Origin of the sequence: Pseudomonas sp. TUM22785, assembly GCF_028198105.1 — a bacterium.
In the GTDB taxonomy this organism is placed as follows: domain Bacteria; phylum Pseudomonadota; class Gammaproteobacteria; order Pseudomonadales; family Pseudomonadaceae; genus Metapseudomonas; species Metapseudomonas solani.
In genome coordinates, this window is sequence record NZ_CP116239.1 from 5356012 (window position 1) to 5410891 (window position 54880).

General features: G+C 66.0%; 54 protein-coding genes and 1 tRNA gene (2 of these 55 running past the window's edge). 25 read left to right on the plus strand and 30 right to left on the minus strand.

The genetic code is table 11. From position 1 onward, the window contains the following. Positions 1-103, minus strand: the beginning of a protein-coding gene (locus PI990_RS24245) for a DUF2066 domain-containing protein (RefSeq protein WP_271658704.1). It extends 941 nt beyond the left edge of the window; only the first 103 of its 1044 coding nucleotides appear in the window; its start codon is at positions 101-103; the stop codon falls past the left edge of the window. A gap of 242 nt (positions 104-345) precedes the next feature. Between PI990_RS24245 and purM the strand changes: the two genes are divergently transcribed. The 4 genes from purM (at position 346) to PI990_RS24265 (ending at position 3188) form a co-directional block, all read left to right on the plus strand. Continuing rightward, complete coding sequence (gene purM / locus PI990_RS24250) at positions 346-1404, plus strand: phosphoribosylformylglycinamidine cyclo-ligase (RefSeq protein WP_271658705.1); 1059 nt, start codon at positions 346-348, stop codon at positions 1402-1404. Further along, on the plus strand, positions 1404-2054 hold the full coding sequence (gene purN / locus PI990_RS24255; RefSeq protein ID WP_271658706.1) for a phosphoribosylglycinamide formyltransferase: 651 nt from the start codon (positions 1404-1406) through the stop codon (positions 2052-2054). The genes purM and purN overlap by 1 nt, the downstream gene beginning before the upstream one ends. A gap of 12 nt (positions 2055-2066) precedes the next feature. Beyond that, complete coding sequence (locus PI990_RS24260; RefSeq protein WP_021221455.1) at positions 2067-2780, plus strand: DUF3108 domain-containing protein; 714 nt, start codon at positions 2067-2069, stop codon at positions 2778-2780. A 135-nt stretch (positions 2781-2915) separates the two neighbouring features. Beyond that, positions 2916-3188: a Rho-binding antiterminator gene (locus PI990_RS24265; RefSeq protein WP_021221456.1), complete on the plus strand. Its 273-nt coding sequence runs from the start codon at positions 2916-2918 to the stop codon at positions 3186-3188. 179 nt (positions 3189-3367) lie between these two features. Here the strand turns inward: PI990_RS24265 and PI990_RS24270 are convergent, their stop codons facing one another. The 7 genes from PI990_RS24270 to PI990_RS24300 form a co-directional block, all read right to left on the minus strand. Continuing rightward, on the minus strand, positions 3368-3907 hold the full coding sequence (locus tag PI990_RS24270; RefSeq protein ID WP_021221457.1) for a DUF2058 domain-containing protein: 540 nt from the start codon (positions 3905-3907) through the stop codon (positions 3368-3370). A 20-nt stretch (positions 3908-3927) separates the two neighbouring features. Next, positions 3928-4758: a nucleoside triphosphate pyrophosphohydrolase gene (mazG, locus tag PI990_RS24275; RefSeq protein ID WP_271658707.1), complete on the minus strand. Its 831-nt coding sequence runs from the start codon at positions 4756-4758 to the stop codon at positions 3928-3930. Positions 4759-4904: 146 nt separating this feature from the next. Beyond that, positions 4905-7154, minus strand: a complete 2250-nt coding sequence (gene relA, locus PI990_RS24280) for a GTP diphosphokinase (RefSeq protein WP_021221459.1) — start codon at positions 7152-7154, stop codon at positions 4905-4907. Between the two features lie 83 nt (positions 7155-7237). Then, the gene (gene rlmD / locus PI990_RS24285) at positions 7238-8593 is read right to left on the minus strand and encodes a 23S rRNA (uracil(1939)-C(5))-methyltransferase RlmD (RefSeq protein WP_271658708.1); all 1356 of its coding nucleotides are present in this window, start codon (positions 8591-8593) and stop codon (positions 7238-7240) included. After that, positions 8580-8780 (minus strand): hypothetical protein, encoded by a 201-nt coding sequence (locus PI990_RS24290; RefSeq protein ID WP_271658709.1) that lies wholly within the window; start codon positions 8778-8780, stop codon positions 8580-8582. Before PI990_RS24290 ends, rlmD begins: the two co-directional genes overlap by 14 nt. Continuing rightward, positions 8777-9679, minus strand: a complete 903-nt coding sequence (cysM, locus tag PI990_RS24295; RefSeq protein ID WP_021221461.1) for a cysteine synthase CysM — start codon at positions 9677-9679, stop codon at positions 8777-8779. The genes PI990_RS24290 and cysM overlap by 4 nt, the downstream gene beginning before the upstream one ends. A gap of 231 nt (positions 9680-9910) precedes the next feature. Beyond that, positions 9911-12235, minus strand: coding sequence for a TonB-dependent receptor (locus PI990_RS24300; protein WP_271658710.1), 2325 nt, complete (start codon positions 12233-12235; stop codon positions 9911-9913). A 207-nt stretch (positions 12236-12442) separates the two neighbouring features. Here PI990_RS24300 and PI990_RS24305 point away from each other — a divergent pair, with 207 nt between their 5' ends. Beyond that, a complete protein-coding gene (locus tag PI990_RS24305) occupies positions 12443-13123 on the plus strand; it encodes a Fe2+-dependent dioxygenase (protein WP_184488101.1) in 681 nt (226 codons plus the stop codon). A gap of 2 nt (positions 13124-13125) precedes the next feature. Next, positions 13126-13947: a tetratricopeptide repeat protein gene (locus PI990_RS24310; protein ID WP_271658711.1), complete on the plus strand. Its 822-nt coding sequence runs from the start codon at positions 13126-13128 to the stop codon at positions 13945-13947. A 24-nt stretch (positions 13948-13971) separates the two neighbouring features. On the opposite strand, the gene PI990_RS24315 is transcribed toward PI990_RS24310, so the two are convergent. The 7 genes from PI990_RS24315 to PI990_RS24345 all read right to left on the minus strand — a co-directional run bounded on the left by PI990_RS24315 (position 13972) and on the right by PI990_RS24345 (position 22236). Then, positions 13972-14307 (minus strand): DUF3325 domain-containing protein, encoded by a 336-nt coding sequence (locus tag PI990_RS24315; protein ID WP_271658712.1) that lies wholly within the window; start codon positions 14305-14307, stop codon positions 13972-13974. A 1-nt stretch (position 14308) separates the two neighbouring features. Next, positions 14309-15874: a PepSY-associated TM helix domain-containing protein gene (locus PI990_RS24320; RefSeq protein WP_271658713.1), complete on the minus strand. Its 1566-nt coding sequence runs from the start codon at positions 15872-15874 to the stop codon at positions 14309-14311. After that, the gene (locus PI990_RS24325) at positions 15871-16155 is read right to left on the minus strand and encodes an iron transporter (protein ID WP_271658714.1); all 285 of its coding nucleotides are present in this window, start codon (positions 16153-16155) and stop codon (positions 15871-15873) included. The genes PI990_RS24320 and PI990_RS24325 overlap by 4 nt, the downstream gene beginning before the upstream one ends. Before the next feature lie 10 nt (positions 16156-16165). Continuing rightward, positions 16166-17689 (minus strand): class I SAM-dependent methyltransferase, encoded by a 1524-nt coding sequence (locus PI990_RS24330; RefSeq protein ID WP_271658715.1) that lies wholly within the window; start codon positions 17687-17689, stop codon positions 16166-16168. 83 nt (positions 17690-17772) lie between these two features. After that, positions 17773-20028, minus strand: a complete 2256-nt coding sequence (locus PI990_RS24335; RefSeq protein ID WP_271658716.1) for a TonB-dependent siderophore receptor — start codon at positions 20026-20028, stop codon at positions 17773-17775. Positions 20029-20191: 163 nt separating this feature from the next. Beyond that, positions 20192-21526 (minus strand): HAMP domain-containing sensor histidine kinase, encoded by a 1335-nt coding sequence (locus PI990_RS24340; protein ID WP_271658717.1) that lies wholly within the window; start codon positions 21524-21526, stop codon positions 20192-20194. Beyond that, entirely contained in the window at positions 21526-22236 is a 711-nt protein-coding gene (locus PI990_RS24345) for a response regulator transcription factor (protein ID WP_021221471.1), read from the minus strand. The genes PI990_RS24340 and PI990_RS24345 overlap by 1 nt, the downstream gene beginning before the upstream one ends. Positions 22237-22377: 141 nt before the next feature. Between PI990_RS24345 and PI990_RS24350 the strand changes: the two genes are divergently transcribed. The 4 genes from PI990_RS24350 to PI990_RS24365 all read left to right on the plus strand — a co-directional run bounded on the left by PI990_RS24350 (position 22378) and on the right by PI990_RS24365 (position 27060). Further along, positions 22378-25137 (plus strand): ATP-binding protein, encoded by a 2760-nt coding sequence (locus tag PI990_RS24350; RefSeq protein WP_021221472.1) that lies wholly within the window; start codon positions 22378-22380, stop codon positions 25135-25137. 65 nt (positions 25138-25202) lie between these two features. Then, a complete protein-coding gene (locus PI990_RS24355; RefSeq protein ID WP_271658718.1) occupies positions 25203-26186 on the plus strand; it encodes a 2-hydroxyacid dehydrogenase in 984 nt (327 codons plus the stop codon). 35 nt (positions 26187-26221) lie between these two features. Continuing rightward, positions 26222-26659: a hypothetical protein gene (locus tag PI990_RS24360; RefSeq protein WP_021221474.1), complete on the plus strand. Its 438-nt coding sequence runs from the start codon at positions 26222-26224 to the stop codon at positions 26657-26659. Continuing rightward, complete coding sequence (locus PI990_RS24365; RefSeq protein WP_184487707.1) at positions 26656-27060, plus strand: META domain-containing protein; 405 nt, start codon at positions 26656-26658, stop codon at positions 27058-27060. Before PI990_RS24360 ends, PI990_RS24365 begins: the two co-directional genes overlap by 4 nt. Before the next feature lie 3 nt (positions 27061-27063). Here the strand turns inward: PI990_RS24365 and dinB are convergent, their stop codons facing one another. Beyond that, positions 27064-28119 (minus strand): DNA polymerase IV, encoded by a 1056-nt coding sequence (gene dinB / locus PI990_RS24370; RefSeq protein ID WP_271658719.1) that lies wholly within the window; start codon positions 28117-28119, stop codon positions 27064-27066. Between the two features lie 109 nt (positions 28120-28228). Further along, a complete protein-coding gene (locus tag PI990_RS24375) occupies positions 28229-28714 on the minus strand; it encodes a hypothetical protein (protein WP_271658720.1) in 486 nt (161 codons plus the stop codon). A gap of 433 nt (positions 28715-29147) precedes the next feature. Here PI990_RS24375 and PI990_RS24380 point away from each other — a divergent pair. From PI990_RS24380 to PI990_RS24395, 4 genes are all read left to right on the plus strand, one after another. Continuing rightward, positions 29148-29224: transfer RNA gene (locus PI990_RS24380), tRNA-Met, on the plus strand. 171 nt (positions 29225-29395) lie between these two features. Continuing rightward, the gene (gene mprF / locus PI990_RS24385; protein WP_271658721.1) at positions 29396-32044 is read left to right on the plus strand and encodes a bifunctional lysylphosphatidylglycerol flippase/synthetase MprF; all 2649 of its coding nucleotides are present in this window, start codon (positions 29396-29398) and stop codon (positions 32042-32044) included. 7 nt (positions 32045-32051) lie between these two features. Further along, a complete protein-coding gene (locus PI990_RS24390) occupies positions 32052-33314 on the plus strand; it encodes a virulence factor family protein (protein WP_271658722.1) in 1263 nt (420 codons plus the stop codon). A 128-nt stretch (positions 33315-33442) separates the two neighbouring features. Next, a complete protein-coding gene (locus PI990_RS24395) occupies positions 33443-33985 on the plus strand; it encodes a cytochrome b (protein WP_271658723.1) in 543 nt (180 codons plus the stop codon). A 66-nt stretch (positions 33986-34051) separates the two neighbouring features. Here PI990_RS24395 and PI990_RS24400 read toward each other — a convergent pair whose 3' ends face one another. Then, complete coding sequence (locus PI990_RS24400; protein WP_021222583.1) at positions 34052-35956, minus strand: potassium transporter Kup; 1905 nt, start codon at positions 35954-35956, stop codon at positions 34052-34054. A 246-nt stretch (positions 35957-36202) separates the two neighbouring features. Here PI990_RS24400 and rimO point away from each other — a divergent pair, with 246 nt between their 5' ends. The 6 genes from rimO (at position 36203) to tsaA (ending at position 40770) form a co-directional block, all read left to right on the plus strand. After that, positions 36203-37525: a 30S ribosomal protein S12 methylthiotransferase RimO gene (rimO, locus tag PI990_RS24405; protein WP_271658724.1), complete on the plus strand. Its 1323-nt coding sequence runs from the start codon at positions 36203-36205 to the stop codon at positions 37523-37525. Between the two features lie 188 nt (positions 37526-37713). Continuing rightward, complete coding sequence (locus PI990_RS24410) at positions 37714-38238, plus strand: hypothetical protein (protein ID WP_271658725.1); 525 nt, start codon at positions 37714-37716, stop codon at positions 38236-38238. A 20-nt stretch (positions 38239-38258) separates the two neighbouring features. Next, positions 38259-38888: a glutathione S-transferase family protein gene (locus PI990_RS24415; RefSeq protein WP_271658726.1), complete on the plus strand. Its 630-nt coding sequence runs from the start codon at positions 38259-38261 to the stop codon at positions 38886-38888. A gap of 105 nt (positions 38889-38993) precedes the next feature. Beyond that, a complete protein-coding gene (locus PI990_RS24420) occupies positions 38994-39764 on the plus strand; it encodes a RhlG family 3-oxoacyl-ACP reductase (protein ID WP_271658727.1) in 771 nt (256 codons plus the stop codon). 92 nt (positions 39765-39856) lie between these two features. Beyond that, the gene (locus PI990_RS24425) at positions 39857-40063 is read left to right on the plus strand and encodes a hypothetical protein (protein WP_021222529.1); all 207 of its coding nucleotides are present in this window, start codon (positions 39857-39859) and stop codon (positions 40061-40063) included. An 11-nt stretch (positions 40064-40074) separates the two neighbouring features. Beyond that, positions 40075-40770 carry a tRNA (N6-threonylcarbamoyladenosine(37)-N6)-methyltransferase TrmO gene (tsaA, locus tag PI990_RS24430; protein WP_271658728.1) on the plus strand — a complete coding sequence of 232 codons (696 nt, stop codon included), beginning with the start codon at positions 40075-40077 and terminating at the stop codon, positions 40768-40770. 23 nt (positions 40771-40793) lie between these two features. On the opposite strand, the gene PI990_RS24435 is transcribed toward tsaA, so the two are convergent. Beyond that, positions 40794-41096: a putative quinol monooxygenase gene (locus PI990_RS24435; protein WP_021222527.1), complete on the minus strand. Its 303-nt coding sequence runs from the start codon at positions 41094-41096 to the stop codon at positions 40794-40796. 59 nt (positions 41097-41155) lie between these two features. Here PI990_RS24435 and PI990_RS24440 point away from each other — a divergent pair, with 59 nt between their 5' ends. Beyond that, positions 41156-41569 carry a VOC family protein gene (locus PI990_RS24440; protein ID WP_021222526.1) on the plus strand — a complete coding sequence of 138 codons (414 nt, stop codon included), beginning with the start codon at positions 41156-41158 and terminating at the stop codon, positions 41567-41569. An 81-nt stretch (positions 41570-41650) separates the two neighbouring features. Here PI990_RS24440 and fpr read toward each other — a convergent pair whose 3' ends face one another. Continuing rightward, positions 41651-42430 (minus strand): ferredoxin-NADP reductase, encoded by a 780-nt coding sequence (fpr, locus tag PI990_RS24445; RefSeq protein ID WP_021222525.1) that lies wholly within the window; start codon positions 42428-42430, stop codon positions 41651-41653. A 125-nt stretch (positions 42431-42555) separates the two neighbouring features. Here fpr and PI990_RS24450 point away from each other — a divergent pair, with 125 nt between their 5' ends. Next, a complete protein-coding gene (locus tag PI990_RS24450) occupies positions 42556-43482 on the plus strand; it encodes a LysR family transcriptional regulator (protein WP_043243618.1) in 927 nt (308 codons plus the stop codon). Here the strand turns inward: PI990_RS24450 and PI990_RS24455 are convergent, their stop codons facing one another. Further along, positions 43483-43851: a diacylglycerol kinase gene (locus tag PI990_RS24455; protein WP_021222523.1), complete on the minus strand. Its 369-nt coding sequence runs from the start codon at positions 43849-43851 to the stop codon at positions 43483-43485. Between the two features lie 75 nt (positions 43852-43926). After that, the gene (gene erdR / locus PI990_RS24460) at positions 43927-44577 is read right to left on the minus strand and encodes a response regulator transcription factor ErdR (RefSeq protein WP_021222522.1); all 651 of its coding nucleotides are present in this window, start codon (positions 44575-44577) and stop codon (positions 43927-43929) included. Positions 44578-44704: 127 nt separating this feature from the next. Here erdR and PI990_RS24465 point away from each other — a divergent pair, with 127 nt between their 5' ends. After that, positions 44705-45688, plus strand: coding sequence for a DMT family transporter (locus PI990_RS24465; RefSeq protein ID WP_442969297.1), 984 nt, complete (start codon positions 44705-44707; stop codon positions 45686-45688). Here the strand turns inward: PI990_RS24465 and PI990_RS24470 are convergent. The 3 genes from PI990_RS24470 to PI990_RS24480 form a co-directional block, all read right to left on the minus strand. Further along, the gene (locus PI990_RS24470; protein WP_021222520.1) at positions 45679-46392 is read right to left on the minus strand and encodes a tRNA-uridine aminocarboxypropyltransferase; all 714 of its coding nucleotides are present in this window, start codon (positions 46390-46392) and stop codon (positions 45679-45681) included. The two genes, PI990_RS24465 and PI990_RS24470, sit on opposite strands and share 10 nt — an antisense overlap. After that, positions 46389-47300, minus strand: a complete 912-nt coding sequence (locus PI990_RS24475; RefSeq protein WP_271658730.1) for a carbon-nitrogen hydrolase family protein — start codon at positions 47298-47300, stop codon at positions 46389-46391. The genes PI990_RS24470 and PI990_RS24475 overlap by 4 nt, the downstream gene beginning before the upstream one ends. Before the next feature lie 94 nt (positions 47301-47394). Beyond that, a complete protein-coding gene (locus PI990_RS24480; RefSeq protein WP_043243624.1) occupies positions 47395-49095 on the minus strand; it encodes an OmpP1/FadL family transporter in 1701 nt (566 codons plus the stop codon). A 711-nt stretch (positions 49096-49806) separates the two neighbouring features. Between PI990_RS24480 and PI990_RS24485 the strand changes: the two genes are divergently transcribed. After that, positions 49807-50223 (plus strand): quorum-sensing-regulated virulence factor family protein, encoded by a 417-nt coding sequence (locus tag PI990_RS24485; RefSeq protein WP_021222517.1) that lies wholly within the window; start codon positions 49807-49809, stop codon positions 50221-50223. 11 nt (positions 50224-50234) lie between these two features. On the opposite strand, the gene PI990_RS24490 is transcribed toward PI990_RS24485, so the two are convergent. Beyond that, the gene (locus tag PI990_RS24490) at positions 50235-50429 is read right to left on the minus strand and encodes a hypothetical protein (protein ID WP_271658731.1); all 195 of its coding nucleotides are present in this window, start codon (positions 50427-50429) and stop codon (positions 50235-50237) included. Between the two features lie 362 nt (positions 50430-50791). Here PI990_RS24490 and PI990_RS24495 point away from each other — a divergent pair, with 362 nt between their 5' ends. Beyond that, the gene (locus tag PI990_RS24495) at positions 50792-51865 is read left to right on the plus strand and encodes a TIGR00730 family Rossman fold protein (RefSeq protein WP_271658732.1); all 1074 of its coding nucleotides are present in this window, start codon (positions 50792-50794) and stop codon (positions 51863-51865) included. A gap of 77 nt (positions 51866-51942) precedes the next feature. Here the strand turns inward: PI990_RS24495 and recX are convergent, their stop codons facing one another. The 4 genes from recX to PI990_RS24515 form a co-directional block, all read right to left on the minus strand. Further along, positions 51943-52410: a recombination regulator RecX gene (gene recX / locus PI990_RS24500; RefSeq protein ID WP_043243629.1), complete on the minus strand. Its 468-nt coding sequence runs from the start codon at positions 52408-52410 to the stop codon at positions 51943-51945. A 5-nt stretch (positions 52411-52415) separates the two neighbouring features. Then, positions 52416-53465 carry a recombinase RecA gene (recA, locus tag PI990_RS24505; RefSeq protein WP_021222513.1) on the minus strand — a complete coding sequence of 350 codons (1050 nt, stop codon included), beginning with the start codon at positions 53463-53465 and terminating at the stop codon, positions 52416-52418. 86 nt (positions 53466-53551) lie between these two features. Next, a complete protein-coding gene (locus PI990_RS24510) occupies positions 53552-54064 on the minus strand; it encodes a CinA family protein (RefSeq protein ID WP_271658733.1) in 513 nt (170 codons plus the stop codon). Positions 54065-54403: 339 nt separating this feature from the next. After that, positions 54404-54880: the 3' portion of a lysis system i-spanin subunit Rz gene (locus tag PI990_RS24515; protein WP_271658734.1), read on the minus strand. Its footprint extends 27 nt past the window's final position; the window shows 477 of its 504 coding nt (coding positions 28-504); its start codon lies beyond the right edge, outside the window; its stop codon occupies positions 54404-54406.

Consider the following 54880-nt stretch of genomic DNA (forward strand, 5'->3'; position numbering starts at 1 on the left):
CCACGGGCTCGCGCACCTGGTAGAGGCCGCTGACCGTTTCGGCGAAGGCCGGCAGGCTGGACAACGGCAGGCAGACCATGAGCAGGCGGGCGATCAGGCGCATTGAAGACTCTCGACATTCTGTTGGGCGGCGGCTGGCCGCGAGTGAAGGGCTATACCTTAAACAGGCCCAACCTCACGGGCAACGGGCCGGGGGCCGGGCGAGCACTTATTTGAATGCTTTTCGCCAACGCCGACCGCTGCCGATGGCTGCTATGGGCCAAGCCTGATAAAATCGCGCGCCTTCGCAAACCGGCAGCCAGACTTGCCGGTTGATCCTCGAATTTCCCCTATAGGCCTGGATTTATGAGCAAGCAACCCTCCCTGAGCTACAAGGACGCCGGTGTGGACATCGACGCAGGCGAAGCCCTGGTCGAACGCATCAAAGGCGTGGCCAAGCGCACCGCGCGCCCTGAAGTGATGGGCGGCCTGGGTGGCTTCGGCGCCCTCTGCGAAATCCCGGCCGGCTACAAGCAGCCCGTGCTGGTCTCCGGCACCGACGGCGTCGGCACCAAGCTGCGCCTGGCGCTGAACCTGAACAAGCACGACAGCATCGGCCAGGACCTGGTCGCCATGTGCGTGAACGATCTGGTGGTCTGCGGCGCCGAGCCGCTGTTCTTCCTCGACTACTACGCCACCGGCAAGCTCAATGTCGACGTGGCCGCCACCGTGGTCACCGGCATCGGTGCCGGTTGCGAACTGGCCGGCTGCTCCCTGGTGGGCGGCGAGACTGCCGAGATGCCCGGCATGTACGAAGGCGAAGACTACGACCTGGCCGGCTTCTGCGTCGGCGTCGTGGAAAAGTCCGAAATCATCGACGGCTCCAAGGTTGCCACCGGTGACACCCTGATCGCCCTGCCCTCCTCCGGCCCGCACTCCAACGGCTACTCGCTGATCCGCAAGATCATCGAAGTCAGCGGCGCCGACATCGAGAGCGTGCAGCTTGATGGCAAGCCCCTGGCCGACCTGCTGATGGCGCCGACCCGCATCTACGTCAAGCCGCTGCTCAAGCTGATCAAGGACACCGGCGCGGTGAAGGCCATGGCCCACATCACCGGCGGTGGCCTCACCGAGAACATCCCGCGCGTGCTGCCCGAAGGTGCCCAGGCGGTGATCGACGTCGCCAGCTGGCAGCGTCCGGCCGTGTTCGACTGGCTGCAGGAAAAAGGCAACGTCGATGAGCACGAGATGCACCGCGTACTCAACTGCGGCGTCGGCATGGTCATCTGCATCGCCCCCGAGCAGGTCGACGTGGCCCTGGAAACCCTGCGCGCCGCTGGCGAGCAACCCTGGGTCATCGGCCAGATCGCCGCTGGCGTCGAAGGCAGCGAACGCGTCGTCCTGAACAACCTGAAAAGCCACTGATGTCCGACCGCTGTGATGTGGTGGTGCTGATCTCCGGTTCCGGCAGCAACCTCCAGGCCCTGATCGACAGCAGCTCCACAGCCGACAGCCCGGCACGCATCCGCGCGGTGATTTCCAACCGCGCCGATGCCTACGGGCTGGAGCGCGCCCGCCAGGCGGGGATAGCCACCCAGGTGCTCGACCACACGCAGTACGAAGGCCGCGAGGCCTTCGATGCGGCGCTGGTTGCAGCCATCGACGCCCATGCCCCGCGCCTGGTGCTGCTGGCCGGCTTCATGCGCATCCTCACCTCTGGTTTCGTGCGTCACTACCAGGGCCGCCTGCTCAATATCCACCCCTCCCTGCTGCCCCTGCACAAGGGCCTGCACACCCACCAGCGCGCGCTGGAAGCCGGTGATGCCGAGCATGGCTGCAGCGTGCACTTCGTCACCGAGGAACTCGATGGGGGCCCTCTGGTCGTACAGGCGGTAATCCCGGTAGAGTCTGATGACACACCGGAAAGCCTGGCCAGACGGGTGCATGTGCAGGAACACCGTATCTACCCGCTGGCCATGCGCTGGTTCGCCGAAGGTCGCCTGAGCCTGGGCGAGCAAGGCGCGCTACTGGATGGCCAAGCGCTGCCCCCCTGCGGGCAGCAACTGCGTAACTAGGAGATTTTGCCGATGCGTCGTGCCCTGTTGTTGCTCCTCGCCCTGTTCACCCTGCCGGTCACCGCGGCCGAGCTAAAACCCTTCGAGGCCAGCTACACCGCCGACTGGAAGACGATGCCCATCAGCGGCACCGCCGGCCGCAGCCTGAAGAAGCTGGACGACGGCCGCTGGCAGCTGGATTTCGAGGCCTCCATGCTGGTGGCCAGCCTGACTGAAACCAGCGTATTCCGCCTGGAAAACAACGCCTTCCTGCCCCAGACCTACCGCTTCAACCGCAGCGGCCTGGGCAAGAGCAAGCAGATCGAACTGGACTTCGACTGGAGCCAGAAGCAGGTGATCGGCAGTGATCGCGGCAATCAGGTGCGCGTGCCCCTGAACCGTGGCCTGGTGGACAAGTCCACCTACCAGCTGGTGCTGCAGCATGACGTCGCCGCCGGCAAGAAGAGCATGAGCTACCAGGTGATCGACGGCGACGAAGTCGAGACCTATGACTTCCGCGTCCTCGGTGAGGAAAAGGTCGAGACCAAGGCCGGCACGGTCGATGCCATCAAGGTCGAGCGCGTGCGCGATCCCACCCAGAGCAACCGCAAGACCACCCTCTGGTTCGCCAAGGACTGGGGCTACCTGCTGGTGCGCCTGAACCAGGTGGAGAAGGACGGCAAGGAATACCAGATCATGCTCAAGGACGGCACGGTCGACGGCCGCAAGGTCGAAGGCGCCCAGTAAGGCGCCAGCGTTGCCGAGAAGCCGGGCCCATGCCCGGCTTTTTCATGCCCTTACAAAGGTGGGCTGGCGGCGCGCCTCCACGGGTATAGGATGATCGGCATCCTGAGTCGAGACTCCCGCCCCGAGGAGACCGAGATGAGCCACTACCTGCCCCTGTCCTGCGAACTCTATGACTTCATCGAGATCGCCTGCCTGCACCGCTACCAGTTGCTGATCGAGCTGGACGACGGCGCCAGCCTGGAAGCCCGCGCGGTGAACACCGAGACCACGCCGGCGAAGGAGGAATTCTTCCTCGTCCAGGGCGAGGCCGGCCCCGAGCGCCTGCGCCTGGACCACATCACCGCCATCACCCCGCTGACCGAAGGCGCCAGCTTCGGCCGGGTGCTGCTGGGCAACCAGATCTGCTGACTCCTCCACGCCCCGGGCTGAAGCCCGGGCTACAGGCTGCACCGCCCCAACTCCTTGTAGGTCGGGTGCAACCCGACAAGCAGCAGGCACCGGGTTCCGCGGGTTTCACCCGCCCTACCGTCACCGCCAAACGCCCATGAAAAAGCCGGGCATCGCCCGGCTCTCTTCATGCACCGCACTCACCACATCAGGTCGTCCGGCACCTTGTAGGCGGCGTAGGGATCGTCCGCATCGGCTTCTTCGGTGGGGGTGTTGAGCAGCAGGATGCGGCGCGGGTCGCGCTCCTGGATACGCAGCGCAGCATCGCGGGGGATGATCTCGTAGCCACCACCGTGCTGGACGATGGCCAGGGAACCACGGCTCAGCTTGTCGCGGACCATATCGTTGACGGCGATGCGCTTGACCTTCTTGTCGTCGACGAAGTTGTAGTAGTCCTCGGTGGTCAGCTTGGGCAGGCGCGAGCTGTCGATGAGCTGCTTGATCTGCGCCGAGCGGGCCTTCTGCTCGGCCTTTTCCTGCTGCTGGCGGTTCAGTTCCTGGTCACGGGCGACCTTCTCGGCCTGTGCCTGAAGGGCGGCCTGGCGCTGGCTGTCATCCTTCTCGACCTGGTTTTTCTTCTCCAGGCGCTGTTGCTTCTGCTGTTGCTTGCCGGCCTGCTTGACCTGCTTTTCATTGACCAGCCCGGCTTTCAGCAGTTGGTCACGGAGGGAAAGGCTCATGGGTAATTCAGTCTCTCTGCTTAGCAGCCAAGGGCGGCTTTTTCCTGTTTCTTGGCTTCGCCCCACAGGGCATCCAGTTCGTCCAGGGTGCAATCTTCAATGGGACGACCCGCTTCACGCAATGCCTGTTCGATGAATCGGAAGCGCCGCTCGAATTTACCGTTGGCTCCACGCAAGGCGGTTTCCGAGTCCACCTTGAGATGGCGCGCCAGGTTCACCACCACGAACAGCAGGTCGCCGATCTCATCGGCGATGGCGGCGGGGTCGTTGTCGGCCATCGCCTCCAGCACCTCGTCCAGCTCCTCGCGCACCTTGTCCACCACCGGCAGCGCCTCGGGCCAGTCGAAGCCGACCTGGGCCGCACGCTTCTGCAGCTTGGCCGCGCGGCTCAGGGCCGGCAGTACGGCGGGCACGTCATCCAGCAGGGACAGTTGCTCCGGCGCGGCAGCCTTCTCGGCGCGCTCCTCGGCCTTGATCTCCTCCCAGCGCTGCTTGATGGCGGCCTCTTCCAGGCGCGCCATGTCCGGCGCGCCGTACAGGTCGCCATCGGGGAACACATGGGGATGACGGCGCACCAGCTTGCGGGTGATGGCATCGACCACGGTGGCGAATTCGAAACGGCCATCCTCCCGCGCCAGCTGGCTGTAGTAGACGACCTGGAACAGCAGGTCGCCCAGCTCGCCCGGCAACTGCTCGAAGTCGCTGCGCTCGATGGCATCGGCCACCTCGTAGGCTTCCTCGATTGTGTGCGGGACGATGGTCGCGTAGTCCTGCTTCAGGTCCCAGGGGCAGCCGTACTGCGGGTCACGCAGCCGGGCCATCAGGTGCAGCAGGTCGTCGAGTTGATACATGGCGAAATCCTGTGAATGCCCATGGTGTTCTGAGCGTGACGAGCGAAGGACTGGCTAGGCGGAATGGGGCCAGAAAAGCGGAGTTGGCTATTGCCAATGAGCATTTTCTGACCCCGTTCCAACAACGCCAGGCCGAGCGCAGTAGCTCAGGCAGCGCGATTACGGCGGGCTTCGATAATATTGGGCAGCTGCGAGATCCTGGCCAGCAAGCGCCCCAGCGCATCCAGCCCGGGAATCTCGATGGTCAGCAGCATGGACGCGGTGTTGTCTTCCTTGTTCGAGCGGGTGTTCACCGCCAGCACGTTGATGCGCTCGTTGAGCAGCACCTGGGAGACGTCGCGCAGCAGGCCGGAGCGGTCATAGGCACGAATGACGATGTCCACCGGGTAGGTCTGCACCGGCACCGGCCCCCAGCTGACCTGGATCATCCGCTCCGGCTCGCGGCCGGCCAGTTGCAAGGCCGAGGCGCAATCCTGGCGGTGGATGCTGACGCCACGACCGAGGGTGATGTAGCCGACGATGGGGTCGCCCGGCAGCGGCTGGCAGCAGCCCGCCATCTGCGTCATCAGGTTGCCCACGCCCTGGATCTGGATGTCGCCACGCTTGCCCGGCTTGTACTGGCCGGTCGCGCGGCGGGGAATCAGCTCCAGCTGCTCGCTGGCGCCGCGCTCCGGCTCCACCAGCTGCTGCGCGCAGTTGACCACATGGGCCAGCCGCAGGTCGCCGGCACCCAGCGCGGCATGCATGTCTTCGGCGGTGCGCAGGTTGCACTTCTCGGCGAGCTTCTCGAAGTCCACCGGCGGCAGGGCCAGCCGGGCCAGTTCGCGTTCGAGCATGGCCTTGCCGGCGGCGACGTTCTGGTCGCGGGCCTGCAGCTTGAACCAGTGGACGATCTTCGCCCGTGCACGGGAGGTGGTGATGTAGCCGAGGTTGGGGTTGAGCCAGTCGCGGCTGGGCGAGCCCTGCTTGCCGGTGATGATCTCCACCTGCTCGCCGGTCTGCAGGCTGTAGTTCAACGGCACGATGCGGCCGTTGATCTTCGCGCCCCGGCAGTTGTGGCCGATCTCGGTGTGCACGCGGTAGGCGAAGTCCAGCGGCGTCGCGCCCTTCGGCAGGTCGATGGCGTGGCCGTCGGGGGTGAAGACGTAGACCCGGTCGGGCTCGATATCCACCCGCAGCTGTTCGGCCAGGCCACCGATATCGCCCAGTTCCTCGTGCCATTCCAGCACCTGGCGCAGCCAGGAGATCTTCTCTTCGTAATGGTTGGAGCTGGATTTGACGTCGGTGCCCTTGTAGCGCCAGTGGGCGCAGACCCCGAGCTCGGCTTCCTCGTGCATGGCGTGGGTGCGGATCTGCACCTCCAGCACCTTGCCGTCCGGGCCGATCACCGCCGTGTGCAGGGAGCGGTAGCCGTTCTCCTTGGGGTTGGCGATGTAGTCGTCGAATTCCTTGGGAATGTGGCGCCACAGGGTGTGCACGATGCCGAGCGCGGTGTAGCAATCACGCACCTCCGGCACCAGCACGCGCACGGCACGCACGTCGTAGATCTGGCTGAACTGCAGGCCTTTGCGCTGCATCTTCCGCCAGATGGAATAGATGTGCTTGGCACGCCCGCTGATATCGGAGCGGATGCCGGTCGCGGCCAGCTCTTCGCGCAGCTGGTTCATCACATCGGCGATGTACTGCTCGCGATCCAGGCGGCGCTCATGCAGCAGCTTGGCGATCTGCTTGTACTGGTCCGGCTCCAGGTAGCGGAAGGACAGGTCCTCCAGCTCCCACTTGATATGGCCGATGCCCAGGCGATGGGCCAGGGGCGCGTAGATATCGAAGACTTCGCGGGCGACGCGGTGGCGCTTCTCGTCGTCGGCGTTCTTCACCTCGCGGATGGCGCAGGTCCGCTCGGCCAGCTTGATCAGGGCGACGCGCACGTCGTCGACCATGGCCACCAGCATTTTGCGCAGGTTCTCCACCTGGGCCTGGGTGCCCAGCACCAGGGACTGGCGCGGGCTGAGGCTGGCGCTGATGGCGGCCATGCGCAGCACGCCCTCGATCAGCTTGGCCACCACCGGGCCGAAGCGCTGGTTGACCTCGGGGAGCGGGATCTTGCCCTCGCGCACGCCACGGTAGATGACCGCAGCCACCAGGGATTCCTGGTCCAGCTTGAGATCAGCGAGGATCTCGGCGATCTCCAGGCCGGTCTGGAAACTCGAGGTGCCTTCGGCCCAGAGGTTCTGTGCGGCATTGGCCTGCTGCTCGGAGTCCCGGGCGAATTCGCAGGCCTTTTTCAGCACCTCGCGGTCCAGCACCGGATCGAGACTGAGGACATGGTCCAGCCACGCCTCGAGGTTGATACTGCCGTCGGTATTGACCGGCTGTTGCGCTCTGACCTGTACCATCTTGCCTTACCTTCCCTACGACGTACGCCCGTCACGCCGAATGTTCGCCAGCCTCTCTGGGCCAGTCGGATTACGCGAGCATCCTAGCCCGCCTCGAATAACGCCATGGCCTCGACATGGGCCGTCTGCGGAAACATGTCGAGGATGCCGGCTCTCCTGAGCCGATAACCCTGTCGGACCAGCTCGGCACTGTCACGTGCCAGCGTCGCCGGGTTGCAGGACACATACACCACGCGTTTCGCGCCGAGCTCGCCAAGGTGGCGGGCGATCTCGAACGCGCCGTCGCGCGGCGGGTCCAGCAGTACCGCATCGAAGCCCTGGGCAGCCCAACGGGCCTCGGCCAGCGGCTTCGACAAGTCGGCCTGGAAAAAGTGCGCATTCTCCAAACCATTGGTTACAGCATTGCCGCGGGCGCGTTGGACCATGACGTCCACGCCTTCCACCGCCACCACTTCGCGCGCCTGGCGCGCCAGTGGCAGGGCGAAATTGCCGAGCCCGCAGAACAGGTCCAGAACCCGCTCGGAAGCCTGTGGTGCCAACCAGTCTAGCGCCTGTGCGACCATCGCTTCGTTGACCGCGGCGTTGACCTGGACGAAATCCCCCGGTCGGTATTCCAGCTCCAGGCCCCATTGTTCCAAACGGTAACCCAGGCGCGCGGCGGCATCGTCCGGCTGCGGTTCGCCCGCACCGTGGAGCCACAGCTGGGCCTGGTGTTCGGCGCAGAAATGACGCAGACGCTGCAGGTCCGCCTCACCCAGGGGCTGGGTATGGCGCAGCAGCAGCGACGAGGCATTGCCGTGAAAGAGCTCGACATGACCGAGGGCTTGCGGCCTTTCCAGGCTGCGCAGCAGTTGCGGTAACGCACGGACGATGGACTGCAAGGGCTGTACCAGCACGGCGCAATCGTCGATGCCGACGATCGACTGGCTGGCGGCGGCGCGGAAGCCCACATCCAGGCGCGCGGCCTTGGCGTCCCAGCGCACGGCAATGCGCGCGCGGCGGCGGTAGCCCAACTCGGGCCCCACCAGCGGCGCGGCCAAGGCTTCGGGCTCGAGCCCGGCGAAGCGCGCCAGCTGTTCGGCCAGCGTGCGCTGTTTCAGGGCAAGTTGTTCGGCGTGGGGCAGGTGCTGCAGGGTGCAACCGCCGCACTGGCCGGCGTGGGCACAAGGCTCGACGCGGCGCAGCGGGCTGGCGACCAGCACCTTCTCCGCACGGGCTTCGACTATCTGGGCGCGGGCACCGAGCACACGGCTCTCCACCTCTTCGCCCGGCAGCGCGCCGGAAACGAACCAGGTGCGTCCGTCGACAAAGGCGATGCCGCGGCCATCGTTGGCCAGGCGCTCGATGGCCAGGCGCTGCTTCTTGCCGGTGGGCACCTGCTGCGCCGGGCGCGAGCCGCCACTGGGCTGGAACCGCAGGCCACCACTACGCTTGGCCATCTTTCACACTCTTGGGCAGGAACCAGGGACGCTGCAGCAAAACCGACGGCGCATAACGGGAAACGGCCGGAGCGGCGCCCAGGGCGATGCCCCGGCCATTGCCGCTCATGGGGTGCAGGTGAATGCGATAGGCGCGCAGCGAGTAACGGCCTGCGCAGCCATCGGGACGGGGAATGACGAGTTTCACGGGATCGGGTCGTACACGCCGGTGGACAGGTAGCGGTCGCCGCGATCGCAGATGATCGCCACCATCACCGCGTTCTCCACTTCGCGGGAGAGGCGCAGCATGGCCGCCACCGAACCGCCGGAGGAGACGCCGCAGAAGATGCCTTCCTCGCGGGCCAGGCGGCGCATGGTCTGCTCCGCTTCGACCTGGGCCATGTCGACGACGCGGTCGACGCGATCGGCCTGGTAGATCTTCGGCAGGTATTCCTCGGGCCAGCGGCGGATGCCGGGAATGGCCGAGCCTTCCTGGGGTTGCAGGCCGACGATCTGGATCTCGGGGTTCTGCTCCTTGAGGTAGCGCGAGGTGCCCATGATGGTGCCGGTGGTGCCCATGGAACTGATGAAGTGGGTGATGCTGCCCTGGGTCTGGCGCCAGATCTCGGGACCGGTGCCCACGTAATGGGCCTCGGGGTTGTCGCCGTTGGCGAACTGGTCCAGGACCTTGCCGCGGCCTTCGGCCTGCATGCGCTCGGCCAGGTCGCGGGCGCCTTCCATGCCCTCTTCCTTGGTGACGATGATCAGCTCGGCGCCGTAGGCGGTCATCGCCGCCTTGCGCTCGGCACTCATGTTGTCCGGCATGATCAGGACCATCTTGTAGCCCTTGATCGCCGCTGCCATGGCCAGCGCGATGCCGGTGTTGCCCGAGGTCGCCTCGATCAGGGTGTCGCCGGGCTGGATGGCGCCGCGCAGTTCGGCGCGGGTGATCATCGACAGGGCCGGGCGGTCCTTCACGGAACCCGCGGGGTTGTTGCCTTCGAGCTTGACCAGGAGGGTATTGCTGGTATCTCCGCCCAGGCGCTGCAGGCGCACCAGCGGAGTGTTGCCGATGCAGTCGGCGATGGTTGGGTACTGCAGGGTCATGGCGAGGTTCGCAATCCAGACGCAGGGGGTGCACATGATACCGGCAAACCGGCGGTGGCCATATCGCAGGAACGTATCGCGTTATGCCATGAGGCTATAAGCATGGAACCAGCGGCTATGGCCGACGCATCGCCTGCCTTCCTCTATATAGAAGGCCCTTGAATGACGAAGCCCCGGCAGCGGGTGCGGCCGGGGCTTCGTTGGCTGAAGGAGCGGCCAGGGCCGCACCGGTCAGAAGTGGAAGTTGGTGCTTAGCAGTGCCGTGCGACCCGCCGCCTGGTTGGCGAAGTGGGTGGAGTAGGCCTTGTCGTAGTAGGTCTCGTCGGTGAGGTTCTGCACGTTCAGCTGCAGGTCGACGTTCTTCGTCAGCTTGTAGGCGACCATCGCGTCGTAGCGCCAGTAGGACGGGGCGTACACGGAGTTGTTGTTGTCGCCGAACACGTCGTCCACGTAGAAGGCGCCACCGCCGACGGTCAGCTGCGGCAGGACCTGGTAGGTGGTCCACAGGCTGAAGCTGTTCTTCGGCGTGTTGGGCATCTCGTTGCCCTTGGCCGCGTTGGTGATGCTGGTGACCACACCGGTACGGTTGCCCACCGCGCCCGGGTCGACCAGTTCGCTGTCCAGGTAGCTGTAGCCGGCGAACACCTGCCACTTGTCGGTCAGCTTGCCGCTGGCGCTCAGCTCGAAGCCGTCGACACGGGTCTTGCCGGCGTTCTCGTAGGTGTAGTTGCTCACCAGGATGCGGGTGTTCTCCTTCTCCGTACGGAAGATCGCAGCGGTCAGCGACAGGCGCTCATCGAGCAGGTCCCACTTGGTGCCCAGCTCGTAGTTGACAGTCTCTTCCGGCTCCAGGTCGCTGACGATGCTGGTCGGAGTGCCCACGGACGTCGGCAGGCCGTTGCCCTCGGTGCCCTCGCCGAGCATGGCGCCCGGCGGGGTCGCGGAGGTGGCGTAGGAGGCGTAGATGCTGCCGTTGCTGGCCGGCTTCCACACCAGGCCCACCTGGTAGTTGACGAACTCGGACGTGTCGGACGCCTTGAAGGTGGTGGCACCCGAGGCCGCCTTGGTCTTGGCATCGGTCTCGAAGCTGTCGTAGCGCAGGCCCAGGTTGAGGATCCACTGCGGGTCCAGCTCGATGCTGTCGAACGCGTAGATCGCGCGGGTGTCACCCGTTGTGACGGTTCCCGAATAGTCGCGCGCCACGCTTCCGGCCCAGGGGTCATCCGGATTGGGGTTGCCCAGGGAGGTGCAGTTGTAACCGGTGCTCGCGCCAGTGGTCGGGCAGTTGAGGTTACCGGTGCCTACCGAGTTGGCCACTGTGTAGGTGGAACGATCGGACTCCTCGCGGGACAGTTCGATGCCCGTGGAAAAGCTGTTCTTGAAGCCCGCCAGTTGGAAGTCACCGAACAGGTCGGTCTGGTTGGTGGTGGTGGCGGTGTTGCCCACACGGGTGTTGGCGCGGCGCCATACGTTGCCATTGCGCACGTTGCCTTTGCTGTCGTCCGGCTGGGTCAGGATGTAGTCCTGCATGCTGTTGCCATGGCGCAGGGTGTTCTTGATGGTCAGCGAATCAGTCAGGTCGTGCTCGATGGCGATGGTGGCGATGTCCGCCCGGGTCTTGCGGAAGTCGCGGTTGGTCAGGCCATAGAAGTTGCTGCTGTCACCGCCGTCGACGGGCTTGTCCGGGCTGGCGGCGGTGTGGGTGGTGCCCACCGAGTAGCCGTAGGGGATGCCCGAGTCCGGCAGGTCGTTGCTTTCCATGTGATAGAAATCGAGGTTCAGCCGGGTGTCGGTGCCCAGGCCGAAGGCCAGCGAGGGCGCGACGCCCCAGCGGTCGTAATTGACCTTGTCGCGGCCGGCCACGTTGCTCTCGTGGCTCATCAGGTTGAGGCGGAACGCCGCAGTGTCGAGGAACTGCTGGTTGATGTCGGCGGTGTAGCGCTGGGTCTGGTCGGAGCCCCAGGTGAAGCCGCCGTCGATGGAGTCGCCCAGGTGCGCCTTCTTGGTCACCAGATTGAGGCTGCCGCCGGCCGAGCCGCGGCCGCCGAAGGAAGAGTTCGGGCCCTTGCTCACTTCTACTGACTCGATGGCGAAGATCTCGCGGGTCTGTGCGCCGGTGTCACGCACGCCGTCCAGATAGGTATCGGACTGGGCATCGAAGCCCCGGATGAAGGGGCGGTCGCCCTGGGGGTTGCCCCCCTCGCCCGCGCCCATGGTGATGCCGGGAACGGTGCGCAGGGCATCCTGCAGGGACAGCGCGCCGGTGTCCTTGATCACCTGCTGCGGAATCACGGTGACCGAACGCGGGGTGTCCACCAGCGGCGCGGTGTATTTCTGCGAGGCGGAACGCTGGACCTGGTAGTCCTCGCTCTCGATCTGCTCGCCCACCACCGAGGTGGCATCAAGGGAAATCACGCCATCCTTCTCGCCGTCCTTCTTTTCCGGCTGTGCGGCATGGACGACCGGCGCCATGGAGGCGGCCGACAGGGCGACGCCGATGGCGGAAGCCAGCAGGCGCTGGGCAGAAACAGTGGACTCGAGCAGCTGACGCGACATCGTTTTCCCTCCCCAGGGATTTCAGAGGTCGCGGAATCTATTTCAAAATATTTACAGTAGCAATTGCCAAGAATTCTCATTTGCGTCTTTTTTACAATATTTACACTTGTCATGACGGGTCGTCGGCAGCCCTCGCGAATCCGCTTGTAAGTATCAAATGAAAATCACTACTATCCGCGCCATTTTCCCATCCGGAGGCCGATGACCATGCTCCTGCGCATACCCGGCGTATTCACCCCCGACGAGGCCGCCCGCATCCGCGAGGCGCTGGAACAGGCTGACTGGATGGACGGCCGCATCACCGCCGGGCATCAGTCGGCGAGGGCCAAGCACAACGAGCAACTGGTGGAAGGCCACCCCCTGGCCAAGGAAATCAGCGCCGCGATGCTGCAGCGCCTGTGGAGCCACCCCCTCTTCGTTTCCGCCGTGCTGCCGCTGAAGGTCTACCCGCCGCTGTTCAACCGCTACTCGGGTGGCGGCACCTTCGACTACCACATCGACAATGCCATCCGCCGCATCCAGGGCAGCCCGGAGCAGGTGCGCACCGACGTCTCAGCGACGCTGTTCTTCAGCGAGCCGGACAGCTACGACGGCGGCGAACTGGTGATCCAGGACACCTACGGCACCCAACGGGTGAAGTTCGCCGCCGGCGACCTGGTCATCTACCCGTCCCACAGCCTGCACAAGGTCGAGCCGGTGACCCGTGGCGCGCGCATCGCCTCGTTCTTCTGGACCCAGAGCATGGTCCGCGACGACGGCCAGCGCACCCTCCTCTACGAGATGGACCAGGCCATCCAGAGCCTGACCCGCGACGTACCGGACCACCCCGCACTGGTGCAGCTGACCGGTAACTACCACAACCTGCTACGCCGCTGGGCGGAGCTCTGAGCATGGCCTTCGTCCTGCGCCGCCAGGAGACCCTGGACGCCCAGGCCCTACAGGAGCGCCTGGCCGGCGAACCCCGTGACGTCGCCCGCAGCCTGCTCGCCGCCGCCCGCCAGGGGGCGCCGGAAGCCCAGGCGCTGCTGGGGCAGATCCTCCTCGACGGCCAGGGCATAGAGCGCGACCCAGCATTGGCGCGCACCTGGTTCGGCATCGCTGCCGAACAAGGCCACGCCATGGCGCGCAACATGCTCGGCCGCTGCCTGGAGCACGGCTGGGGGGGTGAACAGGACCTGCCCGGCGCCGCCCATCACTACCGCCTGGCGATGCAGCAAGGCCTCGATTGGGCCGCCTACAACTACGCCGGGCTGCTGGCCACCGGGCGTGGCGTCGAGCGCGACCAGGCCGCCGCCTTCGCCCTCTACCTGCAGGCAGCCGAAGCCGGGCACGCCAAGTCGATGAACCTGGTGGGGCGCTACTTTGAAGAAGGCATCAGCGTGCCGGTGGACGCCCAGCAGGCGCGCGAGTGGTACCGCCGCTCGGCGCTGGCGGGTGATTTCCGCGGTCAGTTCAGCCATGCCGCGGTACTGACCGAAGCCGGTGAGCTGAACGAAGCCCTGCATTGGCTGCGCGAAGCCCTGGTCGGCGGCAACCTCAATTTCCTTCGGGTCGCTCGCACCAGCCTGGCCAACGCGCGACAGGCCGAGCTGCGCGAGCTGGCCCTGGCCTATCACCAGCGCGCGGCGGAGCTGGGTGACGAACATGACGGGCAGGCACTGCGGGATTACCAGGCACCGAGCACGGCCGTTGCAGCGCCCCTCCCGGGCTGAAGCCCGGGCTACGACCCGGCAACGTCAGGTCAGCAACCCGATCAGCGCCAGCAAAGGAGCGCTGGCCAGGGGCAGCCAGGCCGCCAGGCGTGGCCGGTACGGCAGCAGCAGCACCAGCCCGAACCCTGCCACGGACAGCATCCCGAACCAGCCCACCGGGCCCATCGCCCAGCCCCAGGCGGCAACGCTGGCGACCAAGCTCAAGCCCAGCGCCAGCCAACCGCCAACGCGCAGGCCGCGACGCAGCAGGGGGGCCGGCAACCGCTGCCAGACCTGCTTGAAGTGCCGCTCCATGCCCATGCACAGCGCCAGCATCCCGCCGTAGGCCAGCCAGAGTCCGGCGAAGAAAGCAGTCGCCATCTCAGTTCACCTCCGCCAGCTTGCGTGCCGCCCGCGTTGCCACCGGTTGCCCGGTTTTCCTGTGCACCTTCAGCGCGGTCCAGGCCAGCAACAGGCCGCAGCCGCAAGCGGTGAGCTCCAGCAACAGCCGGGTCCGCTCGGCCCAGGGCGCCTCCAGGGTCATGGCGCTGGCCAGGGGCAGGCCCAGGCAGAGCAGCGCGGCCAACCCCAGTTGCTCACGCCAGGCCACCAGGCTCGGGCGCAGCCAGGCATGCCCCAGGCTCAGGGCCCAGATGGCGAAGAACACCCGGGTTTCCCAGTGACCGCGCTGGGCCAGCTCCACCGGCAGCAGACGGTTGGCCCAGAACAGCCCGATGCAGGCCAGGGTCAGGCCCGCCACCACGGCCACGTTCACCGGCTCGGCCACCCGGTAGAACGCAGCCGCCAGCGCGCCCTCGGCATCGGGGCGGCGACTGCGCTTGACGTTGAACAGCACCAGCCCGGTGGCGATCATCGCGCTGCTCACCAGGCCACAGACGAAGTACAGCCAGCGCATCGGGTAACCGCCGAACTGGGCGAAATGCAGCCCTGCCATCACCCGCTGGGTGAGCGGCGCCGGCCGGCTCTCGCTGGGCATGCGCAGCACCTTGCCGGTCACCCCGTCGAACAGCATGCTCTGGCCCTTGGTCAACTCGATGCGGTTGCCCAGCACCGGTCGCGCCTCGATGCGCGCATCCACCCGCCCCGGGTTGCGGATGGACAGACCAGCGACCGGTCCGAGCACCCGGGTCGCCTCCTCCAGCAATGGGCCGAGGTCGGCCAGCTCGGCGCGCGCGACAACCTCGTGCCCTGTCCCGTCGCCCTGCCCTTGCGGCCTGCGCCCCTGGTGCTGCTCGCCCCCCTGTGGCCCGCGCCCGAAGGCCGCCTCGCGGTTGCCGTCGAACAGCGCATCCAGCGCGGCAGGCATGTAGATCAGGTAGAAGATCACCAGGCCGGTGTAAGTGATCATCAGGTGGAAGGGCAGCACCAGCACACCCGCCGCGTTGTGCGCATCCAGCCAGGAGCGCTGCCCCTTGCCCGGACGGAAGGTGAAGAACTCCTTGAAGAATTTCTTGTGGATGACGATCCCGCTCACCAGTAGCGCCAGCATCGCCATCGCCGCCAGGCCCACCAGCCAGATGCCGATGTCGCGCGGCAGGTCGAGGGTGAAGTGGAAGCGGAAGAAGAACAGCCCGCCCGCCGTATCCCGGGCCTCGATGCGCTCGCCACTGCGCGGGTCGAGCTGGAGGCCGCCGCCACGGCGCTGCTCGCCGGCGGACACGCCGAGACCGGGCGAACGCTCCGTGGGCAGGGCGATGTTCCAGGCTTCGGCGTGCGGGTGATGCAAGGCGAACCAGCCCAGGGCGACACGCGCCGCGTCCACCTGGCTCACCTCGACCGCCGGTATCTCCGGGCGCAGCCAGGTATCGATCTCCTTGTCGAACACGGCCAGGGTGCCGGTGAGGAAGATGGCGAACAGCAGCCAACCGAAGACCAGGCCGCTCCAGGTGTGCAGCCAGGACATGGAGTGGGTCAGGGTGCGTTTCATCCCAGGCGCTCCAGCAGTTGCGGCCAGAAGCCGATGCCCGCCAGGGGCAGCGCCAGCGCGGCGCCGCCCCAGGCCCACCAGGCATCACGGGCGGCGAAGGCCCAGAGAATGGCCAGGGTGTACAGGGCGAAGCTCGGCAGGGTGGCGACCACCATGGCGTCCATCGGGTGCAGCGGCAGCAGCCGCCCCAGCGCCGCGGTCAGCGCGTAGGTGAAGGCGTAGCCCCCCACCAGCGCAGCCAGCACGCGGGAGGTGACGGGCAACCAGGTGGGCAGGGTCATGGTGCGTTCCTCATCGTTGGTTCTCCGGCGGGCGGGCATCTCCGGCCACCACGCCCAGTTGCAGCCAGGCTGGCAGCGTGCGGGCTTCAAAGCGCTGCCAATGCCCGGCGGCGTCTTCCACCTGCCAGCCGTGGCGGCGCAACAGCGCCAGGGCGGTTTCCCGCAACAGGCTGCCGCGCAGCTGCGGGTGCTCCAGCAGCACCCGGGCGCAGGCCATTTCCAGGGGGCTGGCCGCTACGGGGGCACCCAGGCTGGGCGCCGCCAGGTGGCCATAGCCCTCGCCAAGCAGTGCACCCTCGGCCAGCAAACGGTTGAGGCCCTGACAGCGCTCGGCGGCCACCGCGCCGGTCAACATGGGGTGGGCGTGGCCGGCCCAGGCGAGCATCTGCAAGGCACGGTTGAGGCCGGACAGCTGGCTGGCCAGGGCCGGGCGACTTGCCAGTTCGGTGAAGCGCTGCGGCCCTTCGGCTAGGGCCTGGAGCAGCGGCGAGAACAGCGTCGCCTCGCCCTCCACCGGGCCGATACGGGTATCGAAGCGCAGCGCGCCCTGATCCGGCGCATCGGGCGTGCCGGCCCAGCAGCCATCCAGCAGCGCCTGGCGGTGTTCCTCCGCGCTCAGTGCGCGCGGGGTACGCACATAGAGGTCGCGGCGTAGCGACTGGTTGCAGCCCATGTCCCGTGCCGACTCCCGCTGCGCCACATCGTCGAGCTCGGCCAGCAGCGGCAGGCAATGGCCGGGCACGGCGAGTTCGTCGATGTTTTCCAGTGGCGTGGCGCTGCCGACGAAGGTGCAGCCAACGGCAGCGAGGGATTCGATCACCTCGGCCGAATGCAGGGGCGCCCAGTGCTCACACAGCAGCTCGTGGGCGAGGAAGGCCAGGTCCTGCCCGCGGCCGGACGCCAGGCGCCGCGCCACGTCGGGGTGCTCGATGAAGTACCCGGCGCCCGCCACCTGCCAGCGTTGCAGGGCGTCGAGGGCGATGCGCAGGCGCTGTACCGGGTCACCCTCGGCGCGCTGCGCGGCCTGCCAGATGAAGCGCTGGGCGCTGACGAAAGCCGACAGCCCGGGGTGGCTCATGTAGGCGAGGTAGAGCACGCCACCCGGTTTAAGGCGGCGCTCGACGAAACGCAGGATGGCCGCGCGGCTGGCCGGCGACACCCAGGAGAACACCCCGTGCAGGGCGATGAAATCGAAGGCCTCACCACCCTCCTCGTCCGCCAGCTCGACGAAGCCAGCCTGGCGGAAGACCAGGTTGTCGAGCCCCGCGGCCAGCGCCAGGCGTTGTCCGTGGTCGATGTGACGGGCGTTGAAATCCACCGCCAGGAAGCGCCCGGCGGGGTTGGCCGCCGCCAGCAGCAGGCTGTTCAGGCCCTGGCCGCAACCCAGCTCGCAGTAGCTGAAACCCGCGCCCGGTTCGGGCGCACGCTGGCCCAGGGCGGTGAGCACTGCCGCCAGCCAAGTGGGGGACAGCTCCGGGTGCACCTGGTGCGGGTAGGGGAAGTCGGCCAGGTAGCCGTCATTCCATAACTTCATGTTCGAGCCCTGATGAAAAAACTCTGCCAGGCAAGGCCTGGCAGAGCCGAACGCCCACCACGGGGGTGGGCAAGGAGCGCGGTTCAGAACGAGGCGGTGACCGATGCGAAATAGGCGCGGCCTGGTTCGTTGTAGGTGTTGGCACCGGCGTCAGCGGCGTTGCCCTCACGGTAGATGCGCTTGTCGAAGAGGTTGTTGATACCCACCCGCACGCTGTAGTTCTCGCTGAACTCGTAGCCGGCGCTGACGCCCATCAGGCCGTAGGGGTCGACGTCCTTCTGCGCGGCGGTGGCATAGGCCTGGTTGGTGCGCTGGTTGAGCGCGGGGGCCTCCTGCTTGCCGTAGTAGGTGCCGTTGAGCTGCAGGGACAGCTGCTCGGTGGCGTACCAGTCCAGGGTGCTGTTGAGGGTGTACTCGGGGATGATGCTCAGCGGCTCGCCGGTGTCGCGATCCTCGGACTCGATCATGTAGGTGAAGTTGGTGTTCCAGTCCAGGCTCGGAGTCAGGGCGATGAAGAAGTTGCCCTCGATGCCCTCGACCACCGCCTTGCCGGCGTTCTCCCACTCCTGTACCCGGCGGCCGTTGCTCAGGCGGTAGAGGAAGTCGTTGCTGCCGATGATCTTGTTCTTGTAGTCGTTGCGGAAGTAGGTCGCGCTGGCGCGCCATTGGCCCATGTCCAGGGCGAGGCCGATTTCCTTGTTGATGCTGGTTTCCGGCTTCAGGTCCGGGTTGCCCACCAGGTAGCAGCCACCGGTGTTGGTCTGGCCGGCGTTGCAGCCGTTACCCATGCTGTAGAGCAGGTAGTTGGGGTTGGACTGGTAGAGGTTGGGCGTCTTGTAGGCCCGTGCGATACCGCCCTTGAGGGTCAGCACGTCGGTCAGCTTGTGGGAGGCGTTGAGGCTGGGGCTCCAGTTGCCGCCGAACTCCTCGTGCTCGTCGTAGCGCAGCCCCGGGGTGACGATGGTGCGGCTGCCCACTTCGATGTTGTCCTCGGCGAACAGCGCGAAGCTGCGGGCGTCGGTCTTGGTGTTGCCCCGTGCGAAGCCCGCCAGGGCCGGCAGGCCCGAGCTGCCGGGGTCGAAGCTCTGGGTGCGCAGGGAGCCCGGGTCGTTGAGGGTCTCGTAGAGGTACTCGCCGCCCAGGGTCAGCACCTGCTCGAAACCAAGGCTCAAGGGCAGGTTCACCTCGCCGCTGGCGCGGGTGTTGCGCAGCCGGGAGGTGAAGGCGCCAGCGCCATCGGAAGGGGCGCCTTCGGAGCTGCCGGCCAGGCCTTCGTTGAGGCGCCAGTTGCGGGTGTAGTCGTAGGCCAGGCTGGCCTCGGAGGTGCCCCACTCGAAGTCACCGCGGTGGGTCAGCGCGTAGGCGCTGCGCTGCATCACGTTGGTCTCGGAGCCCACCAGGCTGCTGACGAAGGCCGCGCCATTGTTGAGCATGGTGTCGCCGGCGAAGATGTTGCCCTGGCGGCTGTAGCTGGCCTCCAGGTCAAGAGTCTGTTCCGGGTTCAACTGCCAGCTGAGCAGGCCGTTGATGTCCTTGTTGCGCACGCCTTCGCGGCCGGCCACCAGGGAGGTGGGGTCGCTCTGGTGGCTGGCGTTGATGTCGGCGTCGTCGGCGTCGGTCTTGCTGGCACCGCCGTAGAGGCGGAAGGCCAGGGAATCGGTCAGCGGGCCGCTGAGGTTGAAGTTGGTGCGGCGGCCGGCCCCCTCGGCATCGTCCTCGGGGAGGATGGTGTAGACGGTCATGGAGCCGCGCAGCTCTTCGGTCGGGCGCTTGGTGATGATGTTCACCACGCCACCCATGGCACCGGAGCCGTAGCGAGCCGCCGCCGGGCCCCGGAGGATCTCGATGCGTTCCACCTCTTCGGCCGGCACCCAGTTGGTTTCGCCACGGGTGTCGCGGTCGCCGTTCCAGCCGTAGCGCACGGCGTTGCGCGAGGTCGAAGGCTTGCCATCGATGAGGATCAGGGTGTTTTCCGGGCCCATGCCGCGCAGGTCGATCTGGCGGTTGTTGCCACGGTTGCCGCTGGTGCTGTTACCGGTGAGGTTGACCCCCGGCTCGCGGCGGATGATGTCGGACAGGTCGTTGGCCGGCGGGCGCTTCTTGATGTCCTCGGCGGTGATGATCGACACGCCCGGTGCCTGCTTCAGCTCTTCCTCGGCGGTACCCAGCACGTGGGTTTCGCCGAGCTCCAGGGCCTGGCCGTGTTCCACCGGCTGGTCGCTGGTCGCCACAGCCTGCTCATCGCTATCCAGTTCGATGGTGTCGGCCAGCGCCGGCATCGGGGCCGAAGCGGCCAGCACGGCCAGGGTCAGGTGGTTGAGCTTGAATCGGGGTTGCATGTCGAGCACTCCTGTTGCAAGGGCGAGCGCAGGACAGCAGGCGGGACGAACGGCTCGTGGCGGGTGGGCCATGGAGCCTGGAACCATTCGGCATGCCCCGCAGTCCGCGCGGGTCGGCGCAAATGGTATTTATTCCTATTTGAGAGTAAAGCTCATTTACAATCTATACAGTTGCCAACCGCAGGTTCAGGCGCAGCCCTTCGCCAGTATTCTCCGCCCATAGGTCGCCGCCTTGGGAGCGCATGGCGCCCCGCGCGATGGCTAGGCCGAGGCCGAATCCCTCGCCGCCCGGGCGCGCCGCGCAGAGCCGCGTGAAGGGGCGGAAGATGGTTTCCAGCTGGCCGTCGCCGACGCCGCCGCCCTGGTCCTCCAGCCACAGCTCCCAGTAACCGTCCTGCAGTTGCCCACCGAGGCGGATCACCCCGCCCGGCGGTGAATGGCGAATGGCGTTGCGCAGGATGTTCTCCAACGCCTGGGCGAAACCATTGAGGTTGCCCAGCACCCGACACTCCGGCCCCAGGTCGCACACCAGCTGCCGGGCCGGCCAGCCGCTCTCGTAGCAGGCGTTCTCGCAGATCACACCCCACAGCGAGCGCACCTCGATCTCCTCCAGGGGCAGCTGTGGGCGCTCGGTGTCCAGCCAGACCAGTTCCAGGGTGTCGTCCACCAGTTGCTGCATGCTCTGCACCTCGCGCTCCAGGCGTTGGCGCAGGCCTTCCACGTCCAGCTCGCTCTCCCCCGCTACGCGCAGGCGGCTGAGGGGGGTTCGCAGTTCGTGGGACAGGTCGCGCAGCAGCTGGCGCTGGAAGGACACGGTGTTCTCCAGGCGCCCGGCCATGTGATCGAAGGCGCGGGCCAGCTCGCCCAGCTCGTCGCGACGGCGGCTGACGCTGGGCGCCACACGGGTGGACAACTGGTCGCCACGCAGCGCGTTGGCCTGTTCGCGCAGATGGCGCAACGGCGAGATCAGCAGGCGGTAGAGCAGCAGGCACAGCAGCAGCGCCAGCAAACCGGGGACCACCTTCTGCGCAAGGAAGAACAGCACCGGTCGCGGCCCCCAGGGGCTGAAGCGCTCGGGCAGCAGCATCACCAGCTGCGCACGCCCCTCGTCGAAGGGGATGCTCAGGGTGCGCGGCTCAGCCGACTGGCGCCCCATCGGCCACTCCAGACGACGCATGAAACTCAGGCGCTGGCGCTGGTCATCGGTGATGGCGCGGCTGCCGAGAGGGAACAGGTGCGAATCGAGCAGCAACGCCCAGCTGCCTTCGCGCTGCTCCAGGCTTGCCTGGAAGGCGTCGACACCCGCGGCACCGCCCTGCTTCCAGGCCTGCTCGGCCTCCTGTGCATAGCCCCGCAGCACCTGGCGGGCATCATCGGAGAGGAAGGAAGTGCGCTGGCCGATCATCTGGCCGAACGACAGCGTCAGGGCGATCATCACCAGACAGAAGCCGACGAGGATGATCGCCAGCTTCCAGAACAGCGAATGGCGGCCAGGCATCAGCTTTTCCCGTTGGTCAGCACATAGCCCTTGCCCCAGACGGTCTCGAGCCGCCAATCGGCATAGTCGAGCCGCGCCAGCTTGCGGCGGATGTGGCTGACGTGCATGTCCAGGCTGCGGTCGTGCTGCGAATAGGCGCGATGCAGCACATGCTGATAGAGGAAGGCCTTGCTCAGCGCCTCTTCCATGTGCCGCGAGAAGGTCACCAACAGGCGGAATTCGGTAGGCGTCAGATCAGCCCACTGGCCTTTGTAGACGACGTCCGAGCGCGCTTCGTCGAACTTCAGCTCAAGCTCTTCGCTGGGCTGCTCGGGTTCGCGGCGCTCATAGGCCACGCGACGCAGCACCGCATCCACCCGCACCTGCATCTCCACCATGCTGAAGGGCTTGGGCAGGTAGTCGTCGGCGCCCTGGCTGAAACCGGCGATGCGATCCTGCTCGGCGCCCAGCGCCGACATCAGGATCACCGGCACGCCACGGCGACGGCGCAGCTCGGCGAGCACTTCCAGGCCACTGCGGCCGGGCAGCAGGATGTCCATGAGGATCAGGTCGAAATCCTCGGCGCAGGCCAGGCCCAGTCCCTCGTCGCCGTTCTGCCGCAAGGTCACGTCGAAGCCGCGACGGCCGAGATGATCACAGAGGTGAGCAGCCAGTACGGGATCGTCCTCGATGGCGAGGATGCGGGCGCTCTGAGGGGTACTGCCGTTCATGGGAACCACCAGCAAATGCGAATAATTCGTTAATAGAATCGCATTTTGGCAAATTGCAAGCGGGATTCCCATCTATAAGCGAGAGGATTCCGACCGCCCGAGTCGCTACACTCCCGGCATTCACCTTCGCAAGGAATGAGCGTGTACAAGGATCTAGGCATCAAGGGCCGCGTTCTGCTGCTCACCCTCCTGCCCACCAGCCTGCTGGCCATGGTGCTGGGTGGCTACTTCATCTGGGCGCAGCTTTCCGACATGCAGGCGCAACTGCTGCAACGCGGGCAGATGATCGCCGAGCAGCTCGCACCGCTGGCCGCCCCCGCCCTGGTGCGAGGTGATGCGGTGCTGCTGGAGCGCATCGCCGACCATGCGCTGGACCAGCCTGATGTGCGTGCAGTGAGCTTCCTCAGCCTCGAGCGCGCGCGCCTCGCCCACGCTGGCCCGAGCATGCTCAACAGCAGCCCGGACAACGACGGCAGCCACCTCAGCCTGACCAGCAACACCGACGCCACGCGCTTCATGCAGCCGGTGTTCGAGCGCCACCGGGTGCTTTCCGGCGACACTGCGAAACTTGGCAACGACCAGTTGCTGGGCTGGGTGGAGCTGGAGATGTCCCACCACGGCACCCTGCTCAAGGGCTATCGCAGCCTGTTCGCCAGCCTGCTGCTGATCACCGCCGGCCTCGCCGTCACGGCCCTGCTCGCCCTGCGCATGAGCCACCAGATCAACGAACCGCTGCGGCGCATCAAGCAAGGCGTGGCGCTGCTCAAGGAAGGTCGCCTGGAAACCCGCCTGCCGCAACTGGGCAACCACGAGATGGACGAGCTGGCCGGCGGCATCAACCGCATGGCCGAGGCCTTGCAGAGCGCCCAGGAAGAACTGCAGCACAACATCGACCAGGCCACCGAAGACGTCCGCCAGAACCTGGAAACCATCGAGATCCAGAACATCGAGCTGGACCTGGCGCGCAAGGAGGCCCTGGAGGCGAGCCGGATCAAGTCCGAGTTCCTCGCCAACATGAGCCACGAGATCCGCACCCCGCTCAACGGCATCCTCGGCTTCACCAACCTGCTGCAGAAGAGCGAGCTGTCGCCGCGCCAGCAGGACTACCTGTCGACCATCGAGAAATCCGCCGACAACCTGCTGGGCATCATCAACGAAATCCTCGACTTCTCGAAGATCGAGGCCGGCAAGCTGGTGCTGGAGAACATCCCCTTCAACCTGCGCGACCTGATCCAGGACACCCTGACCATCCTCGCCCCCGCCGCCCACGAGAAGCGCCTGGAGCTGGTCAGCCTGGTCTACCGCGACACCCCGCTGCAGCTGGTAGGCGACCCGCTGCGCCTCAAGCAGGTGCTGACCAACCTGGTGAGCAACGCCATCAAATTCACCCGCGAAGGCACCATCGCCGTGCGTGCCATGCTCGAGGACGACAGCGATGCCGACCTGGTGCAGCTGCGCATCAGCGTGCAGGACACCGGCATCGGCCTCTCCGACGAAGACCTGCGCGCGCTGTTCCAGGCCTTCAGCCAGGCCGACAACTCGCTGTCGCGCCAGGCCGGCGGCACCGGGCTGGGACTGGTCATCTCCAAGCGCCTGATCGAGCAGATGGGCGGCGAGATCGGCGTGGCCAGCACCCCGGGCGAAGGCTCGGAGTTCTGGATCAGCGTCAGCCTGCCCAAGGCCCGCGATGACGCCGACGACCTGCCCAAGGCCCTGCTGGCCGGACGTTACGCCGCCGTGTTCGAACCCCAGGAGCTGGCCCGCCAGGCCCTGCACCACCAACTGGAGGATTGCGGCCTGGAGGTGCAGGACCATCCCAGCCTTGATGCCCTGCTGGAGGCGGTGGAAACCCAGCGCAATGGCCCCCGGGCCGTGGCCTTCGCCGTCATGGGCGTTACCGCCCGCGAACTGCCGCCCGATCGCCTCAGCCAGTACATCTGGGACCTGGAGCAGCTGGGCTGCAAGAGCTTGGTGCTCTGCCCCACCACCGAACAGGCGCTCTATCACCAGGTGCTGCCCGACTCGCACAACCAGCTGCAGGCCAAGCCGGCCTGCACGCGCAAGCTGCACCGCGCCCTCACCGGCCTGGTCAGCCCGCGCCAACAACCCCGCCTGGAAGCGCCGCAGCCGCAGAGCACCCGCGCGCCGAAGATCCTCTGCGTGGACGACAACCCGGCCAACCTGCTGCTGGTGGAAACCCTGCTCGGCGACATGGGCGCACTGGTGACGGCGGTGGACAGCGGTTATGCCGCCGTCGAGGCCGCACAACAGCACAACTTCGACCTGGTTCTCATGGACGTGCAGATGCCCGGCATGGACGGGCGCCAGGCCACCGAGGAAATCCGCCGCCTGGAAGCCGGCAGCGAGTTGAGCCCTGTGCCCATCGTCGCCCTCACCGCCCACGCCCTGGCCAACGAGAAACGCGCCCTGCTACAGGGCGGCATGGACGACTACCTCACCAAGCCCATCGGCGAGCGCCAACTGGCCCAGGTGGTGCTCAAATGGACGGGCCTGAGCCTGCACAGCCCCGCCCCCGACCGCAGCGCCGAACACCCGACCAACGACGATGAGCCCAGCGTGCTGGACCCGGAAGAAGGCCTGCGCCTGGCAGCCGGCAAGGCCGATCTCGCCGCCGACATGCTGGCGATGCTGCTGGCCTCGCTGGCCGCCGACCGCCAGGCCATCCGCCAGGCACTGGACAGCGACGACCACGCCACGCTGCTGGAGCGCGTGCACCGCCTGCATGGCGCCACCCGCTACTGCGGCGTGCCGCAATTGCGCGCGGCCTGCCAGCGCAGCGAAACCCTGCTGAAGAAGAACGACCCGGCCTACCGCCAGGCCCTGGACGACCTGGACGTGGCCATCGTCCGCCTGGCCGGGGAAACCCGGGTCAATGCCTGAACCGACCTGATGCAAGGCGCATGTTGCCTGGCCACGCAGACGGCCGGGCAACGCAAGGAGAGCCGATGCGTACCATCCTTTTCAGCAGCCAGAGCTACGACCGCGACAGCTTCCTCGGCGTCGCCGCCGGTATCGAACTGCACTTCCAGCCAGCCCGGCTGACCCTGGACACCACGGCCCTGGCCAACGGCTTCGACGTGGTCTGCGCCTTTATCAACGACGACCTATCCGCGCCGGTGCTGGAGCACCTGGTGGCCGGTGGCACGCGCCTGATCGCCCTGCGCTCGGCCGGCTACAACCATGTCGACCTCAAGGCCGCCCGCGAGCTCGGCCTCACCGTGGTGCGGGTGCCGGCCTACTCGCCCCACGCCGTCGCCGAGCATGCGGTGGCGCTGATCCTCGCCCTCAACCGACGCCTGCACCGCGCCTACAACCGCACCCGCGAAGGCGACTTCAGCCTGCACGGCCTCACCGGCTTCGACCTGGTGAACAAGCGCGTGGGCGTGGTCGGCACCGGGCAGATCGGCGAAACCTTCGCCCGCATCATGGCCGGCTTCGGCTGCCAGCTGCTGGCCTACGACCCCTTCCCCAACCCGGCGGTGGAAGCCCTGGGCGCGCGCTACCTGCCCCTGGATGAGCTGCTTGCCGAGAGCGACATCATCAGCCTGCACTGCCCGCTCAACGACGCCACCCGCTACCTGATCAACGCCGCCAGCCTGCAGCAGATGAAACCCGGCGCGATGCTGATCAACACCGGACGCGGCGCACTGGTGGAGACCCCGGCGCTGATCGAGGCGCTGAAAAGCGGCCAGCTCGGCTACCTGGGCCTGGATGTGTATGAAGAGGAAGCGAACCTGTTCTTCGAAGACCGTTCCGACCTGCCGCTGCAGGACGATGTGCTGGCGCGGTTGCTGACCTTCCCCAACGTCATCGTCACCGCGCACCAGGCCTTCCTCACCCGCGAGGCGCTGACGGCCATCGCCCGCACCACCCTCGACAACATCGCCGCCTGGGCCGCCGGGCGGCCGTGCAACCAGGTCGACACCTAGGCCGTGTTAGCATGCGCGGCGCTTCTGGAGGACCTATGGCCGAACACGATTTCCGTTACAACCTGCTCAACCCCGCTCACACCCTCAGCGAATGCCGCGCGCTCGCGCCGGGCCGCTATCAGGTCACCGGCACCGGTGGCTCGATCCAGAACGGCGACACTCTGGTCGTCACCCTCAAGGGCAGCCGCGACCTGGCCATGCGCCTGGAAGTGGAGAAGGTCCGCCACCTGATCAACCCGCCCGGCCAATGGCTGGCCGTGGCCAAGGGCCCGGTGTTCAAGGAGCTGTCCATCCTCAACTGGCACGTCGACTGCGACGCCTGCGCCAAGCGCCTGGACTTCGAGTTCGCCGTCGACTCCAGCCTGGGCAAGGCCGCGCAGGCCCCCGCCGCCGAAGCGCGCATCACCGAGCTGGGCTGGGTGAACAGGGACGGCAAGCACCTCTGCCCGCAATGCCGCAAGGAGACCCCATGAACCACAATGCGCTGATCCTCGGCCTCGCCGCCGCGACCCTGGCGGGCTGCGCCAGCGAGGGCCCGAGCATCGAGACCGAACGCACCTACCAGGTGGAATGGATCGGCGAACGCCCGCTGATCGACAACAGCCACCTGACCATCACCCTCGGCCGCGATGGCCGCGCCTACGGCAACGCCGGCTGCAACCACTGGTTCGCCTCCTACGAGCTGAAGGACGACAGGATCAGCTTCGGCCCCGCCGGCAGCACCCGCAAGATGTGTGCACCGGCGCTGATGGAGCAGGAACAGCGCTTCCTCGACGCCCTGCCGGGCGTGCAGCGCTGGGACTTCTCGGCGATCGAACAGCTGCGCTTGTGGCCCGCCGAAGGCAAGCCGCTGCGCCTGTGGCCGGAACGCTGAGTTTCAGAAGAGCTTGAGTTGCTCGGCGACGCCCTGCAGGTCCTGCAGGCGCACGCCGACGCCGATCAGCCGCACCGGTTTGTCGCCGCGCGCGAAGGCCGCCCCCAGCAGCAGCTTGTAGCTGTCCAGATCACGCCCGGCGCCCGCCTGCTCCAGGGTGGTCTGGGAGAAGTCGTGGAATTTCAGCTTCACGAACGGCTTGCCCGGTTTGTAGCTGGAATCCAGCCGCTGCAGGCGCCGCTGCAACTCCTCGTAAAGCTCCGGCAGGCGCTCCAGGCACGCGCCCAGGTCGGGCAGGTCCTGATCGAAGGTGTTCTCCACGCTCAATGACTGACGGCGACTGTCCACCTGCACCGCGCGCTCATCGACGCCCCGCGCCAGCCCATACAGGCGCTCGCCGAAACTGCCGAACTCGCGAGCCAGAGCCACGCGGCTCCACTCGCGCAGGTCCACGCAGTTGATGACGCCGAGGCGGCCGAGCTTGTCCGCCGTGACCTTGCCCACCCCATGCAGCTTGCTCACCGGCAGCTCGGCGACGAAGTCGTCCACCTGGTCGGGCGTGATCACGAACAACCCATTGGGTTTACGCCAGTCGCTGGCGATCTTGGCCAGGAACTTGTTCGGCGCTACCCCGGCCGAGACGGTGATGCGCAGCTCCTGCCAGACCCGCTTGCGGATCTCCTGGGCGATGCGTGTGGCGCTGCCACTGAAGTGCGGGCTCTCGGAAACGTCGAGGTAAGCCTCATCAAGGGACAACGGCTCGATGATCTCGGTGAAATCACGAAGGATGGCGTGGATCTCCCGCGAGGCCTCACGGTAGGCGTCGAAGCGCGGGCGCACGATCAGCAAGTCCGGGCACAGCTTCAGAGCGTGATGCGACGACATGGCCGAACGCACGCCATAGGCGCGCGCCTCGTAGTTGCAGGTAGCGATCACCCCGCGCCGATCCGCCGAGCCGCCGACCGCCAGGGGCCGGCCAGCCAGCGACGGGTCGTCACGCATCTCGATGGCTGCATAGAAGCAGTCGCAATCTATGTGGATGATCTTCCTTTGACTCATGAACGCCTGATACCGATGGAGCGAAGGAAGCACGCTCGGGCGGGCGAATGCCGCCGGGGGCCTCCGCGAACGGGAGGCGGCAAATTCTAGCTGATTTGTCCGGCGGGTTTCAGGGGGCGGACAGCCAGGACTTCAGGGCCCGAGCGTGGTGCTCACACCAGAGTTCCGGGCGGGGGTCGGGCGTGCGCCAGGTCCTCATATAGAGGTCATGGGCGGCGTCCACCTCATCGATAGCAGGCAGACGCGCCGGGTCGGTCCACAGCAGCAGGCGGGCGAAGGCGGCAGCGAGCACGTCGTCATGCTCCAGCGCGGCGCGCACCCGCTCATCCACCGGCGGCACCTGGCGGGCATCGCACACCGCCACGGCCAGGTCGCGGGTGACCGGGCAACGCAGAACGAAATGCACCATCTCGTCGGGCGAGCCTGACTGCCAATAACTGTGGGGCCCGCCTTCGGCCAGGGGGCGCTTGTCCAAGCCGCTTTCCTGCAAGGCGATGGCGAGCAGCATCAACTGCGCCTCGGGGCTATTCATCTCATCGGGCAGCAGGGACAGGGCCGGCTCAAGGACGAGGCGGCAAAGGGAATCGAGGGTCATGGGAACTCCACAACTAAGCGCCCCGGCGAAACAGGGCGGCAGGTATAAGGCCGGCGCGCCGAAGGGTGCGCCCCGAAAGCCGGGGCAGTATCGCCAGCGCCCTGCCCGCTACAACGCCCTCGAACCGGAATCAGCCTGAGCCTACCGGTGGCTGGAAGTTTCCTACAGGCACCGCCCGGTACTCTCGACCAGCGGCCAGGAAATGGATTTCCTGTCGCCCTCGGGGCTGGTTCCCCGTTCCGGCCCCGAGGTTTCCCCCAACTGCTCTCCTTTACCTGTAATCCCCCTGTCAAAACCCTGTAAAACTGCACGCCACTAAGGCTGCACGGGTACCTGACCGCACGGTCCACGCTAAGCATCTGAAGAAAAAACACTTTTTTCTGAATCAGGCGTTGACAGGGTGAATTAAATCGCTAGAATGCCGACCCACAGACGCGGGATGGAGCAGTCTGGTAGCTCGTCGGGCTCATAACCCGAAGGTCGTTGGTTCAAATCCAGCTCCCGCAACCAAATACGGAAAGGCCACTCGAAAGAGTGGCCTTTTTCGTTTGGGCGTCTTTTCTTAGGCTATAGCCGCTCCTCCCTCGGTCAGGCCATGAGCCATGGAAAATATTGCATGACGGGGCTTGGAACTTGCCCGCGCTGCCCACATCCTGTGGCGCACATTGCATGAGGTGCTCGATGCGCGCCAACTCCACCGCTGAAAACCCGCTCCCCGAAGATCCCACCCTGCAGGACGAACCTGCGCAACTGCGCTGGCTCGACCGCATAAGCGCCTACCGACAGCCCATCGGGCTGGCCTTTACCCTTCTGCTGTTCACCATCGGCCTGGTCGCCTGCTGGCACCTGCTGCGCGAGCTCGACCCCGATGCGCTGCGCACGGCGGTGCGGGATGTGCCCGGCACCAGCCTGCTGATGGCCATCGGCGCCACGGCGATCGGCTTCGTCGCGCTGATGGGCTACGAGTGGTCCGGCTGCCGCTTCGCCGGGGTCAAGCTGCCCTTCCCGCGCATGGCCCTGGGCAGCTTCTGCGCCACCGGTATCGGCAACGCCATCGGCCTGTCGGTGATCACCGGCGGCTCGGTGCGCTACCGCCTCTACAGCCGCGACAACGTCGGCACTGGGGATATCGCCCGCATCACCCTGTTCGCCAGCCTGGCCCTGGGCAGCGCCCTGCCGCCCCTGGCCGCCGTGGCCGCGTTGAGCGACCTGCCGGCCGCCGCCCAGGCCCTGCGCATTTCCACCACCCTGGTGGCGATCATCGCCAGCGCGGTGATCGCGGCCACCGTCATCGCCGTGCTCTGGCTGTCGCGCCTGCGCGAGCCGGTGGCGCCGACCCCGGGCTGCGTGAACATCCGCATCGGCCATCGCACCCTGCGCCTGCCGGGGCTGAAGCTGTCGGCGCTGCAGTTGTTGATCACCCTGATCGATGTCTGCGCTGCCGCCGCCGTGCTCTATGTGCTGCTGCCGGAAGCGCCGCCCCTGGGTGCCTTCCTGCTGGTCTACCTGCTGGCCCTGGCCGCCGGCGTGCTCAGCCACGTGCCGGGCGGCGTCGGTGTCTTCGAGGCCGTACTGCTGGCAGCCTTTGCCGGCCAGCTCGGTGCAGCGCCCCTGGCCGCCGCGCTGCTGCTCTACCGCCTCATCTATGTGGGCCTGCCGCTGATCCTCGCCTGCCTGCTGCTGCTGGCCAACGAGGCGCAGCGCTTCCTGCCCGCCGGGCGCCAGGCGGTACGCGCCGCCTCCGGCCTGGCCGCGCCGGTGCTGTCGCTGATGGTGTTCCTCTCCGGCGTGGTGCTGCTGTTCTCCGGCGCCACCCCGGCCATCGACACCCGCCTGGAGCACCTGAGCTTCCTGATCCCCCATCGCCTGATCGACGCCTCGCACCTGGCCGCCAGCCTGGTGGGCGTACTCTGCCTGCTGCTGGCCCACGGCCTGCGCCGGCGCCTGTCGGCGGCCTGGGCGTTGACGGTGATCCTGCTGCTGGCCGGTGCCGGCCTGTCGATGCTCAAGGGCTTCGACTGGGAAGAAGCCAGCCTGCTGGTGCTCACCGCCATCCTCCTGGCGATGTTCCGCAACGCCTTCTACCGCCCCAGCCGCCTGCTGGAGATGCCCTTCTCGCCGGTCAACCTGGGTGCCAGCGCCTGCGTGCTGGCGGCGTCGCTGTGGCTGATGTTCTTCGCCTACCAGGACGTGCCCTATAGCCATGAGTTGTTCTGGCAGTTCGCCGTGGACGCCGACGCCCCGCGCACCCTGCGCGCGACCCTGGGCAGCGGCCTGTTGCTGGCCGGCCTGGCACTGATCTGGCTGCTGCGACCGATCCCCCTGGTGATCCACGAGCCCACCGAGGAAGAGCTGCTCAAGGCCAGCGAGATCGTCAAGGCCTCCGGCCAGCCCGACGGCGGCCTGGTACTCACCGGCGACAAGGCGCTGCTGTTCCACCCCGAGGAGGACGCCTTCCTGATGTTCGCCCGTCGCGGGCGCAGCCTGGTGGCGCTGTTCGACCCCATCGGCAAGGCCAACCACCGTGCCGAGCTGATCTGGCAGTTCCGCGACCTCTGCGACGTGCACCACGCGCGCCCGGTGTTCTACCAGGTACGTGCGGAGAACCTGCCCTACTACATGGATATCGGCCTCAGCGCCCTGAAGCTCGGCGAAGAGGCGCGGGTCGACTTGCGCCGCTTCGACCTGGAAGCCAAGAACAAGGCCATGAAGGATCTGCGCTACACCCTCAGCCGGGGCCAACGTGACGGCCTGTCGATGGAGATATTCGACGCCGGGCTGGCGCCCCTGGAGACGCTGCAAGCCATCTCCGAAGCCTGGATGCAGGGCAAGCAGGTGCGCGAGAAGGGCTTCTCCCTGGGCCGCTTCGACCCGGACTACCTCAAGCACTTCCGCATTGCGGTGGTTTCCTTCGAAGGCAAGGCCATGGCCTTCGCCAACCTGCTGGAGACCAGCAGCAGCGACCTGGCCAGCCTGGACCTGATGCGCGTGCACCCCGAAGCGCCCAAGCTGACCATGGAATTCCTCATGCTCAACCTGCTGCTGCACTTCAAGGAGCGCGGGCATGAACGCTTCAGTCTGGGCATGGTGCCCCTGGCCGGCCTGCAGCCGCGCCGTGGTGCGCCGCTGACCCAGCGCCTGGGCGCCCTGGTGTTCCGCCGTGGCGAGCAGTTCTACAACTTCCAGGGCCTGCGCCGCTTCAAGGACAAGTTCCAGCCCGAGTGGGAGCCGCGCTACATGGCAGTGCCCGCCGGCCTCGACCCGCTAGTGGCGCTGGCCGATACCGCCGCGCTTATCGCCGGCGGCTTCACCGGACTGGTCAAACGCTGAGGGAACCATGCTCAAACATAAATGGCAGCGCATCCTGGTGGTCGTCATCCTTCTCGCCATCGGCGTCGGCCTGGCGCTCTGGAGCCGCCCTGCGCCCCAGGCACGGGTCGAACAGAAGCAGCTGGCGGACGGCAGCCCCGCCACCCTGGCGACCCCGCCAGCGGATGCCAAGGCGCGGGTGCTGGTGCTGGTGGATGCCGAGCAGCAACTGAAGGAAGCCGAGCTCTTGGCCCTCGCTCACGACAGCGCCGCCCGCATCGTGCAACTGGCCCTGCCGGCCAATGATTGCGACGCCCAGCAGCACCTGCTCCAGAACGCGCAGGAGCTGCTCCAGGGCGAACCGACCCTGGTGGCGGGCATAGGCCCAGGAGCCGCCTTCGCCTGGCGTTGGCTGGCCGGCCAGGGCAAGGACGAGGCACGCGCCCTGTCCATCGACTTCAGCCTGGAACACGCCGACTGCCCGACCCCGCTGCCCAAGACCGCCCCCCACGGCCACTGGAGCATCGCCTGGAACGACAACCCGGACGATCCCAGTGCCGCCTTCGCCCGAGAGCAGGCCAACGCCGACACCAGCATCAGTGACTACGACACCACCCTGCCCCAGCTGCTCAACGAGCAGTTGCGCGCCCTGCTTCAAGGCGAAGGCACACAGATGCCGGTGGTCGAGGTTCCCGCCGCCAAGCCCTCCTCCACCGTCACCCTGTTCTATTCGGGCGACGGCGGCTGGCGTGACCTGGACCGCGCCGTGGCCGAGGAAATGGCCAAGCGCGACCACTCGGTGGTCGGCATCGATGCGCTGCGCTACTTCTGGCAGCACAAAAGCCCCGAACAGGGCGCCGCCGACCTCAGCCGGCTGATGAAGCAGTACCGCGAGAAATGGGGCGCCCAGCGCTTCGTACTGGCCGGCTACTCCTTCGGCGCCGATGTATTGCCGGCCTTCTACAACCGCCTGCCCAAGGCGGACCAGCAGCAGGTGGACGCCATCCTCCTGCTGGCCCTGGCGCGCAGCGGCAGCTTCGAGATCGAGGTGCAGGGCTGGCTCGGCAAGGCCGGCCAGGAAGCGCCCACCGGCCCGGAACTGATCAAGCTGCCGGCCGAGAAGGTGCTTTGCGTCTATGGCAAGGAAGAGGCCAGCGAGAGCGGCTGTACCCAGCCCGGCGCCCCAGGTGAAGTGCTGGCGCTGCCCGGCGGCCACCACTACGACGAAAACTACCCGGCGCTGGCGGAACGCCTGGTCACCGCCATCGCCAAGCGCCAGCCTGCCCCATGACGCCACCTGCACGCCACCCGCCAGGTGGCGTGTGGCGCGACTTTTGATCTGCTTCATTTTCACTTAAGCCACGGCCGCTAAACTGAGGACAAGCCCGCCGCCACGATGCGGGACAACAAGGAGCCGTGATGACCACCCAGACCTCCCGCTACGGGAAACTTTCCATCGCCCTGCACTGGCTGATGCTGCTGCTGATCGCCGCCGTCTACGCCACCATCGAGCTGAAGGGCAACTTCCCCAAGGGCAGCGAAACCCGCGAACTGCTCAAGCAATGGCACTTCATGCTGGGCCTTTCGGTATTTGCCCTGGTGTTCGTGCGCATCGCCGCACGCTTCCTCTCCCCCACTCCGCCGATCACCCCGACCCCACCGGCCTGGCAGAACGCCCTGGCGAAGCTGGCGCACCTGGCGCTGTACGGCCTGATGCTGGGCCTGCCGTTCGCTGGCTGGCTGATCCTCAGCGCCGCCGGCAAGCCGATCCCCTTCTTCGGCCTGGAGCTGCCGCCGCTGATCGACAAGAACCCCGACCTCGCCGGCCAGATCAAGGAAGTGCACGAGACCGTGGCCGTCCTCGGTTACTGGCTGATCGGCCTGCACGCGGTGGCCGCGCTGTTCCACCACTTCATCAGCAAGGACGACACCGTGCGGCGCATGCTGCCCGGCCGCGACTGATCGACACCCCATGAAAAAGCCCGGGCCATGCCCGGGCTTTTTCGTTATGGCGAACCCCGTCGCCGACTAGATCTCCACCTGCGTACCGAGTTCGATCACGCGATTGAGCGGCAGGTTGAAGTAGCGCAGGTTGCCGTTGGCGTTCTTCAGCAGGAAGGCGAACAACGCCTCGCGCCAGATCGCCATGCCGATCAGCTTGGAGGGGATCACCGTCTCGCGGCTGAGGAAGTAGGTGGTGCGCATCGGGCTGAAGTCCAGCTCGTTGAGGTGGCACAGCTTCAGCGCCTGGGGGATGTCCGGGTCTTCGATGAAGCCGAAGTGCAGCACCACGCGGAAGAAGCCCTCGCCATAGGCGTCCACCTCGAAGCGCCGCTCCGGCGATACCCGCGGGCTGTCTTCGTTGACCACGGTGAGCAACACCACCTGCTCGTGCAGCACCTGGTTGTGCAGCAGGTTGTGCAACAACGCGTGGGGCACGGCGTCGGAACGCGCTGTGAGGAACACGGCAGTCCCCTGCACGCGGTGCGGCGGCTGCGAGCGGATGCTGGCGATGAACAACGGCAGCGGTAGCGAGCCTTCATCGAGGCGATCCACCAGCAACTGGCGGCCACGCTTCCAGGTGGTCATGAGGATGAACAGGGCGATACCGGCGATCACCGGGAAGGCACCGCCCTGGATGACCTTGGGCAGGTTGGCGGCGAAGAACAGGATGTCCACCAGCAGCATCAGCAGGAAGAAGGGGATGGCCAGCCACAGCGGCCATTTCCACAATAACCAGATCACCACGCCCATCAGCAGGGTGGTCATCAACATAGTGCCGGTCACCGCCACGCCGTAGGCCGAGGCCAGGGCGGCGGAGGATTCGAAGCCCAGCACCAGCAGCACCACGCCGACCATCAGCGCCCAGTTCACCGCCGGGATGTAGATCTGCCCCTGCTCGTGGCTGGAGGTGTGCTGGATGAACATGCGCGGCACATAACCGAGCTGGATGGCCTGGCGGGTCAGGGAGAAGGCGCCGGAGATCACCGCCTGGGAGGCGATCACGGTGGCGGCGGTGGACAGCGCCACCATCGGCAGCAACGCCCAGCCCGGGGCCGTCAGGTAGAAGGGATTACGCGCAGCCTCGGGGTTGACCAGGATGGTCGCGCCCTGGCCGAAGTAGTTCAGCACCAGCGCCGGCAGCACCAGGGCGAACCAGGCACGGGCAATGGGTTTGCGGCCGAAGTGGCCCATGTCGGCGTACAGCGCCTCGGCGCCGGTCAGCGCCAGCACGGTGGCACCGAGGATGGCGACGCCGATGCCCGGGTGGGAGATGAAGAAGTTGATCGCCCAGACCGGGCTCATCGCCTTGAGCACTTCCGGCTCTTGCGACACGCCGTAGATGCCTAGGGCCGCGAGGGCGAGGAACCAGGCAACCATCACCGGCCCGAAGAGGATGCCGATGCGTGTGGTGCCGTGCTTCTGGATCAGGAACAGGCCAACGAGCACGATCAGCGACAGGGGTACCACCCAGTGCTCCAGCCCGTCGAAGGCGATCTCCAGGCCCTCGATGGCGGAGAGCACCGAAATGGCCGGGGTGATCATGCTGTCGCCGTAGAACAGCGCGGCACCGATCAGGCCGGCGATCACCACCATCGCCTGCAGGCGTTGACGCCCGGCAGCGGCGCGGCGGGCCAGGGCGGACAAGGCCATGACCCCGCCCTCGCCCTGGTTGTCGGCACGCAGGACGAAGATCACGTACTTGATCGACACCACCCAGATCAGCGACCAGAAGATCAGCGAGAGCACGCCGAGCACGCCGTCGTGGTTGGCCTGCACGCCATAACCGCCAATGAAGACTTCCTTGAGGGTGTAGAGGGGGCTGGTGCCGATATCGCCGTAGCAAACGCCTACGGCGCCGACCATCAGGCCAATCGCGGAGCTGGAATGGGGCTGTTCATGTTCAACGGCGCCAGCGCTTGCATCGGACATGTAACAAAATTCCTCAGAAAAAATTCCGCGCATCCTGCTCCGACCCATTCGTCGACGCAAGCGTCGGACAAGTTCGCACTGACTGACTATAGAGCCTGCCGCCTACAATTACCGGGCTTCACGCGCCTTGCCACGTCCTGTGACAGCTTGTCCCGAAGAGGCTGGTCAAGCGCGCGGGCTGCCGCTAGAATTGCGCACTTTTTGATCAGAGGCACCCAACGAGGTGCCCTTCGAGGTTAGCCGCCAATGTCCACCGCAACGCCCAAAGTCGGTTTCGTCTCCCTTGGTTGCCCCAAAGCCACGGTCGATTCCGAACGCATCCTCACCCAGCTGCGCATGGAAGGGTACGAGATCGTCCCGACCTACCAGGATGCCGACGTCGTGGTGGTCAACACCTGCGGCTTCATCGACAGCGCCAAGGCCGAATCCCTGGACGTGATCGGTGAAGCCATCGCCGAGAACGGCAAGGTCATCGTCACCGGCTGCATGGGCGTGGCCGAAGACAGCATCCGCGACGTGCACCCCAGCGTGCTGGCCGTTACCGGCCCGCAGCAGTACGAGCAGGTGGTCAACGCGGTGCACGAGGTGATCCCGCCGAAGACCGAGCACAACCCGCTGATCGACCTGGTGCCGCCGCAGGGCATCAAGCTGACCCCGCGCCACTACGCGTACCTGAAGATTTCCGAGGGCTGCAACCACACCTGCAGCTTCTGCATCATTCCCTCCATGCGCGGCAAGCTGGTCAGCCGCCCGGTGGGTGATGTGCTGAGCGAAGCCGAGCGCCTGGTAAAAGCCGGCGTGAAGGAGCTGCTGGTGATCTCCCAGGACACCAGCGCGTATGGCGTCGATATGAAGTACAAGACCGACTTCTGGAATGGCCAGCCGGTGAAGACCCGCATGCTGGAGCTGTGCCAGGCGCTGTCGAGCATGGGCGTGTGGGTGCGCCTGCACTACGTGTACCCCTACCCGAACGTCGATGACGTGATCCCGCTGATGGCCGCCGGCAAGCTGCTGCCCTACCTGGACATCCCCTTCCAGCACGCCAGCCCGAAAGTGCTCAAGGCCATGAAGCGCCCGGCCTTCGAGGACAAGACCCTGGCCCGCATCAAGAAGTGGCGCGAGATCTGCCCCGAGCTGACCATCCGCTCCACCTTCATCGTCGGCTTCCCCGGCGAGACCGAGGAAGACTTCCAGTACCTGCTGGACTGGCTGAGCGAAGCCCAGCTGGACCGCGTCGGCTGCTTCCAGTACTCCCCGGTGGACGGCGCCCCGGCCAACGACATGAACCTGGATCCGGTGCCGGACGACGTCAAGCAAGACCGCTGGGATCGCTTCATGGCGCACCAGCAGGCGATCTCCGCCGAGCGCCTGCAGCTGAAGATCGGCAAGGAAATCGAAGTGCTGATCGACGAAGTGGACGAGCAAGGCGCGGTTGGCCGCTCCTTCGCCGACGCCCCGGAGATCGACGGCAGCGTGTTCATCGACAGCACCGACCTGAAGCCGGGCGACAAGGTGATGGTGCGCGTGGTCGATGCCGACGAGTACGACCTCTGGGCCGAGCGCGTCTAAGTACGCCCTGAGCCATGAAGAAGCCCCGCCGATGCGGGGCTTTTTTATGGGTGCCGATCAGCCCCGGAGCTGAATCCCGGGCTAGGGTGGGATGCGGTTGGCATTGGCCGGCACCCGTTGTCGGTTCGACCTTGCGCCGCGGCGAGACTCGCCTATACAGGAAGCTCTCGACCAAGGAAGACCCCTCCATGCCCGCCATGAACCACCAGGACGCCCACGAGCTGATCGCCACCCTGCGCTACGCCGTCAACGAGTCCTTCGAGAAGAACCAGAAGCTCTCGAACTTCAACCCCGAAGCGCACAACCTGTGCATCGCCCACTGCACCTTCAACAACGCCTCGCCGCTGAACCTGTTCTCCTTCTCGGCCATGAGCTCCTTCAGCAAGACGGCCCTGAACAAGCTGGTGCACGAATGGGGCGTGGAGTTCGTGCCCGACGTGGCGACCAATATCCGCACCTTCGCCTGCGGCGGCATGGGCCAGTTCCATACCGAGCCGCGGCTGATCAACTACATCCACGGCCGCCCGGGCTTCATCGGCCACCTCACCGACGTCACCCTGGTCAGCGAGATCGACTGCTGCGGTACCTGCGTGCCCCACAGCATCAACGCCTTCAAGCAGACCTTCACCGACGTGCAGGTGCATATCATCGAACTGGGCATGAAGCCGAGCCTGGGCATCGGCCCGCAGTACGGCTACGCCCACCTCTATTGATCGCTCGAGTAGGAGTAGAGATGAACCGCCACATCACCCTGTTCCACTGCCCGCACACCCGCTCCTCCGGCATCCTCACCCTGCTGGAGGAACTGGGTGCCGACTACGACCTGCACCTGATGAACATGCACAAGGGCGAGCAGCGCCAGCCCGCGTACCTGGCCATCAACCCCATGGGCAAGGTCCCGGCCATTCGCCACGGCGAAACCATCGTCACCGAGCAGGTCGCGGTGTACCTCTACCTCGCCGACCTCTATGCCGACGCCGGGCTCACGCCCTCGCTGGAAAGCCCGCAGCGCGGCACCTTCCTGCGCTGGATGGTGTTCTCCGGTACCTGCTTCGAACCGGCGGTGGTGGACCACGCGCTGCAACGCGCGCCCGTAGAACCCTCCCGCTCGCCTTACGGCGATTTCGCCACCGTGCTCGATACCTTTGCCAACCACCTGCAAGGGCGCACCTGGGTCCTGGGGAATGACTTCAGCGCCGCCGACGTGCTCTGGGGTACTGCACTGAACTGGACCATGGCTTACGGCCTGATCCCCGAGCGGCCCGTGTTCCGCGCCTACGTCGATCGCTTCCTCGCCCGCCCCGCCGTGCAGAAGGCCAGGGCCAAGGACGCGGAGCTGGCCGCAGCGCAGGAAGCCGGCTGAAGCGCAGCGGCGGAATGGCGGCGCATTCCGCGCCTCGATAATGCCGCCGCGACCGGTGGTGCCGGGCTAGGGTATGGACCTCACCCGATCAGCGACGAGGTTTCCATGCACCACTACTTCAGCCTCCAGGGCCGCACCGCCCTGGTGACCGGCGGCACCCGCGGCATCGGCAGGATGATCGCCCAGGGCTTCCTCGAAGCCGGCGCCCGCGTGATCATCTGTGCCCGCAATGCCGACGCCTGCGCCGAGACCGCCGCCGAGCTGTCCACCTACGGCGAGTGCATCGGCCTGGCGGCCGACCTCTCCAGCGAAGAAGGCGCCAAGGCCCTGGCCAACGAGCTGGCCGGGCGCATCGAGCACCTCGACATCCTGGTCAACAACGCTGGCACCACCTGGGGCGCGCCCCTGGAAAGCTACCCGGTGAAGGGCTGGGAAAAGGTCATGCAGCTCAACGTCACCTCGGTATTCAGCTGCATCCAGCAACTGCTGCCGCTGCTGCGCAAGGCCGGCAATGCCGAGAGCCCGGCGCGGGTGATCAACATCGGCTCGGTGGCGGGTATCAGCTCCCTCGGCGAGCAAGCCTACGCATACGGCCCGAGCAAGGCGGCACTGCACCAGCTCTCGCGCATGCTGGCCAAGGAGCTGGTGGCCGACCACATCAATGTCAACGTGATCGCCCCCGGCCGCTTCCCCAGCAAGATGACCCAGTTCATCGCCAACGACAGCGAGGCCCTGGCCGCCGACGTGGCGCACATTCCCATGAAGCGCTGGGGCCGAGAGGAAGAAATGTCCGCCCTGGCCCTGAGCCTGGCCAGCACCGCCGGCGCCTACATGACCGGCAACATCATCCCCATCGACGGTGGCTTCCACCTCTGATGACACTGTGCGGGCCGCCGGGCAACGGCGGCTTGCGCAAGGCCAGGCCGGGGCGCTAGGGTAGCCGCGCCACCGCCCCGGATTTCCGCACCATGCGCCTGCTGTCCCTGCTCCTTTCGCTCGCCCTCGCCGCACCGGCCTTCGCCGCGCCGGCCCCGTTCTACCTCTGGCAGAGCAAGCTGGACGGCCACTACAGCTGCGCCCAGGTACAACCCGGCGAAGGCTGGCTGCGCCACAGCGGCCCCTATCGCGACGCGGGCTGCCGTGTGCCCCTCGACGCCCCGATTCGCAGCCGCTGAGCCCACCCGTCATGCAGTACTCCGTCTCGCCCGTGGGCATCGTCCGTTCCTGCTTCAAGGAAAAATTCGCCATCCCCCGCCAGCCGCACCTGGCGCCCGCCGCCCGTGGCGTGCTGGAACTGCTGCCGCCCTTCGACAGCGGCGATGCGGTGCAGGGGCTGGAGGAAGTCAGCCACGTCTGGTTGCTGTTCCTCTTCCACCAGGCACTGGAAGACAAGCCGCGCCTGAAGGTGCGCCCGCCTCGCCTCGGCGGCAATCGTTCGCTCGGGGTGTTCGCCACGCGCTCGACCCACAGGCCCAACGGCATCGGCCAGTCGGTGGTGAAGCTGGACAAGGTCGAGCCCGGGCGACTCTGGCTCTCCGGCATCGACCTGCTGGACGGCACCCCGGTGCTCGATATCAAGCCCTACGTGCCCTATGTCGACCGCCAGGACGGCGCCACCAACCGCATCGCCGAGGCGGCGCCGGAGCCGATTCCGGTGGAGTGGGAAGAGGCAGCGCTGGCCCAGGCCCGCGAGCACGCCCTGCGCCTGGGCGAGCCGCTGGTGGAACTGGTTGAGCAGTGCCTGGCCCAGGACCCGCGCCCGGCCTACCAGCAGCCGGAGCCGGAGCGCCGCTATGGTGCGCGCCTCTGGGACCTGGACGTGCGCTGGCACTACCCGCGCCCGGGGCTGATCCGCGTGCTGGAAATCAGCCCTTCGGCCTGAATGGCCACCCTCCCCTCGATCAACTAACGCGCCGCGTTGAGCGCCAGCACATCCGCCTCGATGACGTCCTGCTGGACGATCAGCGGGTTCACCAGCGGGCGGCTGGCGAGGAAATGCGGCGTTTCCATGTGCGCCTCGAAGGCCGCTTCGTCGGTGTAGACCTCGTAGAGCCACACCAGGTCGGGGTCGCGGCGATCACGCAATACGTCGAACACCAGGCAACCGGGCTCGTCGCGCACGGAAGCGGCGGCGTTGACGCGCATGGCGTCCATGAAGGCATCGAGGCTGCCGGGCTTGAGCTGGGTCTTGAGCAGAAGGCAATACACGTTGGAGTCCTTTTGTTTTATATTCAGTGAAAATTGTATACAAAAAAGGAATCCCGCTCATGCCTGTCCGTCCGAGCCGCCTCAACGGTCTTCGCCACCTGGCGATCGTGGTGCCCAACCTGGAGGAGTGCGAACGTTTCTACGTGGACATCCTCGGTATGCAGGTGCTCAACCGCGCCAACGAAGACCTGGTCTACCTCACCTGCGGTAACGACAACCTCTCCCTGGGCCGTTCCGACGTGCCCAGTAGCGGCATGCAGGCGGTGGATCACTACGGCTTCGTGGTGGACAGCCTGGACGAGCTGCGGGCCTGGTACGACTACCTCAAGGCCAGCGGCGTGACCCTGCTCGACCGCCCCTTCGCCCATGGCGACGGCGCCCACAGCTTCCACGTGCTGGACCCGGCGGGGAACAAGATCCAGCCGATCTACCACCCGGCGATTTCGGGCCAGCGCTTCGGCTCGCCGATCTGAGCCCCTGTCGCCTGCTATCGACGAAACACAGAAACGAAAAAGCCCGCTGATCAGCGGGCTTTCTCATGGCGCGGGGAACGCTTACTTCTCGACGAATGCACGCTCGATCAGGTAATCGCCCGGCTCGCGCATGCGCGCGGAGATCTTCAGGCCGAAGCTGTCGAGCACCTGGCTGGTCTCGTCGAGCATGCTCGGGCTGCCGCAGATCATCGCGCGGTCGTCCTGCGGGTTGATCGGCGGCAGGCCGATGTCCGCGAACAGCTTGCCGCTGCGCATCAGGTCGGTCAGGCGGCCCTGGTTCTCGAAGGGCTCGCGGGTGACGGTGGGGTAGTAGATCAGCTTGTCACGCAGCGCCTCGCCGAAGAACTCGTTCTGCGGCAGGTGCTCGGTGATGAACTCGCGGTAGGCGACTTCGTTCACGTAGCGCACGCCGTGGACCAGGATCACCTTCTCGAAGCGCTCGTAGGTTTCCGGGTCCTGGATCACGCTCATGAAGGGCGCGAGGCCGGTACCGGTGCTGAGCAGGTACAGGTGCTTGCCGGGGTTGAGGTCATCGAGTACCAGCGTGCCGGTGGGCTTCTTGCTGATGATGATCTCGTCGCCTTCCTTCAGGTGCTGCAGCTGGGAGGTCAGCGGACCGTCCGGCACCTTGATGCTGAAGAACTCCAGGTGCTCTTCCCAGTTCGGGCTGGCAATGGAATAGGCGCGCATCAGCGGGCGGCCGTTGGGCTGCTGCAGGCCGATCATGACGAACTGGCCGTTCTCGAAACGCAGGCCCGGGTCACGGGTGCACTTGAAGCTGAACAGCGTGTCGTTCCAGTGGTGAACGCTGAGGACGCGCTCGGAGTTCATGTTGCTCATTTACGGGGGCTCCGAAAATTGGGATGTCGCCAGCGCCATGCGGGGCGCAATTGCGCGACATTGTATTGATAGCCACAATATCTGTTAACTGGATTATCAAGATATAGGTTATCGGTTATATCGATATGCGATTCACTCTCCGTCAATTGCAGGTATTCGTCAGCGTCGCCCAGCAAGGCAGCGTCTCCCGGGCCGCCGAATCACTGTCGCTGTCACAGTCTGCCGCCAGCACCTCGCTGACCGAGCTGGAGCGCCAATCCGGCTGCCAGCTGTTCGACCGCGTCGGCAAGCGCCTCAGCCTCAACGCCCTGGGCCACCAGTTGCTGCCCCAGGCGGTGGGGCTGCTGGACCAGGCGCGGGAGATCGAGGACCTGCTCAACGGCAAGAGCGGCTTCGGCTCCCTGTCCGTCGGCGCCACGCTCACCGTGGGCAACTACCTAGCGACCCTGCTGATCGGCAGCTTCATGCAGCGCCACCCCGAGTGCCAGGTGAGCCTGCATGTGCAGAACACGATGAATATCGTCCAGCAGATCGCCCACTACGAACTTGATCTGGGTCTAATCGAAGGCGATTGCCAGCACCCGGATATCGAGGTGTTGCCCTGGGTGGAAGACGAACTGGTGGTGTTCTGTGCGCCCGGGCATCCGCTGGCGGTTCGCGGCCAGGCCTCGCTGGACGAGCTCAGCCGCGAGGCGTGGATCCTCCGCGAGCAGGGTTCGGGTACCCGCCTGACCTTCGACCAGGCCATGCGCCACCACCCTACGCCGCTGAACATCCGCCTGGAGCTGGAGCACACCGAAGCCATCAAGCGGGCCGTGGAGTCGGGGCTGGGCATCAGCTGCATCTCGCGCCTGGCGCTGCGCGACGCCTTCCGCCGCGGCAGCCTGGTGGCGCTGGAGACGCCGGGCATCGACCTGCGCCGGCAGTTCTATTTCATCTGGCACAAGCAGAAATACCAGACGGCCGCGATGCGCGAGTTCCTCGACCAGTGCCGCGAACTGACGGCGGGCGTACGGCGCAGCGACGAGATCGTGCTGCCACCGATCGCCTGATCAACCCAGGAGGATGGTGGCCCAGACGGCGGTGATCAGGCTCAGGGCGACGAACTGGGCCGCGCTGCCCATGTCCTTGGCGTTCTTCGACAGCGGGTGGCGATCCAGGGAGATGCGGTCGATGGCCGCCTCCACCGCCGAATTGAGCAACTCGACGATCAGCGCCAGCAGGCAGGCGGCGATCATCAGCGCGCGCTCGCCACGGCTGACGTCGAGGAAGAAGGCGATGGGGATCAACACCACGTTGAGCAGCACCAGTTGGCGGAACGCGGCTTCACCGGTGAAGGCGGCACGCATGCCGTCCAGGGAGTAGCCGGCGGCATTGAGGATACGCTTGAGGCCGGTCTGGCCCTTGAATGGCGATGACATAGATAGAGGGACTGCTAGGGAAGGAAGGCCGCAGGCTAACCCGCGACGAATCAAATTTGCGTGAAAACCGCCGGCTCAGGCCGACGGAATCGATTCCATCTGTTGCAACAGCAACGCCGCCTGGGTGCGAGTGCGCACGCCGAGCTTGCGGAAAATCGCCGTGACGTGGGCCTTGACCGTCGCCTCGGAAACGCTGAGCTCGAAGGCGATCTGCTTGTTCAGCAGCCCTTCGCAGACCATGGTCAGCACGCGGAACTGCTGCGGCGTCAGGCTGGCGAGGCCGGCGCTGGCAGCCTTGGCCTCAGCCGACACCGCAACATTCTCCTCGACCTGCGGCGGCCACCAGGCATCGCCATCGAGCACCGCGCGCACGGCGCTTTGAATCACTTCCAGGGGGCTGGATTTGGGGATGAAGCCGCTGGCACCGAACTCACGGGAGCGGACCACGACCGCCGCCTCTTCCTGGGCGGAGATCATCACCACCGGAATCTGCGGGTACTGGCCACGCAGCAGCACCAGGCCGGAAAAGCCGTAAGCGCCGGGCATGTTCAGGTCCAGCAGGACCAGGTCCCAGTCGGCCTTTTCGGCCAGGCGCGATTCGAGCTCGGCGATGCTCGCCGCTTCGACCAGGCGCACGTCCGGGCCGAGCCCGAGGGTCAGCGCCTGGTGCAGGGCGCTGCGGAACAGGGGGTGATCGTCGGCGATGAGGATTTCGTATGCGGCCATGGGCGTGTCCTTTTTCTTGTGGGCCCAGAGATGCTGCCGATCTTGTCGGAAACACCCGGCACGGGGGAGGTGCCGCCTCTGCCAAGCCCTGAACTGCTTACGGGTTGGCCGTAAAGCGGCGCTCAGCATGCCGACCCGCAACGGGGTGGTCAAGCAGGCATCTTTACGGCAAAGTCTGCGCCTTTGCCCGCCGAGAATCACCATGCGAAGCCACGCCCTGCGCGCCGATATCCTGATGCTGATCACCGCCGCCATCTGGGGTGCCGCATTCGTCGCTCAGCGCCTGGGCATGGATGCCATCGGTCCCTTCCTCTATACCGGCCTGCGCTTCACCCTCGGCGCGCTGGTGCTGCTACCGCTGCTGTTCCTGCTGCCACGCCCGGCACCGAAAGCGCCACTGAACCGGGGCATGCTGCTGGGCGGCGTACTGATGGGCCTGGCCCTGTCGCTGGGCATCAACCTGCAGCAGGTGGGCCTGCTGTTCACCAGCGTGACCAACTCGGGCTTCATCACCGGGCTATACGTGATCATCGTGCCGCTGCTGGGGTTGCTGCTGGGCCACCGCACCGGCATGGGCACCTGGCTGGGCGCGGGCCTGGCCGTTGCGGGCATGTTCCTGCTCAGCGTCGGTGAGAACTTCCAGGTCGCCTCGGGGGACTGGCTGCAGCTGTGCGGCGCCTTCGTCTGGGGCGTGCATGTGTTGCTGGTGGGCTTCTTCGCCAGCCGCTATGACCCGATCCGCCTGGCCATCCTGCAGTTCGTCACCTGCGCGGTGATCAGCATGGTGCTGGCCGTGGTGCTGGAGGAGATCCGCCTCGACGCCATCCTCGCGGCCGGCCCGGCGATCCTCTATGGCGGCGTCATCGCCGTAGCCATCGGCTACACCCTGCAGGTGGTGGCGCAAAAACATGCCATCGCCTCGCACGCGGCGATCATCCTGTCCCTGGAAGCGGTGTTCGCCGCCATCGCCGGGGCCCTGTTGCTGGACGAGTCGCTGCATGCCCGTGGCTACCTGGGCTGCGGCCTGATGTTCGTCGGCATGCTGATCGCGCAGTTGTGGCCGCAACGCAAGGTGGCGGCCGCAAGCGCAGAAACGATGCCTCAGAGATAGGGGCTGAGCGCCTGGTGGGCCGGGCTGGCCAGGTCCAGCGGCAGTGCGCGCTTGGCACCGATGTAGTGCTCGGTGAATACATCCAGGTAGGCGTTCAGCGCCCCTGCTGCACGCTCATCCCCGGCCAGTTCCAGGCACAACGCCGCCACTTCGGCGGTGCACAGGTGCTCCTCGCGATTGGAGCGGCGCAGGCGATAGCGGGAAATCTGCTCCGGCTGCAGGCTGAGCACCGGGAAGCGATCCAGGTAGGGGCTCTTGCGGAACATCTTGCGGGCTTCGCTCCAGGTGGCGTCCAGCAGGATGAACAGCGGGCGCTTGCCCTCCTCCACCTGCACGTCGCTGACCACCCGTGATTGCGGCTCGACATACTCACCCGGGAACACCAGGTAGGGCTGCCATTGCGGGTCGTCGAGCAGGGCGATGATCGCCGGGTCGACCTCGGTGCGGGACCAGCCGAATGCGGCCGTATCGGCCACGATGTCGGCGATCAGCCAGCCGGTGTTGCTCGGCTTCATCGGCTCCGAGCAGTACATGAACAGGCACACGCCCGAACGCACATCCACCTGGGGGCGCAGCGCGCAGAAGCAGTATTCGGCGATCACCCGGCAACCCGGGCAGCGCGGCGAACGGGCGCCACGGGCGACGAAGGGGCGGGTACTGCGCGCCAGGCACTCGGCGCGCAGGCGGGAAACGGCGTGACTCATCGGGTAACGGTCCAGTGCAACTGATAGAGGTCGTGGCGCCTGTCCTGGCCGTTGCGCACGGCACCCTGCTGGCGCAGTTGTGCGAGGCGGGCGAGGTCCAGGTCGGCGATCGCGAAGGATTCGATATTGGCGTCCGCCTGGGCCAGCACGGCGTCGGGCGGGAATGGCAGGTCGGCCGGGCTGAAGATCGCCGACTGGCTGTACTGGGTGTCGACGTTGTCCACACCACGCAGCAGGCCGACGCCGCCGGCGATGGCGACGTAGCACTCGTTCTCCACCGCGCGGGCCTGGGCGCAGAGCCGCACGCGCAGGTAGCCGTGGCGGGTGTCGGTCCAGAACGGCACCAGCAGGATCTCCAGCCCCTGCTCGCGCAGCAGCCGCGGCAGCTCGGGGAACTCCACGTCGTAGCAGACGAGGATGCCGACCCGGCCGACATCGCTGTCGAACACCTGCAGGCTGTTGCCACCTTCCAGGCCCCAGGCTTCACGCTCGTTGGGGGTGATGTGCAGCTTGGGCTGGCGATCCCGGCTGCCATCGCGGTGGCACAACCAGCTCATGTTGAGCATGCGCCCACCCTCTTCCAGCGGCAGGCTGCCCGGGCACAGATTGACCCGGTAACGCTGGGCCAGGCGTGAGAACGCGGCCAGCAGCGGCTCGGTGTACTCGGCGAGCTTGCGCATCTGCGCAGGGCCCTGGGCGAAACGTGCGCCCTTGAGCAGGTTGACGTGGAAGAACTCGGGGAACACCGCCAGGTCAACACCGTAGCCGGCGAGGGTCGCCACCGTATGCTCCAGTGCCTCCAGCAGCGCCGGCAGCTCACTGCTCTGGCCGAGCGCCCACTGCACGGTGGCGACACGCACGGGGCGGCGTTGCTGGGCAAGCGGCAGGGCGGTTTCCAGGCCTGGCATGGCGGGCTCCTGAAGGGCGGGGGAATGCCGCGCAGTTTACCTGCGCCTCCACGGAAAAGGGCGGCCGCAGCCGCCCTTCTGTCCGCGCCCGCACTCAGAAGGTGTGGTTGAGCGCCAGGCCGATGAAGTGGATCTGGGTCTTGTACTCGCCCTTGTAGTTGCCGCCGTTGCCGGTGCAGCGCACGCCGCTGTCGACATAGGGGCCACCGCTGCCGGGAACCCAGCCGGCCGGGGAGCAGTTGTCGGTGTAGTCCATCTTGCCGGTGTCGAACTGCACGAAGCTGTAGGCGAGGTCCACCGAGGTGTCCTTGAACAGCTTGTAGTTGGCGCCAAAGGACATCCAGTAGCGATCTGCGTCGGGGAAGCCCGGGTGGCGGGTGGTGGAGCCGCTGACCGGGCTCTTGTCGTAGGCGACGCCGGTGCGCAGCAGCAGGTCGTCGCTGTACTGGTAGTTCATCCCCAGGGAGATCTTGTAGGTGTCGTTCCAGTCCTGCTTGACGTTGAGGTCACCCTCGGTGACGCCATTGAAGTAGGGATACCCGGCGACCTGGTCAAGACCAACGCCGATGGTGTCCAGCCGCGAGTGGCGGGTCCAGGTGACGTCGGCCATCAGCGCGACCTTGTCGTTGAGCTGGTGGAAGGCGTTGATGGACAGCGACTCGGGGGTGTCGATCGAGGTGCTGGCGTTGGAGTTGGGGTGCAGGCGGCTGGCGGCGAAGTCGCCGGGGTTGATCCAGTTGGATGGATCGAGCACCTGCTCCAGCGCATCCTGTGGCGGCAAGGTGATGATCCCGAGATCGATACCGCCGCTCAGGTCTGTCGTGGGGGAAGGAACGGCCCCCTGGACACCGGCGAAGCTCCATTTCGATTCGCCTTCCAGCGTGTGCTTGATATGAGAGCGGTAGGAGACACCGAAGCGAGTGAACTCGGTGGGCTCCCACAGGTAGCCGATGTTCCAACCGAAGCCCCAGTCATCGCCCTTGGCGCGGAAGTAGCCATCGCCCTGGACGTTGTCCGAGAAATTGGACGCCACACAGTCCACGAAGGAGTCACCGGTCTGCCCGTCACAGCTACTGATTTCGGTGGGCACGTTGACGCCATAGAGCAGAGGGATCGCGAACTGCCCGAGAGGCGACGCCGCCAGTTCGGTGACATCCTGGTTGGCCGCGACGAACTGCCCGGCCAATTGCCTCGACGCGCCTTTCACATCCGCCGCACCACGCTGGATCGACTTGATGTATTGCGCCGAGACGCCGAAGCCGATGCTGTGATGCTCGTTGAAGCGGTAGGCGATGCTGGGGTTGAAGTTGACCGTCTCCAGGCTCGCCGACTGGATGCCGTAGCGGCCGCTCCAGTCTTCCTCGTAATCCAGCTTGGCGCCGTAGGGCACGAAGATGCCCATGCCGATGGTGACGTTGTCGTTGATCTCCTTGGAGAAGTAAAAGTTCGGCGCCGCCGCGGCGTCGGGCAGGTAGGAACCGGCATCGCCATCACCCGTGCCGGTGGGGTTGCCGAACAGGTCGGTGGAACCCTTGTCTTCGTATTCGCCCTTGGGGATCAGGATGCTCATTCCCGAGGTCATCTGGGTGCCCTTTAAGCGGGCCAGCCCGGCGGGGTTGTAGAAAATCACGGAGGGGTCCGCCGCTTCCGCGCCATTGGCATGGGCGGTGCCCTGGGCAGAGACGGATTGCGAACCGAAGTGGTACCCGGACGCCAGGACCGGGGGGGTGAATGTAAGCACCAGGCTGCCGCCGCAAAACGCGGTAAGCCAGCCGGCAGGACGAGTTATTGTCATTGTTCTCGACTCCCAACTTTTTAAGACGGCACTCGGGAGCACCGTTGACGCAGCTTTCCTCTTTGGCCCGCACGCACGTGTTTCTGGGGTTTGGCCGGCCAACCTCACTGGACGCCGGGGGACGTCCGTTTTTTGTGACAGTTCGTGTTTCCCGCACTATCCCCAACCTTTAGTCGTGGTGACCCGCAAGGTCGGCGACGGGGGTAACACCCAAGGACAGATGACCGACTGGTCGACGAAAAACCGCCGCTTCGCTTATCCGCAGCGGGGTGGCATGCCGCCGCCTGTCACGGCGGATAACGGCCCGGGGCCTCTCCGCATGGCGCTGTTACCGATTGCCCCGTCCGCCTGAAGCCACCTCCCGACGAAGGCCCGCTGCGGCCAGCATTTCGCCGCCATGGGGAATTCACGAAAAACGGCAAGAGACCCCGTACGAACTGGCCAATTGCCATCCGCCTCTGAAGCGACAGACCGGTACGCTGGAATTTGATGCAAGGGAGATTTCGTGCGGGGCACGGCAGACAGGTCCGCGCGCTGCCGCACAGGAGGAAAGCCTTGATAGGCGGGAGATTGCGGGAAGGACCGATTGCCTCTTGATCTGCCTCGCCCGCTTGTTCAGGATGCGCCAACGATGAGGCCGGGCGATTTCAAGGTGACGCTGAACACCTGCGCCAACCTCGGGTCAAAGGCTGCCAACCGTTGGAGATTTTCATGCCGCGCCACCTCGTACTCGCACTCGCACTCGCTTTGCCCTTCACCGCCCAGGCCGCCTCGCTGAAGGACTTCGAGCTGACCAAAATGCTGGAAAAGGTGGCGGAAGAAAGCAGTGTCGGCACGCCGCGGGCGATCAACGAAGACATCCTCGACCAGGGTTACACCGTGTCGGGAGCGGAACTGGTGAACCACCTGAGCGTGCGCGAGGCGCATGCCGCGCAAATGCGCGCCAACCCGGACTCCATGCGAGCGCAACTGGCCAACAGCGTGTGTCGCAACAATGGCTACCGCCAATTGCTGGCCCGCGGTGCCGCGCTGCGCTACGAGTTCAGCGAATACAAGACCAATCGCCCGGTGGGCAGCGAACGCTTCATTGCCAGCGACTGCGGCCTCAAGAGCCAGCCTGCGAACTGAAACTCCGCCGCTCAATCCTTGGCGGCACGCCGCTGCTCGTCGTCGGCGCGAAGCTCCGCCAGCAGCGCCTGCATATAACGTGACCGGCGCAGGCCGCCGTCCAGCCTGCGCTGGCACTCCTCTTCCAGACTCAGGCCATTGGTGCGCGCGGCCTGCTGCAACATGCGATAAAGCTCGAGGTCGATCTCCAGACTCAGCTTGGGCATGCCTGCCCCTCCTCCGCCTATTCCTGCACGGTCCGCGCAAGCCGGGCTTGCCCGGGCCTCTCTTTAACTTCGTGTGTCGATAGTGGCAGGTTAGGTGAGGCCTGGAGCGGCGCCACTGCCCTGAAGGGAGGCGCCGACAGATTCCGACAAACGCGACCGATAGCCACGACGAAACAATCCCCCTCCTATCCTCCGCGTATCGGCGGGCGCCAACTGGAAAAGATCCCGGGGCTGAAGCAAGCTGTAAATGAGCGCTCAGCGGCCCGCGTGGATGCGGCCCGGACAATCGATGACGCTCTGCGCGATGCGACGGCCTCGATGTTCGACGCACCGCGATGCAGTTGATGAGCAAGGAGAACACTATGCCGTACGAACCGGACGACTACCTGTCGAGACACTTCCAGACCAGTGGAATCGACCTCAACCAGAAGGTCGATGAACTGATCAACCTCACGGTCCCGGGGGACAGCCGCAACCTCGCGCTGTACCGGGAAATGGTGATCACCGTGGTGCGCATGGCCCAGGCCGACCGCAACCGCTGGGACGCCAAGATCATGCTGCAGACGCTCCGCGAGATGGAGCATGCCTTCAGCGTTCTCGAACAGTTCAAGCGTCGCCGCAAAGTCACCGTATTCGGTTCGGCGCGGACGCCGGTCGAACACCCGATCTACGCCCTGGCCCGGGATCTGGGCACGGAGTTGGCCAAGCTCGACCTGATGGTGATCACCGGCGCGGGTGGCGGCATCATGGCCGCGGCCCACGAAGGTGCGGGCCTGGAGAACAGCCTGGGGCTGAACATCACCCTGCCCTTCGAGCAGCACGCCAACGCCACGGTAGACGGCACGGACAACCTGCTGTCCTTCCATTTCTTCTTCGTGCGCAAGCTGTTCTTCGTCAAGGAAGCAGACGCACTGGTGCTCTGCCCGGGCGGTTTCGGCACCCTCGACGAAGCCCTCGAAGTACTCACCCTGGTGCAGACCGGCAAGAGCCCGCTGGTGCCGATCGTCTTGCTCGACGAGCCCAACGGTAGCTACTGGAAGGACGCGCTGGATTTCCTCGACCGCCAACTGGCGCAGAACCGCTACATCCTGCCCACGGACTTGAGGCTGATGCGCCTGGTCAGCAGCGCAGAAGAAGCTGCCGACGAGATCGCCCACTTCTACGGCAACTACCATTCGAGCCGTTGGCTCAAGGGCAGCTTCCTGGTTCGCATGAACCATGGCTTGAACGAGGCAGCCCTGACGACCGTCCGTGAAACCTTCGGCGACCTCTGCCTGCAAGGCACCTTCGAACAGCGCCCGTATTGCGAATCGGAAAAGGACGAGCCCGAGTTCTGCGACCTCGTCCGCCTGGCCTTCACCTTCAATGGCCGCGACCACGGGCGCCTACGTGAACTGATCGATTTCATCAACGAACGCCAACACTGGGCCAGCTGACCTGGACATCCGACTACCTCCCCCCAAACGGCCAGCAGCCATGCGCAATCAGCGCATGGCTCAGGGCCGGCGAGAACTCAGTCGTCCAGTGAAGCGCCGCGCAACAGGCGGCCGATCATGTCCATGGAATAGCCACGGTAGGCGAGGTAACGCCCTTGCTTGGCGCGCTCTCGTGCATCGCTTGGCCGCTCACCCGCGAACTTGCGCTGCCAGACATCACGCAGATGACTGCCCCAATCGATGCCCGCCTCACGCAGGGCGGATTCGATAGCATCCCTGGGCAGGCCACGCTGGGCGAGATCTTCGCGGATACGCTGCGGCCCATAGCCTGCACGGGCACGGCTGGCCACGAAGCTTTCCAGGTAACGGGACTCGTCGAGCAGGCCCTCGTCCGCAAGGCGGTCAAGGGCACTGTCGATCAACTCAGGAGGGGCGCCGCGTTGACGCAACTTGCGCGTCAACTCGACTCGCCCGTGCTCGCGTCGTGCCAGGAGGTCCATGGCAGCCCGCCGCACTGCGGCAGGGCTGTCGAGCACGATGGGCATGGGGATTAGAAGTCGGCTTCGGTTTCAGCGACTTCCTTGGCGGAAGCGGCGTCAGGCTTGACCGCATCGCGATTGAGCAGTTGCTCGCGAATCAGCTTCTCGACGGCCTTGCCCACTTCAGGGTTGTCTTCCAGGTACTTGGCGGAATTGGCCTTGCCCTGGCCGATCTTGTTGCCCTGGTAGCTGTACCAGGCGCCGGATTTCTCCAGGATGCCCTGCTGTACGCCCAGATCGATGATCTCGCCGTTGCGGTAGATGCCCTTGCCGTAGAGGATCTGGAACTCGGCCTGACGGAAAGGCGGAGCGACCTTGTTCTTCACGACCTTGACGCGGGTTTCGCTACCCACCACTTCCTCGCCTTCCTTCACCGCGCCGATGCGGCGGATGTCGAGGCGGACGGAGGCGTAGAACTTCAGGGCGTTACCACCGGTGGTGGTTTCCGGGCTACCGAACATCACGCCGATCTTCATACGGATCTGGTTGATGAAGATGACCAGGCAGTTGGCGTTCTTGATGTTGCCGGTGATCTTGCGCAGCGCCTGGGACATGAGGCGGGCTTGCAGACCAACGTGGGAGTCACCCATCTCGCCTTCGATCTCGGCCTTGGGCACGAGGGCCGCGACGGAGTCGACGATGATCACGTCAACGGCATTGGAACGCACCAGCATGTCGGTGATTTCCAGGGCCTGTTCGCCGGTGTCCGGCTGGGAAACCAGCAGGTCGTCGACGTTCACACCGAGCTTGCCGGCGTAGTCCGGGTCGAGTGCGTGTTCAGCGTCGACGAAGGCGCAGGTGGCGCCCATCTTCTGGGCTTCGGCGATCACGGACAGGGTGAGGGTCGTCTTGCCCGAAGACTCCGGACCGTAGATTTCCACGATACGGCCCTTGGGCAGGCCGCCGATGCCGAGAGCGATATCCAGGCCGAGGGAGCCGGTGGAAATAGCCGGAATGGCCTGGCGATCATGATCGCCCATGCGCATAACCGCGCCCTTGCCGAACTGCTTCTCGATCTGGCCCAGGGCAGCCGACAAAGCACGCTTCTTGTTCTCGTCCATTGAAGTCCTCGCTAATCAAGAGGGCCTGACAGGCCACCAACAACTGTATAAGTAGCCAGTATTATTCCATAGGGCAAGACCCACGCCTACCCCTCGGACGCTTTTTCTCCTGCAGCTAGTCGGATAAGCCCATCCAGGGCCCTGGCGACCGTCTGCTGGCGAACGGCCTGTCGATCGCCATCGAACCGGCAACGGCACGAAGACAAGGAATCGCCATCGGCCCAGGCCAGCCAGACAGTGCCCACCGGCTTCTCCGCCGAGCCACCATCAGGCCCCGCCACGCCACTGACCGCCACGGCGAAACGCGCACCACTGGCGAGCCGAGCCCCCTGCGCCATCGCCTCGACCACTTCGCGGCTGACTGCGCCTACGCGGCCGAACAGCTCTTCGGGTACACCCAGTTGCCGAGCCTTCTGACGATTGGAATAGGTGACGTAACCGGCCTCGAACCAGGCCGAGCTGCCGGGAATGCGAGTGATCGCCTCGGCGATACCTCCCCCGGTGCAGGATTCGGCTGTGGTCACCTGGGCAGCGAGCTCACGCAACGAATCGCCCAGGCGGGCAGCGAGCTCGGTCAGCCGTGAATCGATATCGGACATGTGCACTCCGGGGTTAAAGCGGGCCAGCGGGATACCGTACACTAGCGCCTTTTGCGCGCAAGGCCGGGCATGGATTCCTCCTCCCGAACGCGCCTTGCCGCCCCACATTCAAGACAGATGCGCTGACAGATGGCCAAAGATACCCAGGACCTCTCCGACCACACCCCGATGATGCAGCAGTATGGTGATTTGAGAGCGCGGAGCCTTTATTCATCCGCGCTTCCGCGAACAGCTGTCTAATTGAGAATCCCGAGATAGGGCTACCAGAAGCCGCATAAATCGGGATAGCGGTACTTAGAATTAGACAGCCATTCAGCCCGTTCTGGGCAACTATCTTCCCTATTTTCGCAACTCGATTACCCACGCCTGCAGCCCTTTGAGCCTCACGGCGCAGCTGTCTGCATCTCCGGCGAGGGCGGCAAGATCTGCTGCAGTCGCTGGGTGAAGCTCGGCGTACTGGGCTCCATTATCCACGCCGGCGGCGCTGGGGGTGGCGGGCACTCCACTGCAACTGGCCGGACTTCGGACCTTGACGAGCAGCCGCTGGCGATCAGCAGCGAGATCAGCACGCAGCCGATCAGTGTTCTCCTGGGCATGTGCCAGCTCCTGGTAGTGCTGTTGTTCGGTGAGTTCCAGGCGGCGCTGCAGGTCCGCCTGATGTTCCTGCTGCGCCTGCAGCTGCCTGGCCGTTGTGCGGTCGATCTCGGCCAGGGTGTCGGCGTGCACCTGGTTCGCGGCGGCAAGCTTCGCCTCCCAGCGCCAGCCGTTGACCAGCGCGCCGGCGGCGGCAGCCATGGCGAAGGCTGCGACCAGCAC

Bases quoted from the DNA above. Each gene is read 5' to 3' on its own strand.
- PI990_RS24310 (WP_271658711.1), top strand. From the start codon at position 13,126: ATGGCCTTCGTCCTGCGCCGCCAGGAGACCCTGGACGCCCAGGCCCTA.
- PI990_RS24375 (WP_271658720.1), bottom strand. From the start codon at position 28,714: ATGACCCTCGATTCCCTTTGCCGCCTCGTCCTTGAGCCGGCCCTGTCC.
- PI990_RS24395 (WP_271658723.1), top strand. From the start codon at position 33,443: ATGACCACCCAGACCTCCCGCTACGGGAAACTTTCCATCGCCCTGCAC.
- purN (WP_271658706.1), top strand. From the start codon at position 1,404: ATGTCCGACCGCTGTGATGTGGTGGTGCTGATCTCCGGTTCCGGCAGC.
- PI990_RS24360 (WP_021221474.1), top strand. From the start codon at position 26,222: ATGGCCGAACACGATTTCCGTTACAACCTGCTCAACCCCGCTCACACC.
- erdR (WP_021222522.1), bottom strand. From the start codon at position 44,577: ATGGCCGCATACGAAATCCTCATCGCCGACGATCACCCCCTGTTCCGC.
- PI990_RS24465 (WP_442969297.1), top strand. From the start codon at position 44,705: ATGCCGACCCGCAACGGGGTGGTCAAGCAGGCATCTTTACGGCAAAGT.
- PI990_RS24480 (WP_043243624.1), bottom strand. From the start codon at position 49,095: ATGACAATAACTCGTCCTGCCGGCTGGCTTACCGCGTTTTGCGGCGGC.
- PI990_RS24510 (WP_271658733.1), bottom strand. From the start codon at position 54,064: ATGTCCGATATCGATTCACGGCTGACCGAGCTCGCTGCCCGCCTGGGC.
- PI990_RS24335 (WP_271658716.1), bottom strand. From the start codon at position 20,028: ATGCAACCCCGATTCAAGCTCAACCACCTGACCCTGGCCGTGCTGGCC.
- cysM (WP_021221461.1), bottom strand. From the start codon at position 9,679: ATGACCCTGCAGTACCCAACCATCGCCGACTGCATCGGCAACACTCCG.
- relA (WP_021221459.1), bottom strand. From the start codon at position 7,154: ATGGTACAGGTCAGAGCGCAACAGCCGGTCAATACCGACGGCAGTATC.
- mprF (WP_271658721.1), top strand. From the start codon at position 29,396: ATGCGCGCCAACTCCACCGCTGAAAACCCGCTCCCCGAAGATCCCACC.
- recX (WP_043243629.1), bottom strand. From the start codon at position 52,410: ATGCCCATCGTGCTCGACAGCCCTGCCGCAGTGCGGCGGGCTGCCATG.
- tsaA (WP_271658728.1), top strand. From the start codon at position 40,075: ATGCAGTACTCCGTCTCGCCCGTGGGCATCGTCCGTTCCTGCTTCAAG.
- rlmD (WP_271658708.1), bottom strand. From the start codon at position 8,593: ATGGCCAAGCGTAGTGGTGGCCTGCGGTTCCAGCCCAGTGGCGGCTCG.
- PI990_RS24325 (WP_271658714.1), bottom strand. From the start codon at position 16,155: ATGACCCTGCCCACCTGGTTGCCCGTCACCTCCCGCGTGCTGGCTGCG.
- rimO (WP_271658724.1), top strand. From the start codon at position 36,203: ATGTCCACCGCAACGCCCAAAGTCGGTTTCGTCTCCCTTGGTTGCCCC.
- PI990_RS24265 (WP_021221456.1), top strand. From the start codon at position 2,916: ATGAGCCACTACCTGCCCCTGTCCTGCGAACTCTATGACTTCATCGAG.
- PI990_RS24340 (WP_271658717.1), bottom strand. From the start codon at position 21,526: ATGCCTGGCCGCCATTCGCTGTTCTGGAAGCTGGCGATCATCCTCGTC.
- fpr (WP_021222525.1), bottom strand. From the start codon at position 42,430: ATGAGCAACATGAACTCCGAGCGCGTCCTCAGCGTTCACCACTGGAAC.
- dinB (WP_271658719.1), bottom strand. From the start codon at position 28,119: ATGAGTCAAAGGAAGATCATCCACATAGATTGCGACTGCTTCTATGCA.
- PI990_RS24355 (WP_271658718.1), top strand. From the start codon at position 25,203: ATGCGTACCATCCTTTTCAGCAGCCAGAGCTACGACCGCGACAGCTTC.
- recA (WP_021222513.1), bottom strand. From the start codon at position 53,465: ATGGACGAGAACAAGAAGCGTGCTTTGTCGGCTGCCCTGGGCCAGATC.
- PI990_RS24450 (WP_043243618.1), top strand. From the start codon at position 42,556: ATGCGATTCACTCTCCGTCAATTGCAGGTATTCGTCAGCGTCGCCCAG.
- PI990_RS24300 (WP_271658710.1), bottom strand. From the start codon at position 12,235: ATGTCGCGTCAGCTGCTCGAGTCCACTGTTTCTGCCCAGCGCCTGCTG.
- PI990_RS24365 (WP_184487707.1), top strand. From the start codon at position 26,656: ATGAACCACAATGCGCTGATCCTCGGCCTCGCCGCCGCGACCCTGGCG.
- PI990_RS24270 (WP_021221457.1), bottom strand. From the start codon at position 3,907: ATGAGCCTTTCCCTCCGTGACCAACTGCTGAAAGCCGGGCTGGTCAAT.
- PI990_RS24315 (WP_271658712.1), bottom strand. From the start codon at position 14,307: ATGGCGACTGCTTTCTTCGCCGGACTCTGGCTGGCCTACGGCGGGATG.
- PI990_RS24330 (WP_271658715.1), bottom strand. From the start codon at position 17,689: ATGAAGTTATGGAATGACGGCTACCTGGCCGACTTCCCCTACCCGCAC.
- PI990_RS24495 (WP_271658732.1), top strand. From the start codon at position 50,792: ATGCCGTACGAACCGGACGACTACCTGTCGAGACACTTCCAGACCAGT.
- PI990_RS24400 (WP_021222583.1), bottom strand. From the start codon at position 35,956: ATGTCCGATGCAAGCGCTGGCGCCGTTGAACATGAACAGCCCCATTCC.
- PI990_RS24420 (WP_271658727.1), top strand. From the start codon at position 38,994: ATGCACCACTACTTCAGCCTCCAGGGCCGCACCGCCCTGGTGACCGGC.
- PI990_RS24305 (WP_184488101.1), top strand. From the start codon at position 12,443: ATGCTCCTGCGCATACCCGGCGTATTCACCCCCGACGAGGCCGCCCGC.
- PI990_RS24475 (WP_271658730.1), bottom strand. From the start codon at position 47,300: ATGCCAGGCCTGGAAACCGCCCTGCCGCTTGCCCAGCAACGCCGCCCC.
- PI990_RS24440 (WP_021222526.1), top strand. From the start codon at position 41,156: ATGCCTGTCCGTCCGAGCCGCCTCAACGGTCTTCGCCACCTGGCGATC.
- PI990_RS24455 (WP_021222523.1), bottom strand. From the start codon at position 43,851: ATGTCATCGCCATTCAAGGGCCAGACCGGCCTCAAGCGTATCCTCAAT.
- PI990_RS24415 (WP_271658726.1), top strand. From the start codon at position 38,259: ATGAACCGCCACATCACCCTGTTCCACTGCCCGCACACCCGCTCCTCC.
- mazG (WP_271658707.1), bottom strand. From the start codon at position 4,758: ATGTATCAACTCGACGACCTGCTGCACCTGATGGCCCGGCTGCGTGAC.
- PI990_RS24345 (WP_021221471.1), bottom strand. From the start codon at position 22,236: ATGAACGGCAGTACCCCTCAGAGCGCCCGCATCCTCGCCATCGAGGAC.
- PI990_RS24425 (WP_021222529.1), top strand. From the start codon at position 39,857: ATGCGCCTGCTGTCCCTGCTCCTTTCGCTCGCCCTCGCCGCACCGGCC.
- PI990_RS24410 (WP_271658725.1), top strand. From the start codon at position 37,714: ATGCCCGCCATGAACCACCAGGACGCCCACGAGCTGATCGCCACCCTG.
- PI990_RS24485 (WP_021222517.1), top strand. From the start codon at position 49,807: ATGCCGCGCCACCTCGTACTCGCACTCGCACTCGCTTTGCCCTTCACC.
- PI990_RS24490 (WP_271658731.1), bottom strand. From the start codon at position 50,429: ATGCCCAAGCTGAGTCTGGAGATCGACCTCGAGCTTTATCGCATGTTG.
- PI990_RS24260 (WP_021221455.1), top strand. From the start codon at position 2,067: ATGCGTCGTGCCCTGTTGTTGCTCCTCGCCCTGTTCACCCTGCCGGTC.
- PI990_RS24470 (WP_021222520.1), bottom strand. From the start codon at position 46,392: ATGAGTCACGCCGTTTCCCGCCTGCGCGCCGAGTGCCTGGCGCGCAGT.
- PI990_RS24390 (WP_271658722.1), top strand. From the start codon at position 32,052: ATGCTCAAACATAAATGGCAGCGCATCCTGGTGGTCGTCATCCTTCTC.
- purM (WP_271658705.1), top strand. From the start codon at position 346: ATGAGCAAGCAACCCTCCCTGAGCTACAAGGACGCCGGTGTGGACATC.
- PI990_RS24320 (WP_271658713.1), bottom strand. From the start codon at position 15,874: ATGAAACGCACCCTGACCCACTCCATGTCCTGGCTGCACACCTGGAGC.